Annotated in this window: 35 protein-coding genes; 16 read left to right on the forward strand and 19 right to left on the reverse strand. The window is 69.5% G+C overall.

What is annotated here, in order from left to right:
* From M6444_RS03640 to M6444_RS03655, 4 genes are all read left to right on the forward strand, one after another.
* Positions 1-1,592, forward strand: a 1,592-nt coding sequence (locus M6444_RS03640) for an APC family permease (RefSeq protein ID WP_298323290.1), incomplete at its 5' end; no start/stop codon positions are given.
* Positions 1,547-2,866, forward strand: coding sequence for a class I SAM-dependent RNA methyltransferase (locus tag M6444_RS03645; RefSeq protein ID WP_363326224.1), 1,320 nt, complete (start codon positions 1,547-1,549; stop codon positions 2,864-2,866). The genes M6444_RS03640 and M6444_RS03645, both read left to right, overlap by 46 nt.
* Before the next feature lie 229 nt (positions 2,867-3,095).
* Positions 3,096-4,241: a magnesium and cobalt transport protein CorA gene (locus M6444_RS03650; RefSeq protein ID WP_298323294.1), complete on the forward strand. Its 1,146-nt coding sequence runs from the start codon at positions 3,096-3,098 to the stop codon at positions 4,239-4,241.
* A 26-nt stretch (positions 4,242-4,267) separates the two neighbouring features.
* Complete coding sequence (locus M6444_RS03655; RefSeq protein WP_298323296.1) at positions 4,268-5,197, forward strand: LLM class F420-dependent oxidoreductase; 930 nt, start codon at positions 4,268-4,270, stop codon at positions 5,195-5,197.
* A 3-nt stretch (positions 5,198-5,200) separates the two neighbouring features.
* Here the strand turns inward: M6444_RS03655 and M6444_RS03660 are convergent, their stop codons facing one another.
* Together M6444_RS03660 and M6444_RS03665 are read right to left on the reverse strand one after the other, a co-directional pair.
* The gene (locus M6444_RS03660; RefSeq protein ID WP_298323297.1) at positions 5,201-5,893 is read right to left on the reverse strand and encodes a response regulator transcription factor; all 693 of its coding nucleotides are present in this window, start codon (positions 5,891-5,893) and stop codon (positions 5,201-5,203) included.
* Positions 5,890-7,698: a histidine kinase gene (locus M6444_RS03665; protein ID WP_298323298.1), complete on the reverse strand. Its 1,809-nt coding sequence runs from the start codon at positions 7,696-7,698 to the stop codon at positions 5,890-5,892. The genes M6444_RS03660 and M6444_RS03665 overlap by 4 nt, the downstream gene beginning before the upstream one ends.
* Positions 7,699-7,900: 202 nt before the next feature.
* On the opposite strand from M6444_RS03665, the gene M6444_RS03670 reads away from it, so the two are divergent.
* Together M6444_RS03670 and M6444_RS03675 are read left to right on the forward strand one after the other, a co-directional pair.
* Positions 7,901-8,566 carry a phospholipase A2 gene (locus M6444_RS03670; RefSeq protein WP_298323299.1) on the forward strand — a complete coding sequence of 222 codons (666 nt, stop codon included), beginning with the start codon at positions 7,901-7,903 and terminating at the stop codon, positions 8,564-8,566.
* Positions 8,563-9,864 carry an acyltransferase gene (locus M6444_RS03675; RefSeq protein ID WP_298323300.1) on the forward strand — a complete coding sequence of 434 codons (1,302 nt, stop codon included), beginning with the start codon at positions 8,563-8,565 and terminating at the stop codon, positions 9,862-9,864. The genes M6444_RS03670 and M6444_RS03675 overlap by 4 nt, the downstream gene beginning before the upstream one ends.
* On the opposite strand, the gene M6444_RS03680 is transcribed toward M6444_RS03675, so the two are convergent.
* Positions 9,851-11,407, reverse strand: coding sequence for a hypothetical protein (locus tag M6444_RS03680; protein ID WP_298323301.1), 1,557 nt, complete (start codon positions 11,405-11,407; stop codon positions 9,851-9,853). The two genes, M6444_RS03675 and M6444_RS03680, sit on opposite strands and share 14 nt — an antisense overlap.
* A 304-nt stretch (positions 11,408-11,711) precedes the next feature.
* On the opposite strand from M6444_RS03680, the gene M6444_RS03685 reads away from it, so the two are divergent.
* Positions 11,712-14,507 (forward strand): aconitate hydratase, encoded by a 2,796-nt coding sequence (locus tag M6444_RS03685; protein ID WP_298323302.1) that lies wholly within the window; start codon positions 11,712-11,714, stop codon positions 14,505-14,507.
* Here the strand turns inward: M6444_RS03685 and M6444_RS03690 are convergent, their stop codons facing one another.
* Both M6444_RS03690 and M6444_RS03695 read right to left on the reverse strand, forming a co-directional pair.
* Positions 14,508-14,969: a hypothetical protein gene (locus tag M6444_RS03690; RefSeq protein WP_298323304.1), complete on the reverse strand. Its 462-nt coding sequence runs from the start codon at positions 14,967-14,969 to the stop codon at positions 14,508-14,510.
* Positions 14,970-15,040: 71 nt separating this feature from the next.
* Positions 15,041-15,508, reverse strand: a complete 468-nt coding sequence (locus M6444_RS03695) for a hypothetical protein (protein ID WP_298323305.1) — start codon at positions 15,506-15,508, stop codon at positions 15,041-15,043.
* A gap of 179 nt (positions 15,509-15,687) precedes the next feature.
* Here M6444_RS03695 and dxs point away from each other — a divergent pair, with 179 nt between their 5' ends.
* Both dxs and M6444_RS03705 read left to right on the forward strand, forming a co-directional pair.
* On the forward strand, positions 15,688-17,622 hold the full coding sequence (dxs, locus tag M6444_RS03700) for a 1-deoxy-D-xylulose-5-phosphate synthase (protein WP_298323306.1): 1,935 nt from the start codon (positions 15,688-15,690) through the stop codon (positions 17,620-17,622).
* Positions 17,619-18,740, forward strand: coding sequence for an AI-2E family transporter (locus M6444_RS03705; protein WP_298323307.1), 1,122 nt, complete (start codon positions 17,619-17,621; stop codon positions 18,738-18,740). The genes dxs and M6444_RS03705 overlap by 4 nt, the downstream gene beginning before the upstream one ends.
* 14 nt (positions 18,741-18,754) lie before the next feature.
* On the opposite strand, the gene M6444_RS03710 is transcribed toward M6444_RS03705, so the two are convergent.
* Complete coding sequence (locus M6444_RS03710; RefSeq protein WP_298323308.1) at positions 18,755-20,866, reverse strand: 3-hydroxyacyl-CoA dehydrogenase NAD-binding domain-containing protein; 2,112 nt, start codon at positions 20,864-20,866, stop codon at positions 18,755-18,757.
* Positions 20,866-22,095, reverse strand: coding sequence for an acetyl-CoA C-acyltransferase (locus tag M6444_RS03715; protein WP_298323309.1), 1,230 nt, complete (start codon positions 22,093-22,095; stop codon positions 20,866-20,868). Before M6444_RS03715 ends, M6444_RS03710 begins: the two co-directional genes overlap by 1 nt.
* Positions 22,096-22,256: 161 nt before the next feature.
* Here M6444_RS03715 and M6444_RS03720 point away from each other — a divergent pair, with 161 nt between their 5' ends.
* Complete coding sequence (locus tag M6444_RS03720) at positions 22,257-23,660, forward strand: FAD-dependent oxidoreductase (protein ID WP_298323311.1); 1,404 nt, start codon at positions 22,257-22,259, stop codon at positions 23,658-23,660.
* Positions 23,661-23,679: 19 nt separating this feature from the next.
* On the opposite strand, the gene M6444_RS03725 is transcribed toward M6444_RS03720, so the two are convergent.
* Positions 23,680-24,891 carry an HRDC domain-containing protein gene (locus M6444_RS03725; RefSeq protein ID WP_298323312.1) on the reverse strand — a complete coding sequence of 404 codons (1,212 nt, stop codon included), beginning with the start codon at positions 24,889-24,891 and terminating at the stop codon, positions 23,680-23,682.
* Entirely contained in the window at positions 24,888-25,490 is a 603-nt protein-coding gene (locus M6444_RS03730; protein WP_298323313.1) for a DUF3000 domain-containing protein, read from the reverse strand. The genes M6444_RS03725 and M6444_RS03730 overlap by 4 nt, the downstream gene beginning before the upstream one ends.
* A 137-nt stretch (positions 25,491-25,627) precedes the next feature.
* Between M6444_RS03730 and hemE the strand changes: the two genes are divergently transcribed.
* The gene (gene hemE, locus M6444_RS03735; protein WP_363326225.1) at positions 25,628-26,605 is read left to right on the forward strand and encodes a uroporphyrinogen decarboxylase; all 978 of its coding nucleotides are present in this window, start codon (positions 25,628-25,630) and stop codon (positions 26,603-26,605) included.
* On the opposite strand, the gene M6444_RS03740 is transcribed toward hemE, so the two are convergent.
* On the reverse strand, positions 26,587-27,522 hold the full coding sequence (locus M6444_RS03740) for a DUF4349 domain-containing protein (RefSeq protein ID WP_298323315.1): 936 nt from the start codon (positions 27,520-27,522) through the stop codon (positions 26,587-26,589). The two genes, hemE and M6444_RS03740, sit on opposite strands and share 19 nt — an antisense overlap.
* Before the next feature lie 123 nt (positions 27,523-27,645).
* On the opposite strand from M6444_RS03740, the gene hemG reads away from it, so the two are divergent.
* Positions 27,646-29,073, forward strand: a complete 1,428-nt coding sequence (hemG, locus tag M6444_RS03745) for a protoporphyrinogen oxidase (protein WP_298323316.1) — start codon at positions 27,646-27,648, stop codon at positions 29,071-29,073.
* Entirely contained in the window at positions 29,070-29,774 is a 705-nt protein-coding gene (gene hemQ, locus M6444_RS03750; RefSeq protein WP_298323317.1) for a hydrogen peroxide-dependent heme synthase, read from the forward strand. Before hemG ends, hemQ begins: the two co-directional genes overlap by 4 nt.
* Positions 29,775-29,787: 13 nt before the next feature.
* Here hemQ and M6444_RS03755 read toward each other — a convergent pair whose 3' ends face one another.
* From M6444_RS03755 to msrB, 5 genes are all read right to left on the reverse strand, one after another.
* The gene (locus M6444_RS03755; protein ID WP_298323320.1) at positions 29,788-31,482 is read right to left on the reverse strand and encodes a DUF222 domain-containing protein; all 1,695 of its coding nucleotides are present in this window, start codon (positions 31,480-31,482) and stop codon (positions 29,788-29,790) included.
* A gap of 215 nt (positions 31,483-31,697) precedes the next feature.
* Entirely contained in the window at positions 31,698-32,348 is a 651-nt protein-coding gene (locus M6444_RS03760) for a formylglycine-generating enzyme family protein (protein WP_363326226.1), read from the reverse strand.
* A gap of 14 nt (positions 32,349-32,362) precedes the next feature.
* Positions 32,363-32,806, reverse strand: coding sequence for a GNAT family N-acetyltransferase (locus M6444_RS03765; RefSeq protein ID WP_298323322.1), 444 nt, complete (start codon positions 32,804-32,806; stop codon positions 32,363-32,365).
* A gap of 10 nt (positions 32,807-32,816) precedes the next feature.
* Positions 32,817-33,257 carry a DUF5946 family protein gene (locus M6444_RS03770; RefSeq protein ID WP_298323324.1) on the reverse strand — a complete coding sequence of 147 codons (441 nt, stop codon included), beginning with the start codon at positions 33,255-33,257 and terminating at the stop codon, positions 32,817-32,819.
* Entirely contained in the window at positions 33,254-33,670 is a 417-nt protein-coding gene (gene msrB / locus M6444_RS03775) for a peptide-methionine (R)-S-oxide reductase MsrB (protein ID WP_298323325.1), read from the reverse strand. Before msrB ends, M6444_RS03770 begins: the two co-directional genes overlap by 4 nt.
* Before the next feature lie 128 nt (positions 33,671-33,798).
* Here msrB and M6444_RS03780 point away from each other — a divergent pair, with 128 nt between their 5' ends.
* The gene (locus M6444_RS03780) at positions 33,799-36,351 is read left to right on the forward strand and encodes an excinuclease ABC subunit UvrA (RefSeq protein WP_298323327.1); all 2,553 of its coding nucleotides are present in this window, start codon (positions 33,799-33,801) and stop codon (positions 36,349-36,351) included.
* On the opposite strand, the gene ligD is transcribed toward M6444_RS03780, so the two are convergent.
* Positions 36,348-37,406: a non-homologous end-joining DNA ligase gene (ligD, locus tag M6444_RS03785; protein ID WP_298323328.1), complete on the reverse strand. Its 1,059-nt coding sequence runs from the start codon at positions 37,404-37,406 to the stop codon at positions 36,348-36,350. The two genes, M6444_RS03780 and ligD, sit on opposite strands and share 4 nt — an antisense overlap.
* Positions 37,403-37,957, reverse strand: coding sequence for a hypothetical protein (locus M6444_RS03790; protein WP_298323329.1), 555 nt, complete (start codon positions 37,955-37,957; stop codon positions 37,403-37,405). Before M6444_RS03790 ends, ligD begins: the two co-directional genes overlap by 4 nt.
* 67 nt (positions 37,958-38,024) lie before the next feature.
* Between M6444_RS03790 and M6444_RS03795 the strand changes: the two genes are divergently transcribed.
* On the forward strand, positions 38,025-39,089 hold the full coding sequence (locus tag M6444_RS03795; protein WP_298323330.1) for an ATP-dependent DNA ligase: 1,065 nt from the start codon (positions 38,025-38,027) through the stop codon (positions 39,087-39,089).
* A 1-nt stretch (position 39,090) separates the two neighbouring features.
* Here the strand turns inward: M6444_RS03795 and M6444_RS03800 are convergent, their stop codons facing one another.
* Complete coding sequence (locus M6444_RS03800) at positions 39,091-39,840, reverse strand: pyrimidine reductase family protein (protein WP_298323332.1); 750 nt, start codon at positions 39,838-39,840, stop codon at positions 39,091-39,093.
* A gap of 99 nt (positions 39,841-39,939) precedes the next feature.
* Here M6444_RS03800 and M6444_RS03805 point away from each other — a divergent pair, with 99 nt between their 5' ends.
* Positions 39,940-40,500 (forward strand): DJ-1/PfpI family protein, encoded by a 561-nt coding sequence (locus M6444_RS03805; RefSeq protein WP_298323333.1) that lies wholly within the window; start codon positions 39,940-39,942, stop codon positions 40,498-40,500.
* Positions 40,501-40,512: 12 nt separating this feature from the next.
* Here M6444_RS03805 and M6444_RS03810 read toward each other — a convergent pair.
* A partial coding sequence (locus M6444_RS03810; protein WP_298323334.1) for an ATP-binding domain-containing protein occupies positions 40,513-41,109 on the reverse strand: 597 nt, incomplete at its 5' end.

Here is a 41,109-nt window from a genome sequence, read left to right on the forward strand (position 1 = left end):
ACGTGCTGACCGTGGCGGTGTCGATCTCGGCGGGTGTGGACAACTTGATCTCGGCCGTGCCGGAGCTTCAGGGCCAGCGGATACCGATCGCGCTCGGCCTGGTCGTCTTGCTGGCCACGATCAATCTGCGGGGCACGAAGGAGAGCGGTAAGGCCTTCGCGATTCCGGTCTACCTGTTCGTGGTCGCCATCGGCACGTTGATCGTGTGGGGACTGATGCAGACGGCGTTCGGTGAGGCGCCGGTCGCCGAGTCCGCCCAGTACGACGTCACCGCGGAGATGGCCGACCTGGGTGGAGTCGCCGTCGCCCTGTTGGTCCTGCGCGCGTTCGCCTCCGGCTGCACCGCACTGACCGGCGTGGAGGCGATCGCCAACGGAGTTCCGGCCTTTCGCAAGCCCAAGGCCAAGAACGCAGCGACGACGCTGGCGATCATGGGCACGCTGTCCGTGGCCATGTTCGGGGGCATCACGGCCCTGGCGGTCATAGCCGACGTGCACTACGTGGAGGATCCGTGTTCGCTGCAGGGGTTCGACTGCGAACAGGACCCGCAGCGCACGGTGATCTCGCAGCTCGGCGACGCGGTGTTCGGTGATGGCACCGTGGCGTTCTACGTGGTGCAGGGCGCGGCGGCGCTGATCCTGATCCTGGCCGCCAACACCGCGTTCAACGGCTTCCCGCTGCTCGGCGCGGCGCTGGCGCAGCACCGTTACGCCCCGCGCCAGCTGCACACGCGGGGAGACCGGCTGGCCTTCAGCAACGGCATCATCGTGCTGGGGGTGCTCGCCGGTTCGTTGGTGGTCGTCTTCGACGCGTCGGTGACGCGGCTGATCCAGCTCTACATCGTGGGCGTGTTCACCGCCTTCACGCTCGGTCAGGCCGGCATGGTGCGGCACTGGAACCGCGTGCTCGCCGGTGCCACCCCGAGCACGGCATCGCGCCGTACGGTTCTGCGCTCCCGGGCCATCAATGCGTTCGGCGCCACGATGACCGGTCTGGTGCTGATCGTGGTCACGATCACGAAGTTCACGCACGGGGCCTGGCTGGTGCTGGCGACGATGCCGGTGTTGTTCATGCTCATGCGCGGCATCCGCCGGCACTACGACAAGGTGAGCGCGGAGCTGACCGTGCACGACTGGCCGGCGGAATCGCTGCTGCCGTCCCGGGTACATGCGGTGGTGCTGGTGTCCCGGTTGCACAAGCCGACCGTGCGCGCCATCGCGTATGCGCGAGCGGCCCGCCCGGACATCCTCGAGGCGGTCACCGTCAACGTGGATGCGGACGAGACTGCGGCCTTGCTGGACGAATGGGACCGTCGCGGCGTACCGGTGCCGCTGCGGGTGCTCGACTCGCCCTACCGCGAGATCGCGCGCCCGATGGTGGAGTACGTGCGTGCCATCCGGCGCGAAAGCCCACGGGAAGTGGTGACGGTCTACATCCCGGAGTATGTCGTTGGCCACTGGTGGGAGCAGATCCTGCACAATCAGAGTGTGTTCTGGCTCAAGAGCAGGTTGTTGTTCACTCCCGGCGTCATGGTGACCACGGTGCCGTGGCAGCTGCTGTCGTCGGCCGAGACCCCCCGGAGGCCGAGCTGAGCCGCCCGCCGCGTCGGGAACGGGGGCGGTCCCGGGCGGGGGACGAAATGGTCGTGCAGATCGGCTCGGTCGCCCACGGTGGCTCGTGCGTCGCCCGTCACGAAGGCCGAGCGGTGTTCGTCCGGCATGCCCTGCCTGGCGAGACGGTTCGTATCCGGGTCACCGAGGGCGGCGAGGACGACCGCTTCTGGCGCGCCGACGCCATCGAGATCATCGAGGCATCTGCGGACCGAGTCGTCGCACCGTGCCCGTATGCCGCGCCGGGCGGCTGCGGGGGTTGCGACTGGCAGCACGCGGCCCCGGCGGCGCAACGGCGGATGAAGGCCGCGGTGGTCACCGAGCAATTGAGCCGGCTCGCCGGCCTCGATCGCGAGATCGAGGTCGAGGCGGTTCCCGGCGACGCCGAAGGGCTCGACTGGCGAACCCGGGTGACCTATGCCGTCGACAGCGAGGGTCGGCCCGGGCTCCGGCGGCACCGCTCGCACGACATCGTCACCATCGAGCAGTGCCTGATCGCGCATCCCGAGGTACGCGCCATCGGGGTGGAGCACCACCGCTGGCCGGGCGCGGCGTCGGTGGAGGCGATCGCCTCGGGAAGCGGCGAGCGGTTGGTCGTGATCACCGGGGCCGAAGACGGGCCCGCGCCAGATGCGAGAAAGCTACCGGACCTGCCCGCCGATGTGATCATGGCCGGTTCCGGGTCCACCTGGCACACCGAGACCGCAGCCGGGCGCACGTGGCAGGTGACCGGGAGTGGGTTCTGGCAGATCCATCCCGGCGCGCCCGACACGTTGGTGCAGGCCGTGCTCGACGGGCTGCGTCCCGTGGCAGGGGAGCGCGCGTTCGACTTGTACTGCGGTGTCGGCTTGTTCGCCGGCGTGCTGGCCGACCACGTCGGCCCGAGCGGCAGCGTCGTCGCCGTGGAAGGCTCGCGCCAGGCCGCCGCCGACGCACGCTGGAACCTGCGTTGGCGCGACGGGGTCCGGGTGATCGAAGGACGGGTCGACCGGGTCCTGCAGCGGCGCGAACTGAGCGGACGGGTCGACATCGTGGTGCTCGACCCACCTCGGACCGGCGCGAAGGCCCCGGTCGTGCGGTCGATCGTCGATCGGGCTCCGCGGGCGGTGGCCTACGTCGCGTGTGACCCGGCGGCGCTCGCGCGCGACGTCGCGACGTTCGGCGAGCTTGGCTACCAGCTGGACACGGTGCGCGCGTTCGACCTGTTTCCGATGACCCACCACGTCGAGTGCGTGGCGATCCTGCGACCTGGCTGATCGCGGTGGTCGATCTGCGCCGACCGGCGGCCACGCGCAGCGCCGGTGGACTATCCTGAGGTGCGTAGCACGGTGGTCGTGAGCAAGGAGGTGGGAGCTGTGACGCGCAGCGAACCTCCTAGTCCTGCGCCGCAGGGCGGCCGAGCCACGGGCAGGTGAAGCCCGGCGGCGAGCTGTCCTGCGCGGTCTGAGACAGCTGCTGCCGCTCCTGACGTTAGGAGAACACGTCATGCCTCCGCGTCGTCCACGTGCACTACGCGTCATCCGTCCGGCGTTGCGCCGGCATCCACGTGGGACAACGAACTCCACCGGCGGTGAGACGTCGGCCGAGGAGACCGATCCCGGCCACGCCACCTCGAGCATCGTCGACGCTGCGCTGTACCGCGACGGGCGCCGGGTCAGTACGCCGAGCTCGCTGTCCGACACGTACCAGCAGTTGCGTGAAGACGCCGAGGCGATGGCATGGATCGGGCTGTTCCGGCCCAGCGATGCCGAGCTGATGTCGCTGGCCGAGGAATTCGGCCTGCACGAACTGGCCATCGAGGACGCGATGGAGGCGCATCAGCGCCCCAAGCTCGAACGTTACGGTGAAACCCTGTTCGTCGTGTTGCGCGCCGCGCGCTACCTCGACGCTTCGGAGCAGGTGGACTTCGGCGAGTTGCACCTGTTCGTCGGTCCCGGCTTCGTCATCACCGTTCGCCATGGTGCGGCCCCTGACCTCTCGGGGGTGCGGCGGCGGATGGAGGACGATCCGCAGCTGCTGCGGCTAGGCCCCGAAGCCGTCCTGTACGCGATCCTCGACGCCGTGGTCGACGGCTACGTTCCCGTCCTCGCCGGCGTGGAGAACGACGTCGACGAGATCGAGACCGAAGTGTTCGGCCGCGACCCCCGGGTGTCCCGACGTATCTACGAGTTGTCTCGTGAGGTGCTCGAGTTCCAGCGAGCCACGCGCCCGCTCATCGCCGTGATGCAAGGCCTCGAGGCCGGTTTCGTCAAGTACGGCACCAACGAGGAGTTGCAGCGCTACCTGCGCGACGTCGCCGACCACATCGCCGAGGTGACCGAGCGCGTGGACGGATTCCGGCAAGTGTTGCAGGACATCCTGACCGTCAACGCCACGCTGGTCACCCAGCAGCAGAACGAAGAGATGAAGTCGCTCACCGAGGCGAGCTTCGAGCAGAACGAGGAGATCAAGAAGATCTCCGCATGGGCGGCGATCCTGTTCGCGCCGACACTGGTGGGCACGATCTACGGGATGAACTTCACCCACATGCCCGAGCTCGACTGGCGCTTGGGCTACCCGTTCGCGCTCTTCTTGATGGCGATGGTCTGTGGGGGGTTGTTCGCCGTGTTCCGGCGCCGCGGGTGGCTGTGAAGAGCGGCTATGGAAAGCTGAAGAGCATGCAGTTGCGGATTTTCACCGAACCACAGCAGGGCGCGCACTACGACGACCTCCTCCGCGTGGCAAAGGCCACCGAGGAACTCGGCTTCGACGCCTTCTTCCGGTCCGACCACTACCTGGCCATGGGCGCCAGCGACGGATTGCCCGGGCCGACGGACGCTTGGGTCACCCTGGCGGGACTGGCGCGTGAGACCTCGCGTATCCGGCTCGGGACGCTGGTCTCAGCGGCGACGTTCCGGTATCCGGGTCCGCTGGCGATCCAGGTGGCGCAAGTCGACCAGATGTCCGGTGGCCGGGTCGAGTTCGGACTCGGTGCCGGGTGGTACGCACAAGAGCACCAGGCGTACGGCATCCCGTTTCCGAACCGCCGGTTCGACCTGCTCGAGGAGCAGTTCGCCGTCATCACCGGACTGTGGAACACGCCGGTGGGCGAGCGGTTCAACTTCGAGGGCCGGCACTACACGCTCACCGATTCCCCGGCTCTGCCCAAGCCGGTTCAGCCTCAGGTCCCGGTGATCGTCGGCGGCAACGGCCCGCGCCGTACCCCAGCCCTGGCCGCGCGGTACGCCACCGAGTACAACGCCTCCTTCCCTCCGAAAGCGGAGATCGCCGACCGGTTCGCCCGCGTGCGCAAGGCGTGCGAGGACATCGGGCGCAACCCGGACGAACTTCACTACTCCGTGGCGATGGTCCTGGCGTGCGGGCGCGACGAGGCAGAGTTCACCCGCCGGGCGGCTGCCATCGGCCGCGAGCCCAGCGAGCTTCGCGCCAACGGACTGGCCGGCACGGTCGCGGAGGTCGTCGACGGCCTCGGCGCCTTGAGTGAGGCCGGTGCGGACCGGGTGTACCTCCAGGTGCTCGATCTCACCGACATCGAACACCTGGAGCTGGTGGCTGCCGAAGTCGCTCCCCAGATCCCGGCGGCGTGACGCTCAGCTCCCGGGTTGCACCAGTCCGGTCTCGTAGGCGATCACGACGGCCTGCGCCCGGTCGCGCAGGCCGAGCTTGGTGAAGATGCGCCCCACGTGTGTCTTCACGGTCTGTTCGGCCAGCACGAGCGCGTCGGCGATTTCCGAGTTCGACGATCCGGCGGCGATGAGTTTGAGGACCTCGGTCTCGCGGGGTGTCAGCTCGCGTAGTTGTGACGGACGCGGCCGGTTGGTGTCGGGGCGCCGGGCGAAGTCCGCGATCAGGGTACGAGTCACCGAGGGCGCCAGTAGTGCGTCACCGCCAGCCACGACGCGTACGGCCTGAACCAGGTCTGCGGCCGGGGCATCCTTGAGGAGGAATCCGCTGGCACCGGCGCGCAACGCCTCGTAGACATAGTCGTCGAGGTCGAACGTGGTCAGCATGACCACCCGGGGATGGCGCAGGCCGGGTGCGCGCAGGATCCGGCGAGTCGCTTCCAGCCCGTCGAGCACGGGCATCCGGACGTCCATGCGCACGACGTCGGGTTCGAGACGTCGTGAGGCGTCGACTGCGGCGGCGCCGTCGGCGGCATCCCCGACGACGTCGATGTCGGTCTGAGCCGCCAGCAGTGCGCCGAAACCCTGCCGGACCATCGCCTGGTCGTCGACGATCAGCACCCGGACCGGGGGCGTGGGTGGATCGGACGCTGCCCTCACCGGTCGTGCTCCTCGATCTCGAGCGGAAGGTCGGCGCGTACCTCGAAGCCGCCGTCCGGCAGCGGTTCGGCGGTCAGCGTGCCGCCGACGACGTGCGCGCGTTCACGCATGCCGATCAGACCATGCCCGGGCTCGGTGCAAGCAACCGGCACCGCCGAAGCGCCGTTGACGACCTGGATGCGCAGCATGTCCGGCTCATAGCCGACGCTCACCGTGACTTCGGCGCCCGGGGCGTGGCGGGCGGCGTTGGCCAGGGACTCCTGCACGATCCGGTAGGCGGACTGGCTGACCGCCAAACCGACCGGTACGACCGGGCCGTGTGTGGTGACGATAGCGGGGACACCGGAGCGCGAGGCGGCCTCGACGAGCTCGTCGAGCTGGCTCAGGCCCGGCTGCGGGGTGTGTGTGACGGCGTGGTCGTGGCTGCGTAGCACGCCGAGCAGACTACGAATCTCGTTGAGGGCGTCGCGAGCCGACGTGCTGATGGCGGCGAACTCGGCCTGCGCCGGACCCGACAGGCCGGCGATGCGGTATGGAGCGGTCTCGGCCTGCACCACCATCATCGACATGTGATGCGCTACGACGTCGTGCAGGTCGCGTGCGATGCGGGTGCGTTCTTCGAGTACCGCCCGGCGGGCCTTCTCGAGCTCGCTGAGCTCCGTCTGGCGTTCGAGCTCGCGGCCGGTCCGTCGCCGCGACCGGACCAGGTCGCCGATGATCGTGAGGGCGGTCGCGGCAACGATCATGGTGATGGCGACGCCGGAGTTCGCCGGGGCACCGGTGGAGATCACCATCACGGTGACGGCCCACACCCAACCTGTCGTCCAGCGGTCATGGCGGACGCTGACCAGGAACGTCGAGATGAGCCAGACCCATTGGAAGACGACCGGCCACGCCCCTGGGTCGGGTCCGCCGCTCGGTGTGCCGATGACGGCGACGACGGCGGCGAGGACGGTCGCCAGCCGCCATCCGAGCAACGCGTATCGCCTGCTCATCGCCACCGGTGCGGCGACGAGCGCAGCGAAGATCGGCAGAACCAGGTCGTGGACCACAAGCGTCTCGTGCACTGAAGCGACCGCGATCCAGAAAACCCCCAGAGCCAGCAGCCACGGGAGGAGGGCTCGGGCTCGTCCCACCCACGCGGAGGACGGGAACAGGCGTTCGCCCAGGGCAGGCCCGGCTTGCGGAGAGGGCGCCCAGTCGACGAAAGCCACCCGGAAGCCCCTGAGCAGCCTGACTCTGACCTCGGCGAGCGAAATCGGCGGCCCGGCGCCATCGGCCGTGGCGATCAGGCCAGCGGCGCGCACGAGCATGCCGGCAACTGTCACCGCAGTCACGCCGACGGTCCAGCCCGCGATCAGGTCAGGTGGCACCGACATGGCGAACAGGGTCGCCGTGGACAGCCAGGCCACGAGGACGACGCCGATGCGCGGCCCACGCGGCAGTCGCTGCGGTGGATTCCACGCTGTCGCGAACAGCAGCGCCAGCAGCACCAAGCCGTGGACGACCGGCCACGGCCACGGGTCCGCGTCGACGATGTCGAAGGATCGTGACACGACGAAGGCTCCGGTTGCCGACAGCAGCCATCCCGTCGCCGGACTGGTGGTGATGAGCCCGAACGGTGCCGCGCCCAGGATGGCCGTGACGGCGACGAGCACCGGGCCGATGCTGCCGTCCACCACTTCGGTCACGGTCAACAGGCCGAGGCTGAACAGCACGAGTGAACCGAGCCAGGGCAGCCATGATCTGGGTACGACCGGCCGCGCAACCTGGTCACCCGACCCAGTGTCAGAGTCGCCGTTCACGCTGCACAGCGTAGGCGGCATGGGCCCCGCGCCGCGTCGTTCCGTGGTAGCGGTTCGCTCTGGCTCCACGGAGTGAGCCACTGGCTGCCGCCGATACCGCAGCGCCACGCTCAACGCCGCTCCGCAGCCTGATGAATCGTCACATCCGGATTCCTAGCGTCCTGCCCGTCGCCGGATCGGCCGGTGACGGGAGGTGGACGTGGTGTCGTGGAAGCGCATCGGAATCGTCTTGGCGGCCGTCTTGGCCTCGCTCGCGCTGACCGGGGCCGGGCAGGTGTCGCCGGTGACGTCAGGCCCGGAGAACCAGGCGGCTGCGCACGCCGTCGCGGTGGCGACCGGGCGTGCCGATGGCACCGGGGCCGACCTCGTGCCGCCGGACTTCGCCGAGGTCATGGGGTACACGCCGGAGTTGGTCCTCGACGGTGTCGGGGTACGCGTGATCGATCCGGCCGGAAATTGTTCGTCACCGGCCGGATCAGCGGGCTACGACTTCGATCGTGCTTGCCGATTCCACGACTATGGCTATGACCTGTTGCGTTACGCAGCGGACCGGGGTGGCGAGCTGGGGCCATGGGCCCGGATGGCGATCGATGACCAGTTCGGCGTCGATTTGCGGGCACACTGTGCCGACCTGGGTGGTTCGCCCGGATGCCGTGCGGCGGCATGGGCCGGCGAACACGCGGTGCGGATCAACTCCTGGCGGCAAGGGTACGGCGTTCCTGGCGTCGAGAATCCGCTGCCGTACGTGGCAGCTGGAGTGTTGCTTCTCACGGTCTGTGTCGGGTCGAGGCTGGCCGGACGGCTGCATCGGGCATGCGTCACGGTGGCGACTCGGTCCGGTTGCCGGGCGGCGGGGACCGCGAAATGAGCCCGGCCGCATGGAGACAGCGCGTCCATGAGTGGGAGGCGGCGACCCCGCCGAGCCGAGACCGGTTCATGGACGCCACCCGGGTGCTGAGCATGCTCGTCGTGGTGGCGGGACATTGGCTGATGGCTGCGGTCGCGGTCGTGGACGGGCGCGTGAGCACACGCAACATTCTGGACGTGGTGCCGACCCTGCAGCCGGCGACGTGGGCCTTGCAGGTGATGCCGCTGTTCTTCCTGGCAGGCGGGTTTTCCAACGCCGTCGCGTGGCGCCGGAGGGCGAGCGCGGGTGTCGCAGCGTTCGTCGGTACTCGACTGGCCAGGCTGACCCGCCCGGCGCTGGTGTTCACCGTGGGGGCTGCGGCGATGCTGACCGCGGGCCGGGCCTTGGGCGCGCCGTCCGAGCAGATTGCGCTGGCCGGGCGGTTCGTCGGGGCGCCCCTGTGGTTCCTGGCGATCTACCTCCTCGTCGCTGCGGCCACCCCTGTGCTGTTGCGTTGGCACGAGCGTGCGGCCATGGCCGTTCCCGCCGGGTTGTGTGCCGCGGTGATCGTGGTGGACGTCCTGCGTATGGGCGAGATCGTTGATGTGGGATTCGCGAACTTCATACTGGTCTGGTTGCTCGTCCATCAACTCGGCTTCTGGTATGCCGACGGCTGGACCGAACGGATGTCGCACGGTGGCGCATGGGCATGCGTGGCCGGCGCCCTGGGCGTACTGGTCCTCCTGACCGGGCCCGGTCCGTATCCGGTCAGCATGATCGGGCTGGAAGGCCAGATGTCGAACATGGCGCCGCCGTCCGTGTGCCTGCTGCTGGTGACCATCGGGCAGGCGGGCGCGCTCGTACTCGTCCGTCCGGCGGCCTGCCGGTGGCTGCGGAGGCCGCTGCCGTGGGCCGTGGTCGCCGGACTCGGTGCGAGGGCGATGACGATCTACGTCTGGCACGTTTCGGTTCTGGTGGTTGTGAGCGCGGCGTTGGTCGCGCTCGAGGCCGGCCTGCCGCAACCGGGGAGCGCGTTGTGGTGGGTGACCCGCCCGGGCTGGCTGGCGGTCCTGGCGTTGGTGCTGGCCCTGATGGTGGCGCTGTTGGGACGCTGTGAACAGGAGGCACCGGCAAAGGTGCGGTGCACTCCGGCGGCTACCTGGCTGGGTGTCGCTTCGGCCTCGGGTGGCTTGTCGATCGTGGCGCTGGGCGGGGCGGCGGCGCCGACGGTGTGGGCGGGTATCGGCGCGTTGCTCGGAGGCCGGATTCTGGTGCGTACGTCCAATGGCGAGGTCGCTTCGCAGGTCAGGGGATCGTGATGTCCAGCGTCAGCGGCTTGTCGGTCTTGACCGGGTAGGTCTTGGAGTCGATCTTGGCGCTGCCCACCGGGCTGTAGGTCAACGTTCCCTCGGTGAACGTGTCGTCGACCAGGAAGACCACCCAGTCCTCCTGGCCGGCGTCGGCCTGCGGAGAAAGAGACTGGCCGTCGATGGTGAGCGTCATGGACTTCGTCTCGTCCATGTTCAGTCGGGCGTACCCGTCGGCGAGCTCGTCCGGCCGGTTGGCGATCGGCACGGTCAACCATGCCTGGCCGGCCGGCGCCCAACCTTTCGCGTAGTCGAAGGGCGTCAAGAAGACCTGCTGGATCTCGCCGCCGAACGTGTACGTCACGTCCTCGCAGCAATAGAACTCCTGATCTTTGTCGAGCTGCTCCTCGGTGCGGATGGTGAATGTCGTGGTGGGCCACGTGGTCGACACCTGCTGCACACGGGCCTCTCGGGTGTAGGCGACCTGCGAGACGTCGGAGGTCAGGCTGCCGTCTTCGAGTGAGAGCACCTGGTCGGATCCATCGACGGTCGCCACCAGGGCCGGGTCGGCATCGTCGGCGAACGAGGCGAGCAAGGTGCGCTGGCGTTGTTCGATGTCGCTGCACGGCACCTCCGAACACCCCACGGTGAAGGTCGCGGCGTCGTCGTCGCTGGCGTCGCCCACGGCGCCGTGCAGGCTGAGACGTTGGCTCCCGGCGGCCAGTGAGATCGCGGTGGTGGCGCTGCGGGCGTCGCCGTCGCTGAAGTACGACGCCTCCGTGTCCGAGGTGGTTTCCGGTGGCGGGCCGATGGTCACCTGCCACGCCGCGACCTGCTGGCCGTCGACCGGACGGAAGTACGGCGTGTCCACACCGTCGGTGGACTCGGACTCGGCGTCGTACGAATCGTCCTGGGCGGCAACGGCTTCGCGGGGGATGACGTCGGTCGTGGCCGCAGCTGTCACGGTGAGCGTCATGGCCGGGGTGATGAGCCGATACTCCTCGTCGAGATCCTCGAACTCGAGGTGGGACGCTGCGTCGCCTTCAGGCAGGAACACGGCGAAGTCCGCGGCCGGGGCCTCGGGAGCCTGAGGCTCGTCGAGCGAGTCCGCCGCGACGGGTTCGTTTCCGTCCGGCCGGAACAGCTCGGCGCTGCTGATGGCGGTGGGCGCGGGCTGGTCGTCCGGCTCGATGGCCAGGCGGACCCCGTCGTCGTTGGAGCCGTCCTCGACGAGGGCGATGGGATACCAGGACTCGTCGTCGGCGGCGCCGAGCTGGCGCAGCGGGCCGCAGTACACCGACGTGTCGATGTCGTCTTCGCCCGTACGGCGGAAGTAGCAGCGAGATTCCTCGGCCACCGTGGTGGTTCCCGCGCTCACCCCGGCCTCGGTCAGCTCGTCGAAGGCATCGTCGGCCTCGATGAGGACCGACTCGGCGTTGCCGACCGTCGTCCCCTCGAACTGAATCGTCTCGCCCCCGCAGGCGCTCGCGGCCAACACCAGAGCACCTACGGCGGCGAGTCTCGAGCCGAGTCCGACGTGCACCCGAACACGCATGAAATCTCCTTTGGCGATCAATGCTGCAGCACGGCCTGTAGGTGCCGCTGTGAGTTGATGTGTGACAAGCGGGAGGACATCTTTTACCGCATCGAGATCGTGAGTGATCACGCGGGCCGGAGTGCCCATGGCGGCGAGCGCGACGACGACCGTGTATCTTGATATCAAGACAGTTTCGCGGATCCGATTCGTGGCCGTGAGGTGACCCTCAGCGCAGGCGCGGATGGCGGAGTGCGCGACGATGTTCGAAGGCGAGCGGCCGGGCGACGGTCGCAGTACGGCGGACGAGAGGTTGGGGATTGACGTGGCCAGCAAGGACAGCTTCGGTGCCAAGACCACCCTGCGAGTCGGGGACCGGTCGTACGAGATGTACCGGATCGCTGCCGCAGGTGATGTGGACCGGCTGCCGTACAGCTTGAAGATCCTGCTGGAGAACCAGCTCCGGACCGAGGACGGCGCCAACATCACCGCAGAGCACGTCCGGGCCCTGGTCGACTGGGATCCGGCAGCGCAGCCGAGTACCGAGATCCAGTTCACGCCGGGCCGGGTGGTGATGCAGGACTTCACCGGCGTGCCGTGCATCGTCGACCTCGCCACGATGCGCGAGGCCATGAGCGAACTCGGCGGTGACCCGGCGCGGATCAACCCGTTGGCACCAGCCGAGCTGGTCATCGACCATTCGGTGATCGCTGACGTGTTCGGGGCGCCGGATGCCTTCGTGCGCAACGTCGAGCTGGAGTACGGCCGCAACAAGGAGCGGTACCAGTTCCTGCGGTGGGGCCAGGGTGCCTTCGACGATTTCAAGGTGGTGCCGCCCGGCACCGGGATCGTCCACCAGGTCAACATCGAGCATCTCGCCCGGACGATCATGACGCGCCCGGACGGCGATGCCACCGTGGCCTTCCCGGACACCCTCGTGGGCACCGACAGCCACACCACCATGGTCAACGGCCTCGGCGTCGTCGGCTGGGGAGTCGGTGGCATCGAGGCCGAAGCGGCCATGCTCGGCCAGCCGGTCAGCATGCTCATTCCGCGCGTGGTCGGGTTCAAGCTGTCCGGTTCCCTGCCTGACGGCGCCACCGCCACCGACCTGGTGCTGACCATCACCGAGTTGCTGCGCCAACACGGCGTGGTCGGCAAGTTCGTCGAGTTCTACGGGCCGGGCGTCGCCGAGGTCCCGCTGGCCAACCGCGCCACCATCGGCAACATGAGCCCGGAGTACGGCTCGACCATCGCGGTGTTCCCCATCGACGAGGAGACGGTGCGATACCTGCGCCTGACCGGCCGATCCGACGAGCAGGTCGCCCTGGTCGAGGCGTACGCCAAGGAGCAGGGCCTCTGGCACGATCCGGACGTGGTGCCCGACTACTCCGAGACGCTCGAGCTCGACCTCGGCACCGTGGTTCCGTCCATCGCCGGGCCGAAGCGGCCGCAAGACCGCGTCTCGCTCAGCGACGCGAAGTCGTCGTTCCGCACCGCGCTGCGCGACTACGTCGACCACGAGGCCGAGGACGAACTCGACGACGCCGTCGAGGACACGTTCCCGGCCAGCGACCCCATCGCGGTCGCGCTGGGCAACGGGGGCGGCCACGCGGTGGAATCAGCGGCCAACGGCGCGCACGGGCGTTCCTCCGCCCCGGTGCGGGTCACGCTCGGCGACGGCACCGAGTGCGAGCTGGACCATGGCGCCGTCGTCATCGCGGCGATCACCAGCTGCACCAACACGTCGAACCCATCGGTCATGGTCGGCGCCGCCTTGCTGGCCAAGAAGGCGGTCGAGCGCGGCCTGAACCGCAAGCCGTGGGTCAAGACCACGCTCGCGCCGGGGTCCAAGGTCGTCATGGACTACTACGAGCGAGCCGGGTTGACGCCGTACCTGGAGAAGCTCGGCTTCCACCTGGTCGGCTACGGCTGCACGACGTGCATCGGCAACTCCGGGCCGCTGCCCGGTGAGGTGTCGGCTGCGGTGAACGAGAACGATCTCGCGGTCGTGTCGGTGCTGTCCGGAAACCGGAACTTCGAGGGGCGGATCAACCCGGACGTCAAGATGAATTACCTGGCCTCGCCGCCGCTGGTGGTGGCCTACGCGCTCGCCGGGACGATGGACCTCGACATCACCACCGAACCGCTGGGCACCGACTCGCAGGGTGCGCCGGTGTACCTCAGCGAGCTGTGGCCCTCGCCGGCGGAGATCGAGGAGGTCGTGGACTCCGCGATCGCCAGCGAGATGTTCAAGCGCGACTACGCCGACGTCTTCGCCGGTGACGAGCAGTGGCAGGCCCTGCCGACGCCGGAGGGCGACACGTTCGCGTGGGACCCGGAGTCGACCTACGTGCGGCGCCCACCGTACTTCGACGGCATGGGGGTCGAGCCGGAGCCGGTGCGCGACATCGCCGGGGCTCGGGTGCTGGCGAAGCTCGGCGACTCCGTCACCACCGACCACATCAGCCCAGCGGGTGCGATCAAGGCCGACTCGCCGGCCGGGCAGTACCTGTCCTCGCACGGCGTCGCGCGGCGTGACTTCAACTCCTACGGCTCGCGCCGCGGGAACCACGAAGTGATGATTCGCGGCACGTTCGCGAACATCCGCCTGCGTAACCAGCTCGCGCCGGGGACCGAGGGCGGCTTCACGCGCAATTTCGCCGGCGAGGGCGAGGTCACGACGATCTACGACGCCTCGGTCGCCTACGCCGAGGCCGGCACGCCGCTGGTGGTCCTGGCCGGCCACGAGTACGGGTCGGGCTCGTCGCGGGACTGGGCGGCCAAGGGCACGGCACTGCTGGGCGTGCGGGCCGTCATCGCGGCGTCCTACGAGCGCATTCACCGCTCGAACCTCATCGGCATGGGCGTCCTGCCGCTTCAGTTCCCCGAGGGGCACAACGCCGATTCGCTGGGGCTGACCGGTGAGGAGACCTATGACATCACCGGTATCGAGGCGCTGAACTCCGGCGAAGTGCCCACGACGGTGCGCGTCAAGGCCACCGGCGGCGCCAACGGTGACGTCGAGTTCGACGCCGTCGTTCGCATCGACACGCCGGGGGAGGCCGACTACTACCGCCACGGCGGCATCATGCAGTACGTGCTGCGCAGCCTGCTCTGATCACGTCGGGTCATCCACGCGCGGCTCAGCTGGGCCGGGACCGCGAACACGGTCCCGGCCCATCATGACGATGCCGATCAGCAGGACCACCGAGGCCGCCGCGGACACCCAGAAGCCGACCTGGACGTCGCCGAGCCCGGCGTCGACAGCGTCGTCACCAGTCTGCATGACGGCCCAGGTCACCAATGTGGCCACGGCGATCACCCACGCGAGCACGAGGACGAACCTCGACAACAGCAGCGCGCCCAGGACCCCGAGTGCACCCACGACGGCCAGCGGCAGCGCCATCGAGTTCCAGTACGACGACGCCGGTCCGCTCGCGATGTCGGACTGGTACAGGCGCTCCAGTGGAAGCTCGTGCGCCGGCCGGTCGCCGAACCAGTCCAGATAGGCGCCCGCGGTGGTGCCCAGTGCGCCGAGCGCGGCCAGCGTCGCTGCGAGTATCCGTCGACGAGTCGGCATGGTGGAACCGCCTCCCCCTGGCGAAATTCCTTGTGATCAGGGTAGCCGCCGTCGATGCACGCGGCGAGCGATCACCAGGAGTCGTCGTCGCCGAACACCGACAACGGCGCCTCGATCTCCTCGCGACGCGGGCCCATGACGATGATCCCGACGAGCACGGCCAGCACCCCGGCGACACACAGCCAGACCCCGAAACCGACGTCGGAGTCCGCCGGCGCACTGTCGGTCGCCGCGCCGATGAACCGCATGATGCCCCACAGCGCGAGGACGGTGAAGCCGCCCAACCACGTCAGGCCCAGCACGAATCGAGAGCGGATCAGCGCGCCCAGAACCCCGAGCGCGCCCAGAATCGCCAACGGCGCCGCCAGCGACGTCCAGTAGGACGACGGGGCACCGGCCTCGCCGGTCCGGACGAGCTGAGCGATGGTCAAGTCGACCGGCGCGTGGCCACCGAACCAGCTGACATAGGCGCTCACCGCGCAGACGAACGCGCCGGCGCCCCCGATGATCGCACCGACCCATCGACGCCCGAGGCTCATGATCGCCGCTCCGTCCTCACTTCGTCGTCCGGGCCGACCCCTCGACCCGGCAGCCGAAGGCTAGTGCGCGCACCCGGTGAGCTCAACACGCGGTCGGTGAGGCCGACCTGGGATGTGATCAATCCGGGTCAGCCATCTACACTCGACCGTGGAGAACACGTGGGACGAGGAGGCATCGCGTGGGATTGGTCGACCGCATCACGAGCCCACGCGACCTGCGTGGTCTTTCTGATGCCGAGCTCGTGTCCCTGGCTGCCGAGATTCGCGACCGGCTCATCACGACAGTCTCACGCACCGGCGGCCATCTCGGCCCCAATCTCGGCGTGGTCGAGCTGACCATCGCCTTGCATCGCGTCTTCGATTCACCCCGCGACCCGATCATCTTCGACACCGGGCACCAGGCCTACGTGCACAAGATGCTGACCGGCCGGCAGGACGGGTTCGACCGGCTGAAGCAGTCCGGCGGGCTCTCGGGCTACCCGTGCCAGGCCGAAAGCGAGCACGACTGGGTCGAGAACTCCCACGCCTCCACGGCCTTGTCGTACGCCGACGGGATGGCCAAGGCGCTGGCGGTGCGCGGCGAGCGCGACCGCACGGTGGTCGCGGTCATCGGGGACGGCGCGCTGACCGGTGGGATGGCCTGGGAGGCGCTGAACAACATCGCCGATGCGCCGCAGACCGGCCCCGACCGTCGGCCGCTGGTCATGGTGGTCAACGACAACGGCCGGTCGTACGCGCCCACGGTCGGCGGCCTGGCGCGTCGGCTGACCGGGCTGCGAACCGACCCGCGGTACGAGCAGGCTCTGGAAGTGGTCAAGCGCACTTTGGGGCGCACGGCGCTCGTCGGGCAGCCGCTGTACGACGCGCTGCACGGGGTGAAGAAGGGGCTCAAGGATCTGCTCGCGCCACAGGGCATGTTCGAAGACCTGGGCCTGAAGTACATCGGCCCGGTCGACGGTCACGACCGTGAGGCGGTCGAGCAGGCGCTGACGCAGGCGAAGCGGTTCGGCGGGCCGGTCCTGGTGCATTGCCTCACTCAGAAGGGCTACGGCTACGACCCCGCCGTCCGCGACGAAGCTGACCAGATGCACAGCCCCGGTGCCTTCGACCCGTTGACCGGCGCCCCGTCCGGCGCTCCGGTGCGGCAGTGGACCAACGTGTTCAGCGACGCGCTGGTGGCCGCCGGGCGGGAACGGCCCGACGTCGTGGCCATCACCGCGGCGATGCTCGGGCCTACCGGGCTCGAGGCGTTCGCGCGGGCTTTCCCGGACCGCTGTTTCGACGTCGGCATCGCCGAACAGCACGCCACGACGTCGGCGGCGGGCATGGCCATGATGGGCCTGCATCCCGTGGTCGCGGTGTACTCCACGTTCCTGAACCGTGCGTTCGACCAGGTGCTCATGGACTGCGCCCTGCACAAGGCCGGCGTGACGTTCGTGCTCGACCGCGCCGGTGTCACCGGCAGCGAGGGCCCGTCGCACAACGGCATGTGGGACATGTCGGTGTTGCAGCCGGTTCCCGGCCTGCGACTGGCCGCACCGCGCGACGGTAGCCGCCTGATCGAATTGTTCGGCGAGGCGCTCGAGGTCCACGACGCGCCGACGGTGGTGCGCTTCCCGAAAGGTGCCGTCGCGAGCGACATCGAGGCGATCGAGCGCGTCGGTGCCACCGACGTGCTGGCCCGGGCCGACTCCGACGACGTGCTGATCGTGGCCGTCGGGCCGATGGCCACGGCCGGTGTCGATGCCGCCGACAGGCTGGCCGCACAGGGTGTCGGGGTGACGGTCGTCGACCCGCGCTGGGTCAAGCCGGTCGACCCCGCCCTGATCGATTTCGCGCGGCAGCACCGGCTCGTGGCCACCGTGGAGGACAACGGCCGGGTCGGCGGCGTGGGATCGGCGTTCGCCCAGGCATTGCGAGACGCGGGCATCGACGTGCCGGTGCGTGAGTTCGGTATCCCACAACGCTTCCTCGAGCACGGCAGCCGCGACGCCATCCTCGGCGAGGCCGGCTTGACCGGACAGGACCTCGCCCGCGAGATCTCCGGGTTCGTCGCGGCCCTCGACCACGGCAGCGCGCACGCCACCACCGACTCTCCGACGGTCCGTCCGTGAGCGAGCCCACCCGCGCGGGCCGGCGTGAATCGCCGGAGTGGTTGCGCAACGAAGCCATCATCGCCGGCCGCCTCCTTCTCATCGGCCTGGCTGTCGCCGGCGGCATCTGGCTGGCGTTACAGGTGCAGTTCATCGCGGTGGCGGTCATGCTCGGTTTCGCCGAGACCGCGCTGCTGTGGCCGTTGGCGCGCTGGCTTCGCTCGAAGCGCGTCCCGGCCGTACTGGCCGCGCTGGCGTGTGTGCTGCTGTTCCTGGCGTTCTTCGCCGGGCTGGTGGTCTTCGTGATCACCGAGGTCGTGGACTCGTGGCCGGACATGGTGGCCGCCATCACAGGGTCGGTGAACGAGATCAACGACTGGCTCGCCGACGGACCGTTCGGTCTGGACACTCAGAACGTCCAGGATCTGCTGGACGAGTTCGAGTCCAGACTCGGTGACCTGCTCGGTAACGTCACCAGCGCGGCGGCGACCGGGTTGACGCTGGTCGGCAATCTGGTCACGGTCATCCTGGTGGCGACGTTCTTCGCGATCTTCGCCCTGACCAGCGGCGACAAGTTGTGGCAGCAGTTCGTCGGGGCGCTGCGCCCGGAGCAGCAGCCGCCGGCGGACGCCTCGTTCCGAGCGGCGATGAAGACCGTCGGCAACTGGTTCTACGCGTCCACGCTGACCGGGCTCGTCGACGGCGCGCTCATCGGCATCGGGTTGTTGATTCTCGGCGTGCCGCTGGCCATCCCGATCGGCGCGCTGACCTTCCTCATGGCCTACGTGCCGCTGATCGGTGCGACGCTGGCTGGTGCGATCGCGGTTCTGGTGGCGTTGTTCTCCGGGGGATTCGGGACCGCGCTGTGGGCGCTGGGCATCGTGTTGGTGGTCCAGCAGATCGAGGGCAACGTGCTGGCGCCGCTGCTGATGTCGCGGGCATTGAGTTTCCACCCGCTGGTCGTGCTCGTGCTGACCACGGCGGCGGCCACGGCGTTCGGGCTGGTGGGGCTGTTCCTCGCGGTGCCGCTCAGCGGGGCGATCACGTCGGCCGTGCTGGCGTGGAAACGCACGGTCCGCGCCATGGAACTCACTGACGAATCACCACCGCCGAGCGGCGAAGCTCCAGCGCCGAGCTGAGCCGCTGCGCCGGCTCAGGGCTCCGGCGGGCTGGCAACGCCTCGCGGCAGGAACCGCCGCCCGGTCGCCTTCTCGGCGATCCCGGTGCGGTCGAGGTAGGGCGTGATGCCACCGAGGTGGAACGGCCAGCCGGCGCCGAGCAGCAAGCACAGGTCGATGTCCTGCGGCTCAGCCACGACCTGCTCATCGAGCATCAACCGGATCTCCTGCGCGACGGCGGTCATCGCGCGGTCGTGCACCTGTTCGGCGCTCAGCTCCACGTCACCCTGCTCGAACAGCGCAGCCGTGTCGTCGTCGAGGTACGGCTTGCCCTGATCGTCCCAGGACCAGATGCCGGGCTTGCCCGCCTCGACCAGCCGGCGCAGGTTTTCCGAGACGATGAACCGGTCGGGGAACGCCTCGTGCAGCGTCTCGGTGACGTGTAGCGCCACTGCCGGGCCTACCAACTGGAGCAGCACGAACGGCGACATCGGCAGACCGAGTGGGGCGAGGGCGTTGTCGGCGACCGCTACCGGGGTTCCCTCGTCGGCGGCCGCGTTGATTTCGCTCATCAAGCGAATGAGCACGCGATTGACCACGAAGCCCGGCGCGTCCTTCACGAGCACGCACGACTTCTTCAGCGTCTTGCCCACGGCGAACGCCGTCGCCAGGGTCTCGTCGTCGGTGCGCTCGGCCCGGATGACCTCGACCAGCGGCAGGACGGCCACCGGGTTGAAGAAGTGGAAGCCGACGACGCGCTCAGGATGCTTGAGCTTCGACGCCATCTCGGTGACCGACAGCGACGACGTGTTGGTCGCCAGCACACAGGCGGGGTCCACGATCCCCTCGAGCTGGGCGAAGACCTGCTGTTTGACCGTCATCTCCTCGAAGACGGCCTCGATGACGAAGTCGGCGTCGGCGAACACCGCCATGTCCGTGGACCCGGTGACCAGGCCCTTGAGGCGATTGGCGTGGTCGGCGGAGATGCGGGCCTTGCCCAGCAGCTTGTCGATCTCGGCGTGTACGCGGTCCACGCCGGCGCGCACTCGCTCGTCGTCGAGGTCGGTCAGGACGACCGGAACCTCGAGCCGCCGAGCGAACAACAGCGCCAGCTGACTGGCCATGAGACCGGCGCCGACGACGCCGACCTTGGTGACCGGGCGGGCCAGCTTGGGGTCCGGGGCACCGGCCGGGCGCTTTGCGCGCCGTTGCGTGAGGTCGAAGGCGTAGACCCCGGACCGCAGCTCGTCGCCCATCACGAGGTCGCCCAGGGCTTCGTCTTCGGCGGCGAACCCGTCGTCGCGACTGGCGGTGCGCGCAGCGGCGATGAGCTCCAGCGCGCGGTACGGCGCGGGGGCCGCGCCATGCAGCCGGCCGTCGGCCACGGCCCGCCCGCGGGCGACGGCGGCCTCCCACGCCTCGGCGGAACGCGGCACCTCGGGGCGTTGCACCTGCACGTCGCCCCGGATCACCTGGGCGGCCCACAACAACGACTGCGCGAGGTAGTCGGCCGGTTCGAGGGCGACATCGGCGATGCCGAGCTCGGCGACCGCCGGTCCGTCCATCATCCGGTTCTGGTTCAGCGCGTTCTCGATGATGACCTTCACCGCGGCGTCAGGCCCGATCAGGTTCGGCAACAGCCAGGCGCCGCCCCACCCCGGGACGAGACCGAGGAACACCTCGGGCAGCGCGATTCCGCGGGCCGCTGTGGACACGGTCCGGTAGGTGCAGTTCAGCGCCACTTCGAGGCCGCCGCCCAGGGCCATGCCGTTGATGAAGCCGAACGAGGGCACCGGCCCGGAACCGAGCTTGCCGAACACGCGGTGACCGAGCCGACCCAGTTCGACGGCCTGCTCTCGCCGGGTGATCAAGGACATGCCGTTGAGGTCGGCACCGGCAGCCAGGATGAACGGCTTGCCGGTGACGGCGACGGCGACCACGCCGGGCTCGGCATGCGCGGCGTCGATGGCACGCTCGAGTTCGAGCAGGGAGGCAGGACCCAGGGTGTTCGGCTTCGTGTGGTCGTGACCGTTGTCGAGAGTGATGAGCCCGGCGCGGCCCGCGCCGAGCGGCAACTCGACGAAGCGCACATGTGCCTTCGTGACGACCTCGTCGGGGAACAGCGAGGTGAAGTCGATGTCGGGCATCAAGCCGTGGCCTCCTCGGCGTCGTAGTCCGCGTGGTGCGGGTTCTCCCAGATGACCGTGCCGCCCATGCCCAGGCCGACACACATGGTGGTCATGCCGAACCGGACCTCGGGGTGCTCCTCGAACTGCCGTGCCAGCTGGTTCATCAGCCGCACGCCGGACGACGCGAGCGGGTGCCCGACGGCGATGGCGCCGCCGTACGGGTTGACGCGCGGGTCGTCGTCAGCGATGCCGAAGTGGTCGAGGAAGGCGAGCACCTGGACGGCGAAGGCCTCGTTGATCTCGAACAAGCCGATGTCATCGATGGACAGCCCGGCCTTGGCCAGGGCCTTCTCCGTGGCGGGCACCGGGCCGGTGCCCATGAACTCCGGTTCGACCCCGGCGAAGGCGTAGGTGACCAGCCGCATCTTGGGCCGCAGCCCGAGGTCGGCGGCCGCGTCGGCCCCGGCGAGCACGGCCGCGGTGGCGCCGTCGTTGAGCCCGGCGGCGTTACCAGCGGTGACGCGGCCGTGCGGGCGGAACGGCGTCTTCAGCCCGGCCAGGTCTTCGACCGTGGTGCCCGGCCGGGGTGGTTCGTCGGCGGTGGCCAGGCCCCAGCCGGATTCGGTGCTGCGGGTGGCCACGGGGACGAGATCGGGCTGGATGCGGCCGTCGGCGTAGGCTTTGGCCAGCTTGGCCTGGCTCGCCGCGGCGAACGCGTCGGCGCGCTGCTTGGTCAGGTGCGGGAAGCGGTCGTGCAGGTTCTCAGCGGTGTTGCCCATGACCAGCGCGGAGGGGTCGACGAGCTTCTCGGCCAGGAACCGTGGGTTGGGGTCGACGCCCTCACCCATCGGATGACGCCCCATGTGCTCGACGCCACCGGCCAGGACGACGTCGTAGGCACCGAAGGCGATACCGCCCGCGGTCGTGGTGACGGCGGTCATCGCACCGGCGCACATCCGGTCGAGCGCGAAGCCAGGGACGCTGCGCGGCAGGCCGGCGAGGATCGCCGCGCTGCGCCCGATGGTCAAGCCCTGGTCGCCGATCTGCGTCGTGGCCGCGATGGCGACGTCGTCGATGCGTTCGGGTGGCAGCGACGGGTTGCGGCGCAGCAGCTCGCGGATGCAGTGGATGACGAGATCGTCGGCACGAGTCTCGTGGTACATGCCGTTGGGTCCGGCCTTGCCGAACGGCGTACGTACGCCGTCGACGAAGACGACGTCACGGACAGGCCTTGCTGGACGAGGCACCTGGCCCTCCTCGATCGGTTCGGGCGGATCGTGGCACCGATGCTACTCGTCGGTAACCGGGGACGGGAAGCGGGTCGGCCAGACGCGTCCGAGCACCGTGTGCTCGGGACACGGACCGGGAGTACACCGACCCAGGGCGAGGGGATAGGCTGAGCGGCCACATGGGCGGTTCTTACGATCTGATCGTCATCGGTGCCGGGCCTGCCGGGCTCGCCGCCGCGTGGCGTGCTGCCCAACGCGGCATGAAGGTGGCGCTGCTCGAGCGCGCCGACCACGTCGGCGGGTTGGCTGCCTCGTTCGAGGTCGCTGGGGTGCGCGTCGACCAAGGCTCGCACCGGCTCGACCCGAACACGCCGGCGCACCTGCTGTCGGACCTGCAGGGCCTGCTCGGTAGCGACCTGCAGCATCGGCGGCGCAGCAGCCGGATCCGAATGGGTGAGCAATGGCTGACGCTGCCGTTGCGCGCTGACGAGGTCGCCCGGCGACTGCCTCCGTCGTTGTTGGCCCGGGTGGCTCGCGATTCCGCATTGTCGGCGTTCCGCCGGGCGGAGTCCGACACCTACGACGCGGTCGTGCGTTCCCGGGTGGGCAGTGCCATCTACGACCGTGTCTACGGCCCGCTCGCCGAGAAGCAGTGGGGCATGCCCGGCGATCGCATCAGCTCCGAGCACGCCCGGCGGCACACGGCCCGGCTCGGGGCGCTGCGGGTGGCCGGACGAGCCATGGTGCGCAGCGGGCGAGGGAAATCCGCCAAGCCTGGCGGCTACTACTACCCACGCACCGGGTTCGGACAACTCGTGGAGTCGCTGGCCTCGGCCGCCACCGACGCCGGTGTCGAGATCCGCTGCGAGGCCGAAGTCGACCGGGTGCGCGTGACCGAGGAGGAGGTCGAGGTGAGCACCCAGGACTCCGACGTCATCACCGGCGGCCTGGTGTTCTCGACACTGCCGTTGCCGGTGCTGGCCCGTATCTCGCGGCCGGCGCCGTCGCTGACGTCCATCGAGTCGTCGGCCCGGCTGCGCTATCGCGCGATGCTCCTGGTCTACGTGGTGCACGAAGGTGGTCGGTGGACACCGCACGACTCCCACGACATCCCCGACCCACGCACCCCGGTGGTGCGCATTTCCGAGCCCACGAACTACCGCGACAATCCGGACGACCCCACGGACCGCTCGGTGCTGTGCGCGGAGATCCCTTGCGCCATGACCGACGAGGTGTGGGGCCTCGACGACGAGTCACTGGCCGATCTGGTCGACGAGACGCTGGGGTTGACCGGCCTGCCGGGCGTCCGTCGCTCGCACGTCGAGACCCGCCGCATCGGGCAGGTCTATCCGATCTACCGGGCCGGCTACGAGAACGACTTCAGCGACGTCGACACGTGGGCCCGGATGATCCGCCGAGTCGTCACCCTGGGCCGGCAGGGCCTGTTCTTGCTCGACAACATCGACCAGGCGCTGCTGATGGCCTACGACGCCGTCGACGCCATCCGTGACGACGGCAGGTTCGACCGCTACGCCTGGACCGTGGCGCGCGAGCGGTTCCATCGCTCCGCGAGCCCGCACTGACAGCCGCCGGCAGCTGAGCTCACGCGGCCGGTTCGCTGAACGCTTCGGCGACGGCGGCGGCAGTGAGCCGGATCTGCCACTCCCGCGCCCCACGCTGCCGGAACACCTCGGCCACAGCTTGCTCCGTGGGCGGGTCCGGCGGATCCCACGCGGCGCGCCGCAGCGTGTCGGGGGCCAAGAGGTTCTCCACTGGCAGGGTGTGCTTCTCGGCGATTTCGACGACGCTGGCGCGGGCAGCGGCCAGCCGGACGGCGGCGTCAGGCTGGCGGGAGGCCCACGAACGCGGCGGGGGAGGACCGTCGTAGGGCGCGGTCTGGGACGGCAGGTCCGCCTCGGAGGCGTTCTTGGCCTCGGCGATGGCGGCGAACCAGCGCCCGATCTCGCGCCGTTGCGCCCGCCCGCGGAAGACGGGCATCGCCGCCAACGCCTCGGGTGAGGCAGGCATGGTCAACGCCGCGTCGATGATCGCGGCGTCAGGCAGGACGCGTCCCGGTGACAGGTCTCGCTGCCGAGCGAGGTCGTCACGGGCGTACCACAGGTTGCGCACGGCGGCGAGCTTGCGACGGTCGCGGACGCGATGGAGCCCGGACGTACGTCGCCATGGGTCCGCACGCGGCGGCGGTGCACTCGTGTGCGCCAGCGCCGCGAACTCCTCGCGTGCCCACTCGAGCTTGCCCGCCGCGCGCAGTTGTTCCTCCAGCGCGTCGCGTAGCTCGATGAGTAGCTCGACGTCGAGTGCGGCGTAACGCAGCCACTCCTCCGGCAGCGGACGGGTGGACCAGTCGGCGGCTGAGTGCCCCTTCTCGAGGGTGTAGCCCAGAATGCTGTCGACCAGGGGCCCGAGGCCGACCCGCGGCAGGCCGAGCAGTCGCCCGGCCAGTTCGGTGTCGAACAAGGTGACCGGGCTCATGCCGACGTCGGCCAGGCAGGCGAGGTCCTGGGAGGCCGCGTGCAGGACCCACTCGGCATCGGCCAGCGCTGCGCCCAGCTCGGACAGGTCGGGAACGGCGATCGGGTCGATCAAGGCGGTTCCAGCGCCGTTACGGCGAAGCTGGATGAGGTAGGCACGGTGGCCATAGCGGTAGCCCGACGCCCGCTCGGCGTCGACGGCCACCGGTCCGTCGGCGGCCGCGAACGAGGTGACAACCCGCTTCAGCTCAGTGGCTTCGGTGACCACCTTGGGAAGGCCGTCTCGGGGGGCGAGCAGGGGCGTGGACTCGTCAGTCGTCAACGGTTCGGCCTCGTACGTGGTTGTGGCAGGGCTACGACTCCGGCGGGCAACGGCATCAGCCCAGCGGCGGTGCCGAGGGCGTCGCCCCAAGCCAACGCGTGAGACGTCAGCTCACTGTCGAGAGGAGTCCACGAAGCGCGGATCTCGATCTCGGCAGTGGCGAGCTCGCCGGCCATGCCGCCGAATCCCTCCGAGGCTACCCGAGTGACGGTGCCGCTGGCCGCGGTGAACGGTGCCGAGCGTGCGTTCAGCGCGTCGATCATCCAGCTCCAGCCCACCGCCAGCAGCAGGGGATCGCTGCCCATCTCGGGTTCCAGACTGGCCCGCACATAGGTGACCAGCCGGAACTCCCCATGCCAGGCTTCTTGACCAGCCGGGTCGTACAGCAGCACCAGCCGCCCCGTAGCGACGGGGTCATCATCGGCCTTGTCGTCGAAGATGTCCGCGCTCAGGGCGTGCGTATGAGGCGCGAGCCGCTTGGGCGCCGGGGTCTCCTCGAGGTGGATCTCGGCCCGGAACTGCGCCGCGTGCAACGTTTCCACCGCGTGCTCGAAGACAGCCGGCACCTCTGGGCGTACCCCTTCGGTGCTCGTTGCCACAATCTGCAGACTAGGCCGGATGGACCGTGGCGTCAGGCAGGCACGCCCGGCATGCGACGATCGGTGATGTGACCGTGACCTTCGACGACCACGCGGCCGGTGCCGCGAGCAGCCTATTCGTCCGTGCCTGCCGCGGGATCCGCGACGAGCGCCCGCCGGTGTGGTTCATGCGCCAGGCAGGGCGATCGCTCCCGGAATATCGCCGACTCCGTGAGGGCGTGCCGATGCTGGAATCGTGCGCGCGGCCGGACATGGTGACCGAGATCACCCTGCAGCCGGTGCGGCGCTACGGCGTCGACGCCGCCGTGTTCTACTCCGACATCGTCGTCCCACTCAAGGCGATCGGGATGGACGTGGATATCAAACCGGGCGTGGGGCCGGTGGTCGCCCGTCCCATCCGCTCCCGTGACGACCTCGAGCAATTGCGCCCGCTCGAGCCCGATGACGTGGACTTCGTGGACGAGTCGGTGCGGGCGCTCGTCCAGGAGTTGGGCGCCACTCCGCTGATCGGTTTCGCCGGCGCGCCGTTCACGCTGGCGTCGTACCTGGTAGAAGGCGGGCCGTCGAAACACCACCAGGTCACCAAGGCGATGATGCACAGCGACCCGGACCTGTGGCACGAGCTGTTGTCCAGGGTGGCCGGCATCTCGGCGACGTTCCTGCAGGTTCAGATCGCCGCCGGTGCCAGTGTGATTCAACTGTTCGACTCGTGGGCAGGGGCGTTGTCGGCAGCGGACTACGCACGTTTCGTGCAGCCACACAGCACCGAAGTGCTCAGCGCGGTCACCGACGTCCCGCGGATTCACTTCGGCGTCGGCACCTCGGAGTTCCTGGGCCTCATGGGCGATGCCGGAGCGGAGGTCGTCGGTGTGGACTGGCGGCTCCCGTTGGACGAGGCGTCCAGACGGGTACCCGGCAAGCCGGTGCAGGGCAACCTCGACCCGGCCCTGCTCGGGGCCGACTGGTCGGTGATCGAGGCCGAGGTCGACCGGGTGATCGCCGAAGGGCGCAATGCACCGGCCCACGTGTTCAATCTCGGCCACGGGGTGCTGCCGGACACCGATCCGGATGTGCTCGCGCGCGTCGTCGACCGCGTTCAGGCGGCTGGCGCCTGAGCCGGAGGGGTCTCCGGCGGGGGAGTGGAGCCGGATCCGCGGCGACGTCGCACCAGCACGACGACGGGTATCCCGACCAGCAGGGCGAGGACGACGAACGGCACCAGCGCACCGGCGATGGTCAGGGCGACCGAACCGGCCGCCACGAAGGCGCTCCAGCCGCTGCCCAGCCCGGACAGGAAGCCGCCGTAGGTATCGTCGTCGTCCTGCTGGGGCGGGTCCTCGGATTTCTCCAGCAGGGACACGGTGACCGTGGCCAGCGACGTCAAGCCGGCCAGCTCCTGCTGGCGGGACAGCAGGGCATCGAGGTCGGCCTCGCGTGCGGCCAGTTCGGACTCGATGTCGACGATGTCGCCCAGGTTGGTCGCCTTGTTCATCAGCGCCCGGATGCGCTCGATGCTCGCGCGCTGGGAGGCGATCCGCGACTTCGTGTCGGCCACTTCCTGGGTGACGTCCTCGGCGGTTCGGTTGCGGTCGGTGACCTCGCCCAGGTCCTCGAGCTTCGTGACGATCTCGGTGTGAGCCTGCGACGGCACCCGCAGGGTCAGGGTCGCCGAGTGATCGTCGGCCTGCTCGTCGGCGACGAAGCCACCGGAGTCCGCGGCGATGTCGGCAGCCGTACGCGCCGACTCGGCGACGTTCCCGGTGCGGATCGTGAGATCGACGGTGTAGATGATGTCGCCGACGGACGCCGTGAAGGCAGCCGGCTCGATGAGGCCGCCGGTGCCGGCCTCCTCCTGGGCATCGCCGCCTCCGTCGGCGGCACCGCCCCCGTCGGCGGCACCGCCCCCGTCGGCGTCACGGGGCGCGGCTGCCTCCCCCCTTCCGGAGGCGGCGTTGTCACCACTGCTGCATCCGGTGAGCATCAACAGGGTCATGACGGTCGCCGCACCCAGCGTCGTCGCTCGTCGCATCATGCCTCCTTGATCATGCCGCTCCGTGGCCGGCCGGCTTCAATGCAGGTGAGACGCGTGCTGGTGGGCCGTGGTTGCGCGGCGACCGGTCACGATCCGGCCACAACGCCGTGACATCCTGGTGGGGTGAGCAACGAAGCGGGCGCACCAGCGAATGTCGCCGTGATCGGCGGCGGTATCAGCGGTCTGGCGGCGGCGTGGTTTCTCCGTCAGGGCCTCGGGCAGGACGCACGCATCGTCGTCTACGAGAAGAAGTCGGCCATCGGCGGCCACCTCCGGGTGTCGGACGTGGCCGGTGTGCCCGTGGACGAAGGCGCGGAGTCGCTCCTGGCTCGACGACCCGAGGCGGTGGAGCTGGCACAGGCCGTCGGTCTGGGTGACGACGCCGTCCACCCGGCTGGGGTCGGAGCGGCGCTGTGGACGCGAGACCAGCTGACGGCTCTGCCCGCGGGCACGGTCATGGGTGTCCCGGAACGACCCGAGGCGACCGGCGGGGTGCTCGACGAGGCCGAGATCGCTCGCGCCGCTGCCGACGCACACGAGCCGGGCATGCCGATCGACGGCGACATCGCCATCGGGCGACTGGTCCGGGATCGATTCGGCCCGGCCGTGGCTGAGCGCCTGGTGGAGCCGCTGCTCGGTGGGGTGTACGCCGGGCGGGCCGATGAGTTGTCACTGGATGCGACCGTGCCCGCCTTGGGGGAGCAGGTGCGCCGGCATCGGTCGCTGGGAGCCGCCGTCGCAGCGGTGCGCGCCGCCGCGCCCGCGGTCGCCGGGCCGGTCTTCGCCGGGCTGCGCGGCGGGGTCGGGCGCCTCCCGGACGCCGTGGCAGCAGCCAGCGCGGCCACGCTTCGCACCGGAGTGACCGTGCGCGAGCTGCACCGCAGCGCCGAGGGATGGCGCGTGGTCAGCGGTCCGGTCCCCAGCCAGGAGGTGGACGAGGTCGACGCCGTCGTGATGGCCGTTCCGGCCGCGCCGGCGGCTCGGCTGCTGCGCCCGGAGTGCCCAGCCGCCGCGGCGGAATTGGCCGGTGTGGAAGCCGCCAGCATGGCCATCGTCACTCTGGCTCTGCCGCGCTCAGCCTTCCCGACCCTGCCGTCGACGTCGGGTTTCCTGGTGCCGCCCGTGGACGGCCGGTTGGTCAAGGCCGTGACGTATTCGTCGGTGAAGTGGCCGTGGCTGGGTGCGGCAAGCGGTGACCTCGTGGTGCTGCGGGCGTCGATCGGCCGGCACGGCCAGGTCGCCGAGCTGCAACGAGACGACGCGGACCTGGTGACCGGAGTACTCGCTGACCTGCGTGACGCGACGGGCTTGTCCGGCACGCCCGTCGACTCGAGGGTCACGCGCTGGGGTGGCGCGTTACCGCAGTACACCGTGGGCCATGTCGAGCGGGTGGCCCGGATTCGGGCGGCTGTCGACGCGACACCGGGTCTTGCGGTCTGCGGAGCGCTGTACGACGGCGTCGGCGTGGCGGCGTGCGTGGCCTCCGCCCGAGCGGCAGCGCGCAGGGTGGTCGACGAGCTGGCTGCGCAACATGTCAGGATCGGGTCATGAGCGAAACGTCGCCTCGGGTCAATGCCCGGGAGCTCAATCAGGTGATCCGCTACACCATGTGGTCGGTCTTCCGGCTGCGTGAACCCTTGGGCACCGCAGACCGTGCGCCCATGGCCGCGGAGGTCGATGACCTGTTCGCCGAGCTCGCCGGCAAGGACGTCGTCGTGCGAGGCACGTACGACGTCTCGGGCCTGCGCGCCGACGCCGACGTGCTGATCTGGTGGCACAGCGAGCACATCGAGCAACTGCAGACCGCTTATCAGCGGTTTCGTTCGACGGCGCTGGGATCGCGCATGGATCCCGTCTGGTCGCAGGTGGCCCTGCACCGGCCGGCGGAGTTCAACAAGAGCCACATCCCGGCCTTCCTCGCCGACGAGGAGCCGCGGGGCTATGTCTGCGTGTATCCGTTCGTCCGTTCCTACGAGTGGTACTTGCTGCCGGACAGCGAGCGGCGCGCGATGCTCGCCGAGCACGGGCAAATGGCGCGCGAATATCCGGACGTGCGGGCTAACACGGTGGCGTCGTTCGCGCTCGGTGACTACGAGTGGATGCTGGCTTTCGAGGCTGACGAACTGCACCGCATCGTGGACTTGATGCGTCACTTGCGGGGATCGGTCACACGGAGGCATGTGCGCGAGGAGACTCCCTTCTACACCGGGCGGCGGCTGTCGACCGGTGATCTGGTGGCGGCGTTGCCGTAGACCGCAGCCGTCGTCAGAACGGTGCTGGTTCGTCGACGCATGTGGCGGCTGCTGCGCTTGGCGTGGTGACAGGGCCGATGATCTCGGGATCCACGGCGTAGTGGAGGCCGGCGGGGGTCGTCCACCAGGTCATGCCCCGAGCATCGGTGTGAATGGTGTAGCCGTGGTGGGTGCGGGCGAAGTGGTGAGCGTCGTGCAGCGCCCACGTGTTGGCGGCGCTGGTGGCTCCGCCGCGGTTGAACGGCTGTTTGTGGTCGATGTCCGCGGCAGTGGCCGGGTGTTCGCAGGTTGGTAGTCGACACGTCCGGTCGCGTGCAGCGACGAACGCGGCCAGGCGTGCCGGCGGCGCGTAGGTTGTCCGCCCGTAGTCGAGCAGCTCGCGGGTGACAGGATCGGTGAGGAGCCGTCGCCACGGGCCCTCGGTGCTGATGCGCCGCGAGGCGTCGGCGGTGATGGGTCCGAACCCGTCCAGCCAACCCGGCTGTTCGTCTGCGCCGAACAGGGTCGATGCGGCGACAGTGACACCAACGGCGGCCGCTCGTCCATGCCGCCGCCCCAGCCAGGCGACGTCGTCGCTCTGCCGATCGGCGCTGGTCGCTGCGGTCTTCGTGCCGTCAGCGCCATGGCGAGCGTCGTTGGAGCTGGTGGCAGCGGCGGTGCTGGTCGCGCTCGGGCTGGTGGCGCCGGGGCTGGTGGTGTCGCGGTCGCCGGGACTGGTGGCAGCGCCGGTGTCGGTGGCGCTCGGGCTGGTGGCGCCGGGGCTGGTGGTGTCGCGGCCGCTGGTGTCGTCGGTGGCGGCAACGGTGGTAGCGGCAACGGCGGTGCAGGCTGGATTGCAGCAGCCGAGGTGGGCGAGGTCGAGGCCGGTCCAGCCGAGGCCGGTCAAGGTGTCGAAGCGGAGTTGGTCGAGGTTTCGTTCGTCGCCCTGCTCGCGAACACGGCGGGCGGCGGCGTCGATAGCCGTGTACAACGCGGCGAGGTCTTCGGCCGGGCCGCACAGGTTCATGCTCGCCATGCCGTCGTTGCCGCCGGGATCGGCCGGTTCGGGCCGAGACACTCGGCGTTGGTCGGCCGCCGTCCGACGGCGCTGCTCAGCGGCGTCGGGGTCAGCGGCGATGACCTCGCGGCGCACTGCGCGGTCCAGTTGCGCCCGGGTCTTGCGAGAGGCGATCGGCAGAACCCGTGCTTCGACCTCGCGCCGCAGCGACACGTCGCCCAAGCAGCGAGTTCGTTCGACGATCAGGCGGGCCTTGTCAGCATCGATCAGCCCGCAGGTCAACGCCGTCAGGGTGTCGGGCAGATCGTGGACCAGCTCGACTGCTGCCGCGACGCGGTTCTTGGCCCGCCCGGGTGCCCACGCCAACGCCAGCGACACCTCGTCACCCGCGGGTTCGATGGCGCGATGCTCGTGCAGCACGTCGACGGGGCAGCTACAGCGCGCGTATTCCGGGCGCTCGCACAGTTCGGCCAGCGCTTGCACCTGCAACGCCTCGACATGAGCCACGAGCCGGTCAATGGCCTGGACCGCGAGCACCAGGTCATGGGTCTCGATCTCATCGAGACTCAGCTCGCTCAGCCAGGCTGCCAGGAGCGGGCCGGGTGGTTGCCTTGCTTGCGCCGCGAACTCACCATCATGCCGCTTCTCATCGTCATCGCGCCCCGACTCGCCGTCGTTCTCACTGTCGTGCTGATGCTCATCGTCGTCCACCGCTACCTCCAGAACCGCGTACGGCCTATGCAACTGCTCACCATTCAACCGCACACATGTTCGAAATCAAGCGATGAAAGGGCTTGAAATGCAGGGCTACCGATTGCCCTAACTGGGCAACCGGCTAGGACTGAACAGGGCAACCGCCCAGGGCTTGACTGCGACAGCAGGATGGGCTTGCAGGGGACGATGGGTGGGCGGGGCTTCGTCTCAGTTCAGTGCCCCACCGAACGGGCGAGGCGGAATCCGACGTCGTCGATCTGGAACGTGGGATGGCTGCGCCGGCGTACTCCGGCCCGGCAGCTCCAGTGCTCGTCGAACCACCCGCCGCCGCGCAGGACCCGATACGAGCCGTAGGTTTCGGCGTCGTAGATGTCCCAGCACCATTCCCACACGTTGCCGAGCGTGTCGTACAGGCCCCACGCATTGGGTCGTTTGCCGCCGACGTCGTGCACCCGCTCACTGGAGTTGTGGCGGTACCAGGCGATGTCGTCGAGCGGGCCGTAGCGGGGGCGGCTCGTACCGGCACGGCACGCGTACTCCCATTCAGCCTCGGTCGGCAGGCGATAGCCGTCGGCCGCAACGTCCCACACGACGTCCTCGTCCCCGGAGGTCAGGGCATACGCCGGGCGCAGACCGTCACGCCGCGAAGCGGCGTTGCAGAATCGGACAGCTTCCGGCCAGGACACGTTCACCACGGGCAGGCGCCGGTCATGGATCGTGCTCGGCCAACAGCCGGTGACGGCGGCGTAGAGCTCCTGAGTCACCTGGACCGCGGCGATGTCGTAGGCTCCGAACTCCGCCACCCACCGACGCCGCGTTCGCCGATCGGTCAGCGTCACGTGTCCCGCGGCGATGCTGATCATCGCCAGGTCAGCGGTCACCGATCTCGGGCCATCGGGATGTGCCGGATGCCGCCTTCGTCGTACTCCGGCCCGGTGGGGACGAAGCCGTAGCGCGCGTAGAACTGTGTCAACGGAGTTTGCGCCTCGAGCACGCAGCGGCGGTTTCCGATCATGTCCAGGGCGGCGCTCATCAGATCACCGGCCAGGCCGTTCCCGCGGGCGTCGGCGGCGACGACGACCCGGCCGATCCGGGCCGCCCCGTCGGGCTCGTCGAGAATGCGAAGGTAGGCGATCAGGTCGGAGCCGCGGGCCATCCACAGGTGCACGGTCCCGGGTTCGGTGTCGCGCCCGTCCAGCTCGGGGTACGGGTCGCCTTGCTCGACCACGAACACATCCGTGCGCAGCTTCAACAACGCATACAACGTGGCGGCGTCCAACTCGCCGAAGCTGGCCGAATGTATGGTGCGATCAATCTCCACGCGGCGCAGCTTACGCCGAGACACCGATCAGCTCGGCGTGAGTGGCGCGCGCCCACCGGTCCACTCGCTCAACGTGCCCGGACGCCGGGAAATCCTGCTGTGGGCCGGCGACGTCGCTGATGGTCACCGTGAACGCTGCGGGCTTGGGCGCCATCGGGGGTGTGTCGGTGAACGGAGCCACCCCGCTCCCGCCCGGCGCGCCGGCCCACATCCGGGCAGCCGACTCGAATCCGTGCGCGACGTACACGTGCAGGCTGGTCCACCAGCCGGTCGGGTCGGTCGCAGCGAACTGATCCGGATGTTGCAGCGCGTGAACGGCGACGGTGAGCCCATGCAGCGGACCCCACGGCTCAACGTGGGAGAACTCCAGTGCGAGGAGGCGTTCGAACAGCACTCGGCAGTGCCCGGCCGAGTCACCGGACCCGCCGCACTCGGCACAGCGGACGGTCACGTGCCGAGCTCGGCGGGACGACGGCTCAACGCGATGCCGTTGATGCAGTAGCGCAGGTCCGTCGGCGTGGGAAACCCCTCGCCCTTGAAGACGTGACCCAGATGCGAGCCGCAGCGGGCACATCGGACCTCGGTACGAGCCATGCCGAGGCTGCGATCTTCGTGATATTCGACGCGGTCTTCGGCCAAGGGGGAGTAGAACGACGGCCACCCGCACTGGGCGTCGAACTTCGTCGTCGTTTCGAACAGGTCGGCCCCACAGGCCCGGCACGAGTACGTGTACGGCTGGTCGTCAGCGTGCTCGAGCGGGCTCGAACCAGGCCGTTCCGTACCGGCCTCGCGCAGGACGTGGTATTCCTCGGCGGACAGTGTGGCGCGCCATTCGGCGTCGCTCTTCTCGACCTCGTAGCCCATGAGATCGACGGTAGTCGGTTCGCGCGCGTATTGCGCACCCCGGCGACCTGCGGAACATGGCCTCATCGTCCACCAGTGGTGGTGCGTGAACCGGCGGCGACACAAGCTCGCCGACTACCGTTACCGGTATGCATGACCGCCGGGGGCCGCCTACCAGCATCGAGGTGCGCGGAGCCCGGGTCAACAATCTCAACGATCTCGCCCTCGATGTTCCGCTCGGCCGGTTCGTCGCGCTGACCGGCGTGTCCGGCTCCGGCAAGTCGTCCCTCGCGATGGGCGTCCTGTATGCCGAAGGATCGCGCCGCTACCTCGACGGCCTACCGACCTTCGCCCGCCGCCGGATCACCCAGGCGATGGCGCCGGACGTCGATTCGATCGACTACCTTCCGGCCGCGCTGGCGCTTCGGCAACGCCCGCCGGTGCCGGGGCCGCGATCCACCGTGGGCACGATGACCGAGGTCAACGCCGTCCTGCGGCTAGCCATGAGCAGGCTCGGCACGCACCTGTGCCCGAACGGCCATGCGGTGCGGCCGAACCTGCAGACCTGGGCCACGGAGCGAATCACCTGCCCGACGTGCGGCGAGACCGCCCCGCTGCCGTCGGCGGAGTCGTTCTCGTTCAACACCCACGGCGCCTGCCCCACCTGCCAGGGCCTCGGCGTGACCAAGGAAGTCGACCGTGAGCGGCTCGTCGTCGACGATGCACTGTCGCTCACCGACGGCGCCATCGGCCCGTGGCGCATGCTGGGCCGCTCGCACATGCCGCTGGTGGCGGCGGAGCTCGGCGTGCGCACCGACGTGCCGTGGCGGGACCTGACGCCCGACGAGCAGCGTCTCGTCATCGACGGTCCGGGGCACCCGGTGCGCAAGCACATCGTCATCCGGTCCGGCACCGGCCGGCCGTTCCCGCTCAACGCCGAGTACGAGTCAGCGATCGACTCCGTGCGGAAGATGGCGGGCAACGAGACAGGGTCCGGCAGGACCGGTGCCGAGCGGTATCTCGTCAGCCGGGTATGCCCGACGTGTCAAGGGAACCGCCTTTCCCCAACTGCGCTGACGTCGCGGCTCGCCGGTCTCGACCTCGCAGCGATTCTCGCCACCCCGCTCCGGGGGCTCACGGAGCTCGCCGACGCCATCGAGACGGAGGCGACTGCGACGTCCCCAGCGCTGACGCCCACCGCCGGGCGCCTCGCCGGCGAGCTCCGGAAGGCGGTGAGCCCACTCCTTGCGCTGGGGCTGGGCTATCTCTCGCCCGACCGAGCCGGGGAGACGCTCTCGACCGGTGAGCGTCAGCGCATCCAGCTGCAGTCGACCGCGATGCGCCGCACGACGGGCATGCTCTACGTCCTGGACGAACCGTCGATCGGGCTGCATCCGTCCGCGGTCGAGGGCCTCATCACGGTGCTGTTCGAACTTGTCGCCGACGGCAATTCCCTCGTCGTCGTCGACCATGACATCCAGATCCTCGACTCGGCCGAGCAGCTCATCGAGCTCGGCCCGGACGCGGGCGCCGACGGCGGACAGCTCGTGGCCCAGGGACCGCCGACCGCGGTGGCGGCGCTGCCGGAGTCTCGCATCGGCCCGTACATCACCGGCGCGGCGCAGATCGTCGTCCGCGAACGCCGAGCTCCCTCCGTCGACCTCGGCGTGGTCGCCGTCGACGTCTCGCAGCTGTTCAACCTGGACGACGTCGCGGCACAGTTTCCGGTGAACCGGATGACGGCCGTGACGGGAGTATCGGGCGCGGGTAAGACAGCGCTCGTGCTCGACTCGCTCGTCCCCGGCGTTCTGGCCGAGATCAGGGCACAGCCCCGCCCGCGGCACGTCCGCACGATCGATCCTGTAGGGATCGATCGGGTCGTGGTCGTCGACGCCACACCGATCGGCGCGAACGACCGCTCGACACCGGCGACCTACTCGGGAGCATTCGACGAGATCCGCACGCTCTTCGCCACCACCGACCTCGCCCGTGAGCGTGGTTGGAACAAGGGCCGCTTCTCGTACAACACCCCGGCGGGGCGGTGCCCCGTCTGCGAGGGTCTCGGCGAGCTCGAGCTCGACCTGCAGTATCTGCCCGATCTCCCGGTCACCTGCCCGGAGTGTCACGGCGACCGGTACAACCCGGAGACGCTCGAGGCGGTCGTCGACGGCAGGTCCATCGCCGGCGTGCTGCACATGACCGTCACCGATGCCCGCGACTGGTTCGCCCGTCTGAGCCGGCGCCCCGACGCGCAGGTGACCGGGCGCTCGGCTCCGCTGCGCAGACTCCAGCGGATCCTCGCCACACTCGAGGACGTCGGGCTCGGGTACCTCACCCTGGGCGAGCCGACGCCTGCGCTGTCCGGCGGTGAGGCGCAGCGGCTGCGGCTGGCGACCGAACTGCGCCGTCGGCACGATACCGCGCTGTTCGTGTTCGACGAGCCCACCATCGGCCTGCACCCGCGCGACGTGGCGACGCTGGTCGGCGTGCTCGATCGGATCGTCGAGCAGGGCGGCACCGTCATCGTGGTCGAGCACGACCTCGACCTCGTCGCCAATGCGGACTGGATCATCGACATGGGACCGGAGGGCGGGGATGCGGGCGGCCGGATCGTCGCGACGGGCACGGTGGACGAGCTGCGCGCGGACCCGGTGAGCGTCATCGGCCCGTGGCTCGACCGGCACCTCGGCCGGGGAGACTAGCCGTTGTCGCTGGTCACCTTGCGTGCCCGACTGGGCTGGACCCGCATGGGCTCGCCGGGCATCTTGGGGTAGTCGGGCGGGTACGGCATATCGCCGAGACCGTGATCGCGCTCGTCGCGCGCGGCCATCTCGAGCAACACCTCGATGGAGTACGCCGTGTCGTTCACCGCAGCATGCAGGTCGCCGACCTCGGCGAAGCGGGCCGGCATCGTCATGATGTCGAAGTCGTCCGGGCGCGCGTCGTCGATCTCGTCCCAGCGAAGCGGCGCGGACACCGTGGCCCGAGGGTTCGGGCGCACCGAGTACGCCGAGGCGATGGTGCGATCGCGGGCCATCTGATTGAAGTCGATGAAGATGCGCTCGCCGCGCTCTTCCTTCCACCAGTCCACCGTCACCAGGTCGGGCATCCGCCGGGCCAGCTCGCGGCCGAAGGCGATGACGGCCCGCCGGGCCTGGACGAAGTCCCACCGGGGCTCGATCGGCACGTACAGGTGCAGTCCGCGACCGCCGGAGGTCTTCGGGAACCCGTCGAGGTCGTTCTCGCGTAACAGCGCCCGTGCCTCGTGCGCCACCCGGACGGCGTCGGTGAAGTCGGTGCCGGACTGCGGATCGAGATCGATCCGCAGCTGATCGGGATGATCGACGTCGGTGCGGCGCACCGGCCACGGGTGGAACGTCAACGTGCCGAGGTTGGCCGCCCACGCCACGACCGCGAGCTCGGTCGGGCAGACCTCGTCGGCCGTACGCCCGCTGGGGAAGGTGATGGTCGCCGTCTCGACCCAGGGCGGGGCGCCTTTCGGAACCCGCTTCTGGTAGAAGGCATCGCCCCGGTTGTTCTGCCGGGTGGACAGCTTGGCGCCTTCGAAGACACCGCCGGGCCAGCGCTCGAGCGTCGTGGGCCGATCACGCAAGGCACCGAGAATGCCGTCGCCGACGGAGAGGAAGTACTCCACGACGTCGCGCTTGGTGAAGCCGCGCTCGGGAAAATAGACCTTGTCGGGGTTGGACACCCTCACGGTGCGTGAGCCGGCGTCGACCTCGATGGCTGCGCTCATGTCGAGTTGTTCTCCGGGCGGGGTTCGTGGTCTTCGTGTGCCGCCTCAGTCTCCCAGTCCGGCTCGTTGCGAGCCAGCAGGTGCAGCACGGGGACCTCGAGTTTACGCCGGGCCCGGTTCGTCCAGTCGACGTGGAACAGTTCGGCGATGATGTGGGGGCGGGTGAGGATGATGACCTCGGCGGCTCCGCACTCATGGACCAGCCCGCTCAGGCGTTCGAGCGGGTCGCTTGCGGTCACCTCGCCCTGGGCTTGGGCGCCGAGCGCGGTGAAGGCCTTGAGCGATTGTTCGAGTGCCTGCCTGCTGGCTTCGCGGATCTCTTCGTGCACCCGCTCGAGGTCGGCTTCGTCGACGTACATGGCAGCCGTGCCCATGACTTCGCTCGCGGCGAGCGACCCGATGGTCGACTCGACCCGGCTGGCAGCGTCTTCGACCGGAATGAGCAGGTGATAGCGGACCGGTTCGGGAGCCTCGGCGTGCAACGCGACGATCTGGCGGGCGTCCCAGTCGGCGAGAGGTTCTTCGACGAGTACCACGACGACGTACGACATGGTGCACCTCCGGCTGTCTGAGCCCCAGTGTGACACCAAACCCGGGTTGATGGGCGAGGATGGCGGCATGGACCTTCCAGTGTCGCCGCCCGTGACGCCCATGCTGGCCCGCTCGGCCAAGACCATCCCGCCCGGGATGCACTACGAGGGCAAATGGGACGGCTTCCGCGCCATCATCTTCCGGGACGGAGACGAGGTGGAGATCGGCAGCCGGAACGAGCGCCCGATGACGCGCTACTTCCCCGAAGTGGTGGCGGCCGTGCGTGAGAACTTGCCGCAACGGTGTGTGGTGGACGGCGAGATCGTGATCGTGACCGACGACCGGCTGGACTTCGACCGGCTGCTCGATCGTATTCATCCCGCTGAGTCACGGGTGCGTGAGCTCGCCGAGCGCACGCCAGCCAGCTTCGTCGCCTTCGACCTGCTCGCGCTGGACGACACCGACTACATGCCGCAGCCGTTCGCCGAGCGGCGCGCAGCTCTGGAGCAGGCGCTGGCCGACGTGTCAGCGCCCATTCACCTCACACGGTCGACGTCCGACGTGGCCGAGGCCGAGCAGTGGTTCGAGCAGTTCGAGGGGGCCGGCCTCGACGGCATCATCGCCAAGCGGCCGGACGGCGCCTACCTGCCGGGGGAGCGGGCCATGACCAAGGTGAAGCACGACCGGACGGTGGAGTGCGTCGTCGCCGGATTCCGCTGGCACAAGAGCGGCGGCGTGGTCGGTTCCCTGCTGTTGGGCCTGTACGACGACGACGGGGTGCTGCATCACGTCGGGGTGAGCGCTTCGTTCCCGATGAAGCGCCGGGCCGAACTCGTGCACGAGCTCGAGCCCTACCGCATGAGCGAGGCCGAGCTCGACCACCACCCGTGGGCGCAGTGGGCCAAGGCCGAGGCGCACGAATCGGCTCGGCTGCCGGGTGCGCAGAGCCGCTGGAACGCCGGCAAGGACCTGTCGTGGCAGCCGCTGCGGCCCGAGCTGGTCGTCGAGGTCGCCTACGACCACATGCAGGGCGACCGGTTCCGCCACACCGCGCAGTTCCGCCGGTGGCGGCCGGACCGCGATCCGCGTAGTTGCACGTACGAGCAGGTTCAGGAGCCGGTGCGCTTCGACATCGCCGACGTCCTCAGCTGAATCATGTGGCGGGGGCGAGCCACCGCGTCAACAGCGTGCCGCCTTCCTCGATGAGGTGAGCGAGGCGCCAGTCGCCGCTGAGCTGCCGGGGCGTCTGGATCATCCGGGTCGCGTGGCCCCCGACGATCTTCGGGGTCAGGGTCAGGCACAGCTCATCGAGCCGGGCGGCTTCGACGATGTGCGCGAGCAGATGCGGGCCACCTTCGCACAGCACCCGGGTGTGTCCGCGCTCGACCAGCGCCTCGAGCGCGGCGTCGACGTCGACGCTGGTGTGCCCGACCACGGCGACGTCGGCGACGCCTCGCAGCGCCGCCAGGCGATCGGCCGGCGCGGCGTCGACGGTGAGCACGATCGTGCGTTCGGGCGCAGCGCTGAACAGTGTGGCAGCGGGATCGAGGTCGAGGTTGCGGCTGACCACGGCGATCGGCGCTGCGGGCGGGCGGCCCTGCCGCTGCCGGCGTTCACCCAGGACCTTGTGCGGCTCGGCCGGGCCGTAGCGCTCCACCCGTGCGGTGGTGGCGCCGACGAGTACCACGTCGGCCAGGGCGCGCAACAGGGACAACACACGCCGGTCCGGCGGGCTGGAGATGGTGGCCGAGCGCCCGTTGGGCCCCTGAGCCGCGCCGTCGATGCTTGTCACCATATTGGCCCGGACCCAGGCGGTGTCCCCCGTCAGCGGCGGGTAGGCGTACGCCGCTGCGAGCGAGTCGAGGTCGTCGAGGGTGCCTGGAGTCGGGAAGATCTGCTGCACGAATCCATCTCATCATCTCGACGAGCTGCCCTGGCATCCAGCCGCAAGAACGCCGAAACTGGAGAACACAGACTCCATGTGCGGACAGGGAGGTCCACGATGCCCAAGGTACTGATCCTCACCGGAGATGCCGCCGAGGACCTGGAGTTCTTCTACCCCTATCAGCGGCTGCTCGAAGAGGGATACGAGGTCGACGTGGCCGCGCCGACGGCGAAGAAGCTGCAGTTCGTCGTGCACGATTTCGTCGACGGCTTCGACACCTACACCGAGAAGCCCGGACACACCTGGCCGGCGGACATCGCCTTCGCCGACGTCGACCCGAACGACTACGTCGCGCTCGTCGTGCCCGGTGGGCGGGCACCGGAGTACATCCGCAACGACCCGGATGCCCAGCGCATCGTGCAGCACTTCATGCAGGCCGGCGCCCCGACGGCGGCGTTGTGCCACGGCCCGCTGCTCCTGGCGGCGGCCAAGACCTTGGACGGCCGGCGCAGCTCGGCCTACCCGGCGCTGTCCGTCGATGTCGAGACTGCCGGAGGCACCTTTGTCGACGGTGCGGCCATCGTCGATGGCAACCTGGTGACCGGACGTGCGTGGCCGGACCATCCGGACTGGTTCCGCGCGTTCATGGAGCAGCTGCGCAAGGTCGCTCCGGCCTAGGAGTGATTCCGGCTACGCCCCGTCCCGCACCTCTAGCGTCGCGGGATCCAGAACGTCCGGCAGTGCCTGAGCGTGAACGATGCCGAGGCGCTGGGTCGGGCGGGTGAGCGCGACGTAGAGGTCGGTCGCACCCCGCGCGGAATCGGCCATGATCTGCGCGGGCTCCACGACAACGACGGCGTCGAACTCCAACCCCTTGACCTGGGCGACGGTCAGCACCGTGACCGGCCAGTCCAGCGTGGTGGAGTTGTCGACCCGCGACACCGCGGACGGCATCGCGGCCGCGAGCGCCGCATAGACGGAATCGAGGTCCGCGGCCGAGACGATGACCGCGACGTTGCCCGGTGCGACGGCATCGGCCTCGGCAGCCGTCGCCTCGGCCACGGCGTCGGCCAGCGTCCTGGACCCGACCGGACGTACCCACGGGCGCACACCGGTCGAGCGCACCGAAGTCGGCGGGCGCACCTGAGCATCGATCGCGGCGAGCGCACCCGCGGCGGTGTCCATGACTTCGCTGGGTGTGCGGTAGTTGACCGTCAGCGTCTCTTGCCGCCACCGGCCGGGAACGTGCTCATCGAGCACGTCGCCCCAGGACCGTGCCCCGGCCGC

Source organism: Haloactinopolyspora sp. (genome assembly GCF_027324685.1).
Classification (GTDB): domain Bacteria; phylum Actinomycetota; class Actinomycetes; order Jiangellales; family Jiangellaceae; genus Haloactinopolyspora.

Bases quoted from the DNA above. Each gene is read 5' to 3' on its own strand.
- M6444_RS03710 (WP_298323308.1), bottom strand. From the start codon at position 20,866: ATGCCCGACATCGACTTCACCTCGCTGTTCCCCGACGAGGTCGTCACG.
- M6444_RS03690 (WP_298323304.1), bottom strand. From the start codon at position 14,969: ATGCCGACTCGTCGACGGATACTCGCAGCGACGCTGGCCGCGCTCGGC.
- ligD (WP_298323328.1), bottom strand. From the start codon at position 37,406: ATGAGCGCAGCCATCGAGGTCGACGCCGGCTCACGCACCGTGAGGGTG.
- M6444_RS03655 (WP_298323296.1), top strand. From the start codon at position 4,268: ATGCAGTTGCGGATTTTCACCGAACCACAGCAGGGCGCGCACTACGAC.
- M6444_RS03760 (WP_363326226.1), bottom strand. From the start codon at position 32,348: ATGATCAGCATCGCCGCGGGACACGTGACGCTGACCGATCGGCGAACG.
- M6444_RS03695 (WP_298323305.1), bottom strand. From the start codon at position 15,508: ATGAGCCTCGGGCGTCGATGGGTCGGTGCGATCATCGGGGGCGCCGGC.
- M6444_RS03780 (WP_298323327.1), top strand. From the start codon at position 33,799: ATGCATGACCGCCGGGGGCCGCCTACCAGCATCGAGGTGCGCGGAGCC.
- M6444_RS03680 (WP_298323301.1), bottom strand. From the start codon at position 11,407: ATGCGTGTTCGGGTGCACGTCGGACTCGGCTCGAGACTCGCCGCCGTA.
- M6444_RS03675 (WP_298323300.1), top strand. From the start codon at position 8,563: ATGAGCCCGGCCGCATGGAGACAGCGCGTCCATGAGTGGGAGGCGGCG.
- msrB (WP_298323325.1), bottom strand. From the start codon at position 33,670: ATGGGCTACGAGGTCGAGAAGAGCGACGCCGAATGGCGCGCCACACTG.
- M6444_RS03740 (WP_298323315.1), bottom strand. From the start codon at position 27,522: ATGATGCGACGAGCGACGACGCTGGGTGCGGCGACCGTCATGACCCTG.
- M6444_RS03805 (WP_298323333.1), top strand. From the start codon at position 39,940: ATGCCCAAGGTACTGATCCTCACCGGAGATGCCGCCGAGGACCTGGAG.
- M6444_RS03650 (WP_298323294.1), top strand. From the start codon at position 3,096: ATGCCTCCGCGTCGTCCACGTGCACTACGCGTCATCCGTCCGGCGTTG.
- hemQ (WP_298323317.1), top strand. From the start codon at position 29,070: ATGAGCGAAACGTCGCCTCGGGTCAATGCCCGGGAGCTCAATCAGGTG.
- M6444_RS03720 (WP_298323311.1), top strand. From the start codon at position 22,257: ATGGGCGGTTCTTACGATCTGATCGTCATCGGTGCCGGGCCTGCCGGG.
- M6444_RS03790 (WP_298323329.1), bottom strand. From the start codon at position 37,957: ATGTCGTACGTCGTCGTGGTACTCGTCGAAGAACCTCTCGCCGACTGG.
- M6444_RS03795 (WP_298323330.1), top strand. From the start codon at position 38,025: ATGGACCTTCCAGTGTCGCCGCCCGTGACGCCCATGCTGGCCCGCTCG.